The sequence below is a fragment of the Richelia intracellularis HH01 genome, from assembly GCF_000350105.1.
Classification (GTDB): domain Bacteria; phylum Cyanobacteriota; class Cyanobacteriia; order Cyanobacteriales; family Nostocaceae; genus Richelia; species Richelia intracellularis.
In genome coordinates this window covers 57,672-109,784 of the sequence record NZ_CAIY01000038.1, presented here as the reverse complement: position 1 = coordinate 109,784, position 52,113 = coordinate 57,672, and the positions used below count along the sequence as shown (strand labels likewise).

The 52,113-nt window shown below is 35.4% G+C and carries 30 protein-coding genes and 1 pseudogene; 20 read left to right on the top strand and 11 right to left on the bottom strand.

Translation table 11 applies throughout. The annotated features are described in order from the left end of the window. Window positions 1-1,197: 1,197 nt before the first annotated feature. Together RINTHH_RS04760 and RINTHH_RS10710 are read left to right on the top strand one after the other, a co-directional pair. On the top strand, window positions 1,198-2,919 hold the full coding sequence (locus RINTHH_RS04760) for a helicase HerA domain-containing protein (protein ID WP_044304642.1): 1,722 nt from the start codon (window positions 1,198-1,200) through the stop codon (window positions 2,917-2,919). 781 nt (window positions 2,920-3,700) lie between these two features. After that, window positions 3,701-3,841: a hypothetical protein gene (locus RINTHH_RS10710; protein WP_008233529.1), complete on the top strand. Its 141-nt coding sequence runs from the start codon at window positions 3,701-3,703 to the stop codon at window positions 3,839-3,841. 2,678 nt (window positions 3,842-6,519) lie between these two features. Here RINTHH_RS10710 and tsaE read toward each other — a convergent pair. Continuing rightward, window positions 6,520-6,993, bottom strand: coding sequence for a tRNA (adenosine(37)-N6)-threonylcarbamoyltransferase complex ATPase subunit type 1 TsaE (gene tsaE, locus RINTHH_RS04750; protein WP_044304640.1), 474 nt, complete (start codon window positions 6,991-6,993; stop codon window positions 6,520-6,522). 84 nt (window positions 6,994-7,077) lie between these two features. Then, complete coding sequence (locus RINTHH_RS04745) at window positions 7,078-8,490, bottom strand: gluconeogenesis factor YvcK family protein (RefSeq protein WP_008233514.1); 1,413 nt, start codon at window positions 8,488-8,490, stop codon at window positions 7,078-7,080. A 631-nt stretch (window positions 8,491-9,121) separates the two neighbouring features. Between RINTHH_RS04745 and ruvC the strand changes: the two genes are divergently transcribed. Then, window positions 9,122-9,649 carry a crossover junction endodeoxyribonuclease RuvC gene (ruvC, locus tag RINTHH_RS04740; protein ID WP_008233513.1) on the top strand — a complete coding sequence of 176 codons (528 nt, stop codon included), beginning with the start codon at window positions 9,122-9,124 and terminating at the stop codon, window positions 9,647-9,649. Between the two features lie 661 nt (window positions 9,650-10,310). On the opposite strand, the gene RINTHH_RS04735 is transcribed toward ruvC, so the two are convergent. The 3 genes from RINTHH_RS04735 to gshA all read right to left on the bottom strand — a co-directional run bounded on the left by RINTHH_RS04735 (window position 10,311) and on the right by gshA (window position 15,344). Then, the gene (locus RINTHH_RS04735) at window positions 10,311-12,158 is read right to left on the bottom strand and encodes a peptidoglycan DD-metalloendopeptidase family protein (RefSeq protein ID WP_008233512.1); all 1,848 of its coding nucleotides are present in this window, start codon (window positions 12,156-12,158) and stop codon (window positions 10,311-10,313) included. 759 nt (window positions 12,159-12,917) lie between these two features. Further along, window positions 12,918-13,376, bottom strand: coding sequence for a tRNA (cytidine(34)-2'-O)-methyltransferase (locus tag RINTHH_RS04730; RefSeq protein WP_044257838.1), 459 nt, complete (start codon window positions 13,374-13,376; stop codon window positions 12,918-12,920). Between the two features lie 828 nt (window positions 13,377-14,204). Then, complete coding sequence (gene gshA, locus RINTHH_RS04725) at window positions 14,205-15,344, bottom strand: glutamate--cysteine ligase (protein ID WP_196794883.1); 1,140 nt, start codon at window positions 15,342-15,344, stop codon at window positions 14,205-14,207. Window positions 15,345-16,575: 1,231 nt separating this feature from the next. Here gshA and RINTHH_RS04720 point away from each other — a divergent pair. The 5 genes and pseudogenes from RINTHH_RS04720 to RINTHH_RS04700 all read left to right on the top strand — a co-directional run bounded on the left by RINTHH_RS04720 (window position 16,576) and on the right by RINTHH_RS04700 (window position 21,271). Beyond that, on the top strand, window positions 16,576-17,076 hold the full coding sequence (locus RINTHH_RS04720; RefSeq protein ID WP_008224825.1) for a DUF2231 domain-containing protein: 501 nt from the start codon (window positions 16,576-16,578) through the stop codon (window positions 17,074-17,076). Next, window positions 17,073-17,675 (top strand): DUF2231 domain-containing protein, encoded by a 603-nt coding sequence (locus tag RINTHH_RS04715; protein WP_008233507.1) that lies wholly within the window; start codon window positions 17,073-17,075, stop codon window positions 17,673-17,675. The genes RINTHH_RS04720 and RINTHH_RS04715 overlap by 4 nt, the downstream gene beginning before the upstream one ends. Window positions 17,676-17,707: 32 nt before the next feature. Further along, window positions 17,708-18,622, top strand: coding sequence for a cytochrome c oxidase subunit II (locus tag RINTHH_RS04710; RefSeq protein ID WP_008233506.1), 915 nt, complete (start codon window positions 17,708-17,710; stop codon window positions 18,620-18,622). Further along, a pseudogene (gene ctaD, locus RINTHH_RS04705) lies at window positions 18,622-20,291 on the top strand (cytochrome c oxidase subunit I). The gene RINTHH_RS04710 and the pseudogene ctaD overlap by 1 nt, the downstream one beginning before the upstream one ends. Before the next feature lie 365 nt (window positions 20,292-20,656). Continuing rightward, a complete protein-coding gene (locus RINTHH_RS04700) occupies window positions 20,657-21,271 on the top strand; it encodes a cytochrome c oxidase subunit 3 (RefSeq protein ID WP_008233503.1) in 615 nt (204 codons plus the stop codon). Between the two features lie 750 nt (window positions 21,272-22,021). Here the strand turns inward: RINTHH_RS04700 and RINTHH_RS04695 are convergent. Continuing rightward, a complete protein-coding gene (locus tag RINTHH_RS04695; protein ID WP_008233501.1) occupies window positions 22,022-22,810 on the bottom strand; it encodes a pentapeptide repeat-containing protein in 789 nt (262 codons plus the stop codon). Window positions 22,811-23,197: 387 nt separating this feature from the next. On the opposite strand from RINTHH_RS04695, the gene RINTHH_RS04690 reads away from it, so the two are divergent. The 8 genes from RINTHH_RS04690 (at window position 23,198) to RINTHH_RS04650 (ending at window position 30,368) form a co-directional block, all read left to right on the top strand. Then, window positions 23,198-23,779: a phycobiliprotein lyase gene (locus RINTHH_RS04690; RefSeq protein WP_008233499.1), complete on the top strand. Its 582-nt coding sequence runs from the start codon at window positions 23,198-23,200 to the stop codon at window positions 23,777-23,779. Between the two features lie 194 nt (window positions 23,780-23,973). Continuing rightward, window positions 23,974-24,699 carry a 15,16-dihydrobiliverdin:ferredoxin oxidoreductase gene (locus RINTHH_RS04685; RefSeq protein ID WP_008233498.1) on the top strand — a complete coding sequence of 242 codons (726 nt, stop codon included), beginning with the start codon at window positions 23,974-23,976 and terminating at the stop codon, window positions 24,697-24,699. 251 nt (window positions 24,700-24,950) lie between these two features. Beyond that, on the top strand, window positions 24,951-25,697 hold the full coding sequence (locus tag RINTHH_RS04680) for a phycoerythrobilin:ferredoxin oxidoreductase (protein WP_008233496.1): 747 nt from the start codon (window positions 24,951-24,953) through the stop codon (window positions 25,695-25,697). A 445-nt stretch (window positions 25,698-26,142) separates the two neighbouring features. After that, window positions 26,143-26,661, top strand: coding sequence for a phycocyanin subunit beta (locus tag RINTHH_RS04675; RefSeq protein ID WP_008233495.1), 519 nt, complete (start codon window positions 26,143-26,145; stop codon window positions 26,659-26,661). An 87-nt stretch (window positions 26,662-26,748) separates the two neighbouring features. After that, the gene (gene cpcA, locus RINTHH_RS04670) at window positions 26,749-27,237 is read left to right on the top strand and encodes a phycocyanin subunit alpha (protein ID WP_008233494.1); all 489 of its coding nucleotides are present in this window, start codon (window positions 26,749-26,751) and stop codon (window positions 27,235-27,237) included. A 1,059-nt stretch (window positions 27,238-28,296) separates the two neighbouring features. Next, a complete protein-coding gene (locus RINTHH_RS10125) occupies window positions 28,297-28,488 on the top strand; it encodes a hypothetical protein (protein ID WP_008233492.1) in 192 nt (63 codons plus the stop codon). Window positions 28,489-28,700: 212 nt separating this feature from the next. Continuing rightward, window positions 28,701-29,633 (top strand): cysteine synthase A, encoded by a 933-nt coding sequence (gene cysK / locus RINTHH_RS04655; RefSeq protein ID WP_008233491.1) that lies wholly within the window; start codon window positions 28,701-28,703, stop codon window positions 29,631-29,633. Between the two features lie 45 nt (window positions 29,634-29,678). After that, window positions 29,679-30,368 carry a J domain-containing protein gene (locus RINTHH_RS04650; protein ID WP_008233490.1) on the top strand — a complete coding sequence of 230 codons (690 nt, stop codon included), beginning with the start codon at window positions 29,679-29,681 and terminating at the stop codon, window positions 30,366-30,368. 837 nt (window positions 30,369-31,205) lie between these two features. On the opposite strand, the gene RINTHH_RS04645 is transcribed toward RINTHH_RS04650, so the two are convergent. From RINTHH_RS04645 to RINTHH_RS04630, 4 genes are all read right to left on the bottom strand, one after another. Continuing rightward, complete coding sequence (locus tag RINTHH_RS04645) at window positions 31,206-33,260, bottom strand: WD40 repeat domain-containing protein (RefSeq protein WP_008233487.1); 2,055 nt, start codon at window positions 33,258-33,260, stop codon at window positions 31,206-31,208. A gap of 1,173 nt (window positions 33,261-34,433) precedes the next feature. Then, complete coding sequence (locus RINTHH_RS04640; protein ID WP_044304647.1) at window positions 34,434-35,504, bottom strand: LOG family protein; 1,071 nt, start codon at window positions 35,502-35,504, stop codon at window positions 34,434-34,436. A gap of 429 nt (window positions 35,505-35,933) precedes the next feature. Further along, on the bottom strand, window positions 35,934-36,272 hold the full coding sequence (gene trxA, locus RINTHH_RS04635; protein WP_044304638.1) for a thioredoxin: 339 nt from the start codon (window positions 36,270-36,272) through the stop codon (window positions 35,934-35,936). Window positions 36,273-37,117: 845 nt separating this feature from the next. After that, window positions 37,118-38,281 carry a GuaB3 family IMP dehydrogenase-related protein gene (locus tag RINTHH_RS04630; RefSeq protein ID WP_044304645.1) on the bottom strand — a complete coding sequence of 388 codons (1,164 nt, stop codon included), beginning with the start codon at window positions 38,279-38,281 and terminating at the stop codon, window positions 37,118-37,120. A 252-nt stretch (window positions 38,282-38,533) separates the two neighbouring features. Between RINTHH_RS04630 and RINTHH_RS04625 the strand changes: the two genes are divergently transcribed. From RINTHH_RS04625 to lnt, 4 genes are all read left to right on the top strand, one after another. Then, on the top strand, window positions 38,534-40,942 hold the full coding sequence (locus tag RINTHH_RS04625; RefSeq protein ID WP_008233481.1) for an endonuclease MutS2: 2,409 nt from the start codon (window positions 38,534-38,536) through the stop codon (window positions 40,940-40,942). A gap of 1,001 nt (window positions 40,943-41,943) precedes the next feature. Then, on the top strand, window positions 41,944-43,359 hold the full coding sequence (locus RINTHH_RS04620; protein ID WP_044304637.1) for a HEAT repeat domain-containing protein: 1,416 nt from the start codon (window positions 41,944-41,946) through the stop codon (window positions 43,357-43,359). Between the two features lie 1,805 nt (window positions 43,360-45,164). Next, on the top strand, window positions 45,165-47,801 hold the full coding sequence (gene gyrA, locus RINTHH_RS04615; protein ID WP_008233477.1) for a DNA topoisomerase (ATP-hydrolyzing) subunit A: 2,637 nt from the start codon (window positions 45,165-45,167) through the stop codon (window positions 47,799-47,801). Window positions 47,802-47,958: 157 nt separating this feature from the next. Then, a complete protein-coding gene (lnt, locus tag RINTHH_RS04610) occupies window positions 47,959-49,563 on the top strand; it encodes an apolipoprotein N-acyltransferase (protein WP_008233476.1) in 1,605 nt (534 codons plus the stop codon). 914 nt (window positions 49,564-50,477) lie between these two features. Here the strand turns inward: lnt and lysS are convergent. Next, window positions 50,478-52,100, bottom strand: a complete 1,623-nt coding sequence (gene lysS, locus RINTHH_RS04605) for a lysine--tRNA ligase (RefSeq protein ID WP_008233474.1) — start codon at window positions 52,098-52,100, stop codon at window positions 50,478-50,480. Between the last annotated feature and the right edge of the window lie 13 nt (window positions 52,101-52,113).

Here is a 52,113-nt window from a genome sequence, read left to right as displayed (position 1 = left end):
ATGTAATCTATTTAATCTATTTAATCTATTTATAGCCAGTATTAGATTCTAATCTAAATAATTTCCCATATATGTAGATACCACTCTTATATTTTCTCTAATTGAAAACTGGAAAAAATTCTGCTTCTAATTATGTCAGTATCAAACTCCACAACTGGGTAAAAATACAATTTTACCAGTCTTACTAATCCATTAATGAAATTTAGGTGTCCATATTATTCTGTAAAACACGTATAAAAATACCAATTTGCAAGCCATATCAGTCTCTTTAAAGAATTTGTGTTGTATTTTATACGATAATGGCAGAAATAAAAGCTTATTACTATCTTATAGCCAATAAGAAATTATATATAACTGGCTTAATAGTGCTGGACCACATTACCAATAAATTACTTATCAGAAACTATAAGCTTATTCTGTATGGTGTTAGATAAGTCGCGAATCGTTTATTAATAGAGTGTTCAAACCCTACTAGAGAAACCTCAATACTTGTAGGAATTACCTATTTTTCGAACTGACTAATCCTCCTGCAGATATATTGGAGTTAGATAAAAATTCTAAGTGAACTCTGACTATTTAATAGGATAATGAATTATGGAAATTACAAATTTATTCGCTTTAACCGAATTGTAAAGAATATCAGTAACAAGTAAATATGTATATAATCTTACCTTGAGGTTATTATTCTATCACTAATGTGATCAAATCATGTGTTATTCATTCAAATAATTTGACTTATATTATTTATTATGAATATCAGGTTTATTTTAAAAATGAATATTAATTAAATTGTTTTTTTGTAAAAATATAGTCAAGTATTACTCACACTTGTTAAGTATTAATCATTAACATTAACTTAATATTTACAGTTTTTCAACTAGCTAATTACAAGAGAATAACTACCGTATGGTTTATCAATTCGTATGATATGAATATAATGTAGATAAGAATGTATGATTATTATTTGACATAAGTGGACTTACTTGATTCTCTTTAATAGTTACATGATTTAATTAAGGTAAATCTCTTTTTTTTCCTATTTTCGAGTTAGAAAACAGGAGGCACTAACATGATATTCTTGACCTAATAAAGCTACCAATATTGAATATCCCATTCAATGTATAGTTTCATAACTATTTTGGCGTTTTGCCAACAAATTTCAACAGAAAAATCCCAATAATTGCAATAAGTAATCAAATGAATTTGGGACAACCATTAGGCTCAATTATACAAGGCTCTCTTACTGGTGGACTAGAAGTAAGATTATGCCCGCATGTTTCTGTGGAAGATATGCGAGTAGGTAAGTTTTTGGTGGTACAAGGGATACGATCACGTTTTTTCTGCATGCTAACTGATGTTGCATTGGGAACTGCTAATCAAAGAATTATAGCGAATCCACCTAGCTGGGAGGACACTTTCTTGCGGGAAGTTCTTGCAGGAAGTGGCACTTATGGAAGCATAAACCTTACGCCAATGTTAATGTTTACACCAGAAAATGTTGAAGACTCAATGGTAAATGGAAATATTAAGTCTGCAAAAGTCTCATCTAGCTTAGCCTCTTTTGAAGCACAAACTAGCACCACTATGGAATTATTGCCAGTTAAGACAATTCCCTCCCACTTCAGTCAAGTTTATGAAGCTTTAGAGGAAGATTTTCGCAGAGTATTTGGGTGGGAAGATGATCCGATCAGAAAAAATTTCTCCATTGGTAAACCCTTGGATATGGATGTTCCAGTTTGTCTAGACTTAAATCGGTTTGTAGAACGTAGTAATGGGATTTTTGGTAAGTCAGGAACAGGAAAATCATTTCTGACACGGTTGTTGTTGGCTGGGACTATTCGTAAGAATGCTGCTGTAAATTTGATTTTTGATATGCATTCTGAGTATGGCTGGGAAGCAGTATCAGAAGGTCAACAATTCAGTACAGTCAAGGGGTTGAAACAGTTATTTCCAAATAAGGTGGAAGTATATACTCTTGATCCTGCTTCCACAAAACGACGAGGTGTTCCACATGCTCAGGAATTATATTTAAGTTATGATCAAATTGAAGTTGAAGATATTAAGTTATGTAGTCGGGACTTAGGGCTTTCCGATGCAAGTATTGATAATGCCAATATTCTTTGTGCGGAATTTGGCAAGTCTTGGATTCTCCAGCTAATTAACATGAGTAATGAGGAGATTAAGCTATTTTGTGAAGAGAAACGTGGACACCAAGGCTCTATTACTGCTTTGCAGCGTAAACTGCTGCGTATGGAAAATCTGAAATATATGCGTGCTGCTTGTCCTCACAATTATGTTAATCAGATGTTGCGTTCACTAGAAGCTGGTAAGAATTTGGTGGTAGAGTTTGGTTCACAGTCAGATATGCTTTCTTATATGCTGGTGACTAATATGATTACCAGACGTATTCACCAGCATTATGTTGGTAAGGCTGAAAAATTTCTACAGACTAAAAACCCCAGTGATCGTCCTACCCAACTGATGATTACTATTGAAGAGGCACACCGTTTCCTTGATCCTAGTATAGTTCAAAGTACTATATTTGGTAATATTGCTAGGGAGATGCGTAAGTATTTTGTTACTCTACTAGTTGTGGATCAGCGTCCATCTGGAATAGATAATGAGGTAATGTCCCAGATAGGGACTCGCGTTACCGCTTTACTAAATGATGAAAAAGATATTGAAGCAATTTTTACAGGAGTAGCTGGTGGTAGTGCATTGCGATCAGTATTAGCAAAATTGGATTCTAAACAACAAGCTTTAATTCTTGGCCATGCAGTTCCTATGCCTGTGGTTGTCCGCACCCGCCCGTATGATACATTATTCTATCGGGATATTGGTGATCCAGTTTGGGAGGAAAAGCCAGATGCAGAGGTTTTAGCTGCTGCGGAATTGGCAAGGGCAGACTTGGGATTTTGATTTGAAGAAGTTTTTCTTATCTAACTATGACTAGACTATATACTAGGATACAATTTGACATGGCACAACAACAAACAACATGAACTTGATGTGTATTACATTAGGATAAAGATTAAATTAATAAATTCCTCAAATTGACTTAGGTTGATTTTTTATATAATAACTATTTCTTTACTTAAGTATAAATTAGTTAACTTGTTGCGAAGAATTAGGTTCTGGTTTCGAAGCAGAGTATCTGACTTAAAGGCTTACAAAGGTTTTGCAAGTATCTAAATCAATACATAAATTGTACTGATAGATTTTTCAATAATTCCAGGGATTGAATTTAGGGTGATTTGATTATTTGTCAAGATCAAGGATGTTATTTAAACAATTACTCGTGCTCACTATAGAAGCTATAAACCCTTAGAGGTATATAACTAGTACATTATACTATACCTGTAGTAAGTCGATTAATTTACATCAAAAGACATCTTCTGGATTACAGTTTAATTAATTTGCCCTGGATATAATTATTGACAAAAGTGTTAGCTTTCAAATAATCAACCTTGATGTGAGAGAGTAGCATCACACCATCTCCACAATAGAGGGAAGGATTTTTATCCCTTCTCATGAAGCAGTGGAATAAATTATTTCCCAAATAATTGGATTAGATCCTGTGGATTCACCTCACTCAATATAAACGACATGACAAATCAAAGTATGTGACATATCGTTTATATTTGTTCTACAGAAGTATGGATTAAAAGTTAATGGTTAAAAGTCTCAAAATAGAGAATGTATGGAGCTATCGCTATTACCAAAAAAAATGATGTTACTGCCACTATTATGTAAATTTTTAATAGATTTAGCTATTGGAGATAATATAGCTGTTACGATGCAAGGCTTACGTACAATTCGTAAAACAGAATTCCGTGAATAAATAGGCTCCCAGGAATTTAGTTTTATGTTTTCTGGTATTCCCAATAAATACTGAGTACGATAAGTACAATAAAAATTGCGTAAAATAAATAATTATACTTGGAAAGTAGTTATCACTTAACTACCCGGCCACTAGTCATTAATACTGAAGGTAGTCAGAATTTGGCAGCATCAATTAAGAAAGAATGCATATAGGTAATTTTTAGAGTTAATACAATTGCAGTAAACGAAATGGAAAATTCTTTAATGGTTACTTCCCTAGGTGTTGACATAAAAAGGGGAATAACTTTCAATTGGTGAGGTACTGTCACCAATTGAAAGTTAAGAATAATGTACAGTGCCATGGAAGCATTTCCAAAGCTGTAGAAACAGCAAGAATTAGGAGTAGATTATGTATAAATCTGGAAAGAATTATGTTTACTTTGTTATCGTTCTAGAGTGAAAATAGTTTGTGTGGATACTAGCACTACTGCCGTAATAAAATTAGGTACCTTTGATTATTATAAATCTATAGCAATTGTTACTGATGTTGGTCTATACCAAAGCCTACTAATAGAATAATTAGACTGGCTAAATAGCCCCTTATTGTATAAGGGTTCAATATTTATGGTTGCTCAATTAGCTCTGATAATATGCAGCAATATAGGGGGTTTCCAGTTTAATAAACAACATCGTAACATAAAAAGAAATTCCTAACTTTTATGAAAAAGCTCTTGTATATATAGGATTATATAAGTTCAAAGCATTACTTAAAGATATAAACTTACCCCTGATTTGAACATGGGGTAATATAATAGATAAGATTAAATTTACCTAGAAAAGCAATATTCTGTAAGATTTATTTTTATGCCCAGTATTTTGTTAATAATATTCAATTCTTAGAAAATCTCTGCAAAATTCATAATTAAAAGGCTAATAATTATATTAGGGTGAATAAGACTATAAGCAATCAAAAATCTTAATAAGTGACAATATTTGCATTCATAAATTTAAAATTTAAACCATGTATTATAGTCAAGTAATCTATATTAGGATGCATAGAATTAAAAAAGATATACTTCCAAGTATTAGGCAGACAAGATAGTAAAGCTAATATCTATAGTATGCCTAACCTTAAATAAAGAGATTTTAAGCATTAATATTTATTATTCAAGAGTAATTTGTTAGTAATAAGCTGCTGTTAGGCATAATTAAATTCATCTTAATTTTATCCCCACAACATAATATATTTTGAAGTAACATCATAAGGCATAAAATAATACCTATTGGTATTTTACAAACAGCACCATAATTTTGAAAATAGAAAAATGGTTCTTATATTTGAAGTATATAATCATTTGGTTCTAGAATATTGGGGGTAAAAAGAATGGATATGAAGTTTGAATACAATCGGGGACAATCTTATTTAGAATTGGAAAATATGACATGCTTCACAACAATTGTTTTGAAAGTAATCAATCTTGTTATTACCATCTTTCCATTCAGGGATCCCTAAAAATTTATATATTCATTTACAAATGTCGACAACTACCCTAACCATTATACGAATAGTTGATATTTAATTTTTATAAAAGACTTCCAGAAAAATTTTAAGTGTATAAGATTTTAATTGTTTAAAGTAACACTTATCATACTTAGAGAACAAATCAGATGAAATATGCAAATAATTAATAAAATTTGGTAATAATCCCTCTGGGAAGAGATTAAATAAACTCCAAAAGAAAAATATAGCTGTTTATTCTATCCTACAGGAATCAAGTCCGGTTAGTAATCCTAATTTATTACTTATTTACCCGCAGGATAAAGCCGGATTTACTAATGATAAAACACGGAGAGAAACTATCGGGAAACTGCTACTGTGCTGAACAAATTTCTATTTTATTTCTCCCTTATAATGTTATCACTTACTTTAAGGAGCCACCCTCAAAAATACCCATCTATATAGTGGTGGTAACAATAAAAAATGTAGATGTCAATACTTGGTATACCTTTCCTGGGAAAAACCACTTGTAAATCATCAGACAATCAGCCATTCATCATATATCAATATGTTACTGGAAATCAACAATGATCGAGGTAGTGGAAGATATACCTTCTACTTTATTAACTTCCACGTTATTTTTTAACCCAATCATCAAAGTGTAAGTAGTTTTTCCGATAGTGTTAACTCATGTTAACTATTAATTAAGATATAGTTTAGGAATTAAAACGAAGATTTCAATAAATTACAATGTATTTGAGATGTTTAAGTTATGCTTGATGTTTATTGAGTTGGAGTTACTTGGTCTAGCTCAATGAGTTTATAGCAATATTGAACTAGTCCAAATTCTATTATCCAACACAACTTGGAAGAGTCTCCTAAGTTATGTAGTAAAATTAGTAAAGTGGTGTAGTATATTATATATTTACTTATTAAATTTTCCATCAAGGTTTTGTGATTGGGAATCAGTATAAAACACAAAAATCAAATCGTACCTATAATCAAATAGTAAGTTGATGAATTGATAGGCTTATCAATCAATAAAAAGGAAACATACTTTATTCAGTCATAGGTCTAAGCCCTTAATAATATCATGATGTAATGGAATGATAATATAGCTATTAACTTGATTGGGATAAGTCTCATAAATCTTTTAATAAATCAAGATCCAAAAACCAATTAATCCTTATTTGCCGACATTAGTGTGATTTTATTTTGAAAAAATCTGATAAGGCTTCCGGTAATACATACCTGCACATTGAAATTTCTACATTCCTGATATCTTCATCTATTTGAGTAAAATGTATGCTTATATAACTATAGGGCTTATAGGGCATGTGCTCTGACCACTCAATAGCAGTAATTCCTGGTTCAGTTTCAATTCCTTCCCAGTAAGTTTCCAAACTCAACTGGTAGACTTCTGAAGGAGAAATCCGATACAAGTCTAAGTGATAAAGGGGACAACGCGCCCCTATGTACTCATTAATGAGTGTAAACGTGGGACTAACTATTAGTTCGCTGACACCCAAGCCTTCACCAACTCCTTGAACTAAGGATGTTTTTCCTGCACCTAAATCTCCTTCTAGTAAAAGGACACTTGGTACATCAAGAGATTCACCCAAACAAATACCTAGTTGATGAGTTTTTTCTATACCTGCTAGTACAATTCTCATGGATAATTGCACATTTGATTGACTTGGTAAAATATTAAACCCTATTTTTATATTATACTATTAGACCACACCAAATCAATATTATTAGACCCTAGAAACTGCTTGATGAGTTTTAAGGATGACGTTTTTCTTGGAAGTACTACTATACCAACGTAGCAAAACTCGAGCTATTTTCTGAGGGTCGTGGCGCACACAACCGGTTTCATCTTCATGCATGATGTTGGCAATCACAACCCTTCTACCTAGCTTATTGATTTCTAGGCGATCACAAAATACAGGATGGGAGTCTTCCTGTGCGTAACGCATATGGGCACGGGCTGACGGGTGCTTATTTTGAACTAGTACTGCATTGAATAAACTTTTACCACATACATTGTCAATAGCCTTGATATGATCACTAACAGTGTATCCCTGTGTCTCTCCCGGCTGAGTCATAATATTACAAACATAAATTCGAGGGGCTAGAGAAGCTGCAATGACATCAGCAATTTCTGGTACTAATAAGTTAGGAATAACACTAGTATATAAGCTACCTGGTCCTATAACAATATATTCTGCCTCTTTGAGGGCTTTAATTGCAGCAGGTAAAGCTGGAGGGTTAGCAGGAGTACAACCAATGTTAACTATTTTACCCCCAGCTTCAGTAATGCTTGATTCTCCCTCAATACGGCGACCATCAGCTAAGTTTGCCCATAGACTAACATCGCTTAAGGTTGCAGGTAATACTTGTCCCCTAATAGCTAAAACTTTAGAACTGGCAGCAACAGCTCTTTCCAAATCACCAGTAATTTCACTCATCGCTGTGAGAAACAAGTTACCAAAACTATGACCAGTTAACCCATCACCAGCACTAAAGCGATATTGAAATAGTTCTGTTAATAACTTTTCTTCATCAGCCATAGCAGCCAAACAGTTTCGGATGTCCCCAGGAGGTAAAACTCCTATTTCTCTTCGTAAACGTCCAGAAGAGCCACCATCATCAGCCACAGTTACAATTGCTGTAATATTAGCGCTATAATTCTTTAACCCCCTTAATAGATTAGAAAGACCCGTCCCTCCACCAATAACTACTATTTTGGGTCCTCGGTAAAGTCGGCGATGTGCTAATAACATATCAATAATTTCTTCATCCCCTTCCGGTCGTAACACCTTAGTAATTGATCCAACTGTACGAGTCTGTCCCCATAAAAGTAATAACAAACCACACACCATAACTAAAGGCCCACTAACATAGTTAGGCAATAAATTGGTGATGAAACCTAACAAGCCTTTGAGCAACTGAATCATCCAAAATATGGGTGTTAACTTTACCCAAATGGCTAATCCGAGAGCTGCTAAGATTACCCCTCCCACACTAATCAGTAACCAGCGCTTGACTGATAATCCAGGGGACAACCATTTGAACCACTGATTAACTCGATAAGATGTACGACCACTACGAACGCGGGAATGTTTATGCAGAGCCTTTAGGGTTTGTCTGATGATAGCTATTGACATACCTATTTCCCAGTATTATTCGCAACGATTATTAAGTGGTAATGAACCAAATAGTTTTTTAAAATCATTAGTGTTACTTTATTACATCAATATTCCCTGTAATTTAATCTGGGCACTGAGTTCTGATACGATAATTAAATTATTTCTTTCTCTTATACCCTAGGGTCTGTATCACTTCAATTTTGCGACTGCTCTATCAAGAATAATGGTAGGATACACTTAAATATCCAATAAGAATTTCAAACAAAAGAAAAAAAGTGTTATTCATTAATTAATTGTATTTTCTATTGATTGACTTGCACAATCAATTAGCTACATTTCCAGATATTATAGATAGTCACTTGTAGTACGAGGAAGTTAGTTTATTGAGAGGCCTACTTGTCTTAAGTGAAAACTAGAAGAGCCGAGGTAAAGGAAAAAAATATACCAAGCCTTGATTCGTAATCTTTTGATGATCTCAACTATTAATGATTGCAGTCTAACAACAATCACCTATAGAGGAAGGTTTCTGTTCTTATTTAATAAGCAATATAGTCTCGACTACATTAGACTTAGCAGTAGAAGTATTAAGTTATCGATTTACCAGCAATTGGGGGCATCATAATATTTCGGGACTAACAATCAATATTCTATGAAAAAAAAGCTCATTTTAGGATTAGACCCAGGACTGGCAATTTTAGGATTTGGAGCAATTATTAGTACTAGCCAAGGTACTGCAATAACTTGCAACCATTCGGGTTACCCAGGAGTATACAACTTCTCTGTAAGCATGGTTGACTTTGGTATAATTAGTACGTCTGCTAACCAAGAAATGGGAAAAAGACTATGTACTTTATATGATGATCTTCATACTCTAATGAAGGAGATTAAACCGGACTTGGTAGCAGTTGAAAAGTTATTTTTTTACCGCATGAGTAATACTATTTTAGTTGCACAGGCTAGAGGTATAGTGATGTTGTCATTAGCACAACATAATTTACCCTATATTGAGTTTACACCAGCCCAAATCAAACACGCTTTAACTGGTTATGGTAATGCCAAAAAGTATGAAGTGCAAGAAGCTGTGGCACGAGAACTGAATTTAGAAGAACTTCCTAAGCCAGATGATGCTTCTGATGCGCTAGCGGTAGCATTAACTGCTTTATACCATAATCAGTAAAGTTATTATTAAAATAATAATAGATTAGTAACAAAAAAGTAAGAATTATCCTAGTCAATAAACTTCCAAAAGTTTATATAAAATCATTAGGAAAGAATTAAATTTAGATGAGGAAACTATCTTGGAAACGTTTAAACATGTAGGTTATCCTTATTTAAGAGGCTTGTATGATACTGGTAGATTACAAACATAGGTTGAAAGGTTAATCATTTTCTAACCCCTAAAACTTAAACCAAATCATGGAAATAATAAAAAGTTGGAAGCCATAACATCTACTAATTTGCTAATAATATAATTTCTTTTTAGAGCAATAAGGCATAAGATTTAGTTTGAATATAAAATATTTTTTAAAAGTTAGATGTTTTGTACAAAAGCCTCTATATTAATAGCCTTTGAATAGAGAATAAATAGCACACACACCTATGGATAAAATCAGTACGGCTTAATACAGCTTTCATATCCGCAATATAAATCTATCAACAACGTTCAGAAGGTTTTCCCAACCTAAGGATGCAATTGTATCACCTGCCTGTACACTTGTAACACTTCTAAAATAAGGAGAAAAATCCTGGATGGGAACCAGAATTTTCAAAAACAAAGGAGGGAATATAAATTATTCCCTCCTTAATCAATAATAATGACTCTTCCCAAGATGATAAAACTATAACCTTGGGGGTAAATAGGCAATTGGGTTAACTGCTCCCTTCCCAATAGGACGAATTTCAAAGTGAGAGTGAGGACCAGTGCTAAAACCTGTACTACCCATTAGAGCAATAGTTTTACCCTGTTTGACTTGTTGACCAACTTTCACAAAAATTTTGCTGTTGTGGGCATAGCGAGTTATACTGCCGTTGTTATGGCTGATTTCAACCAGTTTTCCATAACCACCTCGGTTCCAGCCAGCAGAAGTAACTACACCATCTGCTGCTGCATAAATTGGCGTACCAGTTGAATTAGCAATATCAATACCTCTGTGCATTCTTCCCCAACGCCAGCCATAGCCAGAAGTCACAGTACCTTTTGCTGGCCAAACATAAGTAGAGGAAGGTTTTGAAATTTCGCCAATTGGTCTAGGCAGATATTTATCTACAGCAGCTAAAGGTGGTAATATCTTTGTCTTCGGTGAAACTTTAACTGCTCTTAATTTCTCTAGAGACTCGGTACTATTTGGTTTTCTACTTTGTCCTACACTATTATTCCTGAAACGACTAGGGCTACTATTACCAAATGTCATAGGTCGAGGGAGAAATATTGGAACTCCTATATTATTAATGCTGGAAATAGCAGATTCAACGGCAGCTTCTTGACTGTTTCCTTCGGTTCTCAATTGCTGCCCAGATCTGTGATCACGATATTTTGCCCTTAATTTCTCTATCTCCCTCCTGAGACTATTGAGACTAGGACTATTTTTAACATTCTTGTTTGGACTAATACTTATGTTAGCGGCCCTAATTGCCAGCATTGCTGTAGGGACTCCAGTCCCTACAGCAATGCTATTATTACGTTTGACCTGACCAACTTTATTATTTTCGACGTTATCAATATTACTTGTACTGCCCGATATAGGAATATTCAGTTTCTCACTGATCTTTAATTGATATGGATTAGTTAATTGATTAATCCTAACAATCTCAGAAACTGAGATGCTGAACTTTTGAGCTATCGAAGCTAATGTATCACCGTATTTAACTTCATATGTGATAACATCAATCCTGCCAGAAACAGCCTGCTTTTCATGTATGGTAGTAGCTATAAAACTCTCTGCAGATTTTTTCCATTTAGCTTTCCTGATTCTACCTATTAGATTTGCCCGATTATTTGATTTAACAGAATTCCGTGAATTAGTTAAGATGACTTGGGCTTCCTCAAACTGCAACTCCGCCAGAACAGTTTTTAAACGTTTCGAATTTTCTTGTAGACGATTAAGAGCAAATTCTTGCTGTGCTTTTAATTGTTCACTAGTTCCAGGGGAATTAGGTTTACCAAAAACTAACTTTTTATAACCGTTTTTTGGTTGCTGAAGAGCGTTTGTTGGCTTTGCTTTTTGAAGTCCAGTACTAAAATAATCAAAATGAATAATACTAACAGCATTTAATATGGTGTCTTTTAATACTGTTGCCTCTGACTTAGCACCAAGCCCAGACATCTGTGAAATAGCTGTAGGTTCTACTATCGCAGGATTGATGGGCACGCTCACTGATGAGGCGGCTTCTGATTCCAGCAACTTTGTAGTGGCAAAGTTCAGTTTGGCGACAGGTTCAGCAGTCCGAGTATCAGTCTTTTGACTGTCTACAGACTTTGCTGCAAGGACTTGGTCGCTTTGTCGAGTCACCAAAAGGCTGGTTGCCCCCATAGAAATTGCCAAGGCAATCATTGCTGCTTTGCCTGGCATCCGGGAGCTATTTATATTTAAGGCATTCACTGTTTTGTTTAAATCTCCAACAGGTGCATCTTCACCAGAAGAATTTTCAATTGCAGCCTTACTTTTTTTCTTAACCGCTCGTTTCAAAAACGACCTCCTATGAACACTAGCGTTTATCGAACCCCGATTTATGAGCCGGATACTAGTTGATAAATTGGATCACTACGAAAGTTTAAAGGAAGACAGATATAACTATCACCAATAAACACATTAAGCAAGAGTAACCCGCTTCTTTAATTTAGACAAGTTAAAACCATTTAGTAAAATTTAAAAATTGTCCTTTAACTTGTATATTTCAATTCTCATTTATCAAGACTCCAAGACACTTACAGCCTAATATTAACTGTTTCAAATCAGCTGTGTTCGAATGCTAAAATAAGTTCTTATTTGCATAATACAAAATTCGCCAGAAATTTATAATTCCACATCCTAATTGAAAAAAAGCAACCTGGATTTTAAATTCTCAGAGTTGCACAATTAATCTGGCTGTTGATTAGCATACTTTGCTTTAGTTATACCCAGAAAAATAACTGTGTCAACTCCTAGATATTTTTTGATTAAAGCCTTTTTCTCGGGCAATAGAATAAATCAAATAACTTTTATAACTTGGGTTAAACCACTATTTTTACCTTTGATATAGAGAAATGTGATTCATGGAAATCTATCATTTAAACTTCTCCATTATTGAAATTATCTATACATTTTTCTTATATCAATATGCTTACAAACATCAGTATTTTTCCTATTGCAATACCACAACTGATAATTAGCTAGATGTTATCAGAATCATCTGCTTGCACAATATTATTCCAAGTATCTTTCTCTGAAATTTCTAATATGTATACCTTATAGATATCCAAGTTGACGGCAGGATTCAAACAAGGCAACGGCAACACTAACAGAAAGGTTTAAACTTCGTATTTGGGGGTCCTTCATAGGGATAGTTAGGGTATAGTCACATTTCTCTAAAAAACTCTTGGGTAAACCATCAGTCTCACTACCGAATACTAACCAATCAGACTCCTTATATGCAAACTTAGTGTAACTATAGTTACCTCTAACACTGAATCCTAGGCATCTACCCCCACGCTTATGATATACGTCTTGAAATATATCTAAAGACTCATGATAATGCAATTTTACGTGGGGCCAATAATCTAAGCCAGCCCTTTTCAGATAGCGATTACTCAATTCAAAGCCTAAAGGCCCAACTAAATGCAATTCTGTGCTTCTAGCGGCACAAGTACGGGCGATATTTCCTGTATTTGGGGGAATTAAGGGATTAACTAGTACGACCTGAGGCATATGTAATTTATACTGCTTGTACTTAAACATGTACGCTAATAAACATCTTAGATAAGGTACAATATATTCGAATACAAGAATACCAAGTCTAGTAACCCAAGTATTAAGGAAAATATGAACAAATTGCATCTACCCTACTGAATTCTATCAATAGTAGTTGTTCATCCGACAAAATTGTCCTGAGTGTAATATTTAACATAGTACACTGTCACATAATGAGAATTATATATAGTTTATCCAAATCCACACGTTATATCATCTAAAACTACAATTAATACTGGGTTTTAGGGTTTTAAATAACTAAAATAGCAGTAATTATAGCAATTAAAACACTTACTTAAATAACCAAATCTAAGAAAGTAAGCGTTTTGAATTTTTTCTCGGTTTTGAACAACTCAATACCAAGCTAAAATATCTAGAAGATATTTGGGAATGCACATACAACTCTCTATAAAATTATAAGAATATTGAATTAGTCTAAATTAAAGTTCAAAGTTTGGTCTGTCTGCAATTACTAAGGAATACAAGGATATAAACCCTACTTAGAGAAGTATTAATTCATTATCACTTTCCCTAAATTAAATTTTATCCAGCCTTTTTCATTACTTAGTAAAGCTTGATGCAAGTAAGCTAAACATTAATTTTAAGTATAGGCTTATATTTGGAATTTCTAAATTGATAAATGATGTAATTGCCAATATGCCTATATTAGGGAACCCTTAATATTTAGATTGTTTTTGCCATTGTAAATCAACCTTACTTCCGCCATAAATACTATTTTGAGTAAGCATGAAAGTATTATAAGCTACTAACATCGGTACGACCTAATTAAGTGTTCAACTGTGGACAACACTTTTCTTCCAACTCAATTTCCCATTCTCTAGTATTATTAATTGCTTGAAAAATAACATTCCGAGTACTAATACCAACGGACTGTAGTTGTAACCATTGTTGTGCTTCATTACCTGTCTGTAAGATTTTTTTCAGATATGAAAGGAAACAGCTAAAGCCATATTGTTTAGCTATAGGCATAACTTGCTCATAAAGCTCGTTAATCCAATCTCTAGCGCAGATAGTTTTGCCGTCTTGCCAATGTATTAATTGAGCATCCAAACTAGATTTTGCTGCAGCCACTTCATTTTGTTTTGAAATGATACTTAGTTCTGTGATGGAAAATTGTTTTTGACTTAATGGATCAAGACTAGGATTATCAATTAAATGTAATAGCCTTGCTTCTAATAAAGCCATAATGGCAAGTAAAGCAAGAGGGTCTGCAACAAGATCACAAATTCTTAACTCAAGACGATTTAGATTGTAGGGGCGGTGATTGCCATTAGGTCTAACGGATGTCCACAAATGCCGAACATTCTGCATTGTTCCTGATGCAAGTTGCTTTTCAACCCACTGAATATGATCAGTATGACTTGTAAATAGGGGCACTTCCTCAGGAGTATTAGGAAAAATATACCAGCGAGTAGAGTGATAACCAGTAAATTTACCATCTAAGAAGGGTGATGATGCGCTCAAAGCTAGGAATAATGGAGCTTCCATGCGGATAAGGCGACAGGCCTGAATCAATAACTCCGGGTTATTAATGCCTATATTAATATGTACGCTAGCGGTGACAACCTTAGTTCCATAGTTTTTCTCAATATAATCATGATATTTCTTAGTAAGGTCGGAGCGAAAAAAGCGATCACTACCCCCTAAGGAGAGAGTACTACCAGGAATTAGAGTATAATCTCCTAACTGTAACAGATACTGTCGCAGGTTTAAACGGGGTCGTACGAGTCCGCATAGTAACTGATCATAGTTATATAATGGGCCAGTTATATACTCGACATTTCGACTATCTGGCTCCCTAATAAAACCATCCAAGGAAGCTGTAATTTTGTCAGAGAGACCAATTATATCTCCTCTGGATGTACCAGTATACATTTCAACTTCAAAGCCTTTTGACAGCACTATTTTATTCTCCTCATCTCTCCCTTTCCTTAAATTGTATCGAGTTTGACGATTTTGTGGTGGGATGTTGTTGGTTCACTGAAATTATGATGATCGTTAAATAAGCCCCAAAAACAAGGATTTTCAGAGATTTTATCTATGATAACTACCATAAAATCTCTGAAAATTCTCCCATAAAATTTAGAATTTCTTCTTTTTGATATTTGCTCTACTTAATAAGTATATATAATTTCATACCGAAGAGAAACTCGCTATTTCCTTGAAAAAAAGTTGATACTAATCAAAATTTTCGACTAAATTATCAATACATATTCTGTCCTAAAGGTTGAATTAATAATTTTAAGATTTTTCGGTAATACAAATAGTAATTTTAATCATTGACTATTGTTATCAAAAAACGAATATCGTCTGAGTAAATGTTAATCATGATACTAACCATTTTTCTTGATATTCACAGCAGTTACCAAAATTAAAAACAAGTTGGGCTATAAAGTAAATATATAGCTGTAAAGCAATATATTTTGACAAAGAATAAAAAATGATTAGCCTGAAATTAAGTTCAAGTTGCTCGAGTAGATAATGAATGTTTGAGTTATTTTTATTAGGCATTTCTCCGAGTATATTCGTTTATGAGCAAATAAGCTTAAGACTCAATAATTAATTACATTAGAACTGTAAATTATGCATTCAGACAAAAAATATTTGGTAGTGCGGATAATAAAAATATAAAACTATACTTCAATATTGCTAGTATAGTTTTATATTTTCATTGACGACCAAAATTAGTTTTTAATCTCCAAGCAAATCATACCCATTAGGCTCTAAATCATAAGTTTCAAAGATTATATAGCATTTTAGAATATTTACGATATTCTTTGCTTTTTATCTTTTCTCAACTTTAAGGTCTTCTTATCAATCATTTAAAATTATTTGTATTAGTAAAATTACGGTATTTATTTGCTCAATATGATTGCCATATTCTTTTTGCGGTATACATACATTATTTTCTGACAATGAATTGAATTCTATAATCAGCAACCATTCTTTTCTGGTTTTTATTTAATTAACCTAAAGTTAATTTGCTCAAGTAAATTTATATAATCTAAGGAATGATAACATTTGAAAAAATATTGACCCTCTCTCCACATGCATCAAATTAATACATTTTATGCAGTGTAAATTAGCCGATTTTTAAGTTGTTTTTAGGTGTATTTGATATGGTTAGGAGAGCAATATGTTTAATTTTCTCACTTCTTTGAATGAACACAATTTACCTTATCCAGATACCTTACATCCCATTGTGGTTCACTTTGTGATAGCAATGGTACTGTTCGCGGTTTTCTGTGATGCAATTGGTTATTTAACTAATAACTCTCGTCTTTTCGAGGTGAGTTGGTGGAATATGTGTTTAGCTACAATTGCAATTTTTGTTGCCATTATCCTTGGACAATTTGAAGCTGGTTTGGCAAAACCATACGAAATTGTAAAATCAGTTTTAAATTTGCATACCCTGATAGGTTGGTCTTTATCAGGAATTATTGCTGCCATTACTGCATGGCGATATGTTATTCGTTCTCGAAATCCTCAGAAATTACCACTGGCTTATCTCGGAGTCGGACTAATCTTAACCTTAATAGTTGGTTTCCAAGTTTTCTTAGGAGATGAGTTAGTTTGGATTTATGGGCTACATACAGTGCCAGTTGTTGAAGCGGTAAAGGATGGTTTTTTACCATGAACTCTGAACTACTAGAACAATTTAATGTAGTAGGTGCGAATGGGCTGCCCTATAGCATTCCTATTCACCCGAACCTAGTCCATCTTACTCTTGGTTTATTTATAATTGCCATATTGTTTGATGCAGTGGGTGTATTCCTTCCAGTTAGCAAGTTTATCTTCAAGTATTTTTCTGTTCCTGTAGAAAGAGAAAACCTCTTTGATGTTGGTTGGTACAATATACTTGCAGCAGCGGTAATTACCTCCTTTACAGTTGCTGCTGGTTTTTACGAGATGATGTTAGCTGAGGTACCCCTTGATATCAAGAGTGCTTGGGGAATGACGGCTATGGAAACTATACTTTGGCACGGGATGGGCGGAGTATTCTTATTAATCCTTATCCTTGCCATGGCTGTTTGGCGCGGATTACAGCGTTTTGTCTGGCGTAAACAAGAAGATAGGCAAGTACAGTGGCTCTATCTATTTGCAGGAGCAACAATCATGTTTGTTATGTATGTTCATGGGACATTGGGAGCACAAATGGCTGCTGAATTTGGCATACATAATACTGCTGATAGCTTACTGCGCTCAGGTCAAGACCTCAACGATATGTTGAAATAAATTATCACTCACACCCAAATCAATTGTGGGCCATGAAAATCGCCAAAATTATAGGCATCATTATCAGTACAACTGCCATTAGTGCCATTAGTTTCTGGATTGGACAACAAGCTTATTCTTGGTTACCTCCAGAGGCAGCAGCAGAATCTCAGTTAGTAGATAATTTGATTAGTTTTTTGGTAACTCTGGGCAGTTTTATTTTCCTCGGAATTGCTGGAACCTTAACGTATTCCCTACTCTTCCATCGTGCACAGAAGAATGACTTAAGTGATGGGCCTAACATTAAAGGTAGTATTACCTTAGAAATAGTCTGGACAGCCATTCCCATACTTCTAGTATTATGGATAGCTAATTATAGCTACCAAATCTATGACCAAATGGGTATTCGTGAACCTATAGAATCGATGCATACGCCAGAGATAATGAAATTAGCATATGCATCTCCCCAAGAAGAATCGCATCAGCATGTAGAGGATATAGATGTAATTGCCAAACAATGGGCTTGGGTTTTTCACTATCCAGAAAGAAACATTACTAGTACAGAACTACATTTACCTACAGGCTATAGAATTCATTTGTCATTAACCTCTGAAGATGTTCTCCATGGATTCTATATTCCTGCCTTTCGAGTAAAGCAAGATATTATTCCCAACAAAATCCTAGACTTTGAATTTACTCCTATCCGGAAAGGCAAATATTTACTTACTGACTCTCAGTATAGTGGTACGTATTTTGCTACTATGCAAGCGGATGTAGTAGTAGAATCAACTGATGATTTCCATAATTGGCTAGCAAAAGCTGCAAACCATAGACTTCATCCTGCGAATAATCAAGCAGCTTCAGAATATGCTTATTTATCTAGTCAGCCGGTCAAATCTGGTTGGGCGACTGTTGTACCTGCTAACCCTCCTATGGTCAATTATGACCGTTCAAAGGACAGTTACTAATGACACACATTCATGCTGACAGTATAAGTGTCGCCAGCAAAGTTCATCACCATGAATCTCCTCACGACTGGAAACGATACTTTAGTTTTAGTACAGATCACAAGGTGATTGGTATTCAATACCTTGTTCTCTCTTTTATTTTTTTCTTATCGGTGGTGTTTTAGCGATGGTAATTAGGGGAGAACTTTTAACCCCTGATTCAGACTTAATTGATCGGACTGTTTACAATGGTATGTTCACCATGCATGGAACAGTAATGCTGTTCTTGTGGACCTTTCCCTCTTTAGTCGGTTTAGCTAATTACCTAGTACCACTAATGATTGGTGCCAGGGATATGGCATTCCCCCGACTTAATGCTGCTGCTTTTTGGATGGTACCGGTGGTAGGCATCTTGCTTATAAGCAGCTTTTTCATCCCTGGTGGACCCGCACAGGCAGGTTGGTGGGCTTATCCTCCAGTAAGTATCCAGAACCCCACAGGGAATTTAATTAATGGTCAAGTTCTTTGGCTTTTAGCAGTGGCAATTTCTGGTGTATCTTCCATTATGGGTGCAGTTAACTTTGTTACTACAATTGTGAAGATGCGTGCCCCTGGGATGGGTTTTTTTCGGATGCCTATCTTTGTATGGGCTGTATTTAGCGCCCAAATCATACAGTTGTTTGGATTACCTGCCTTAACTGCTGGTGCAGTAATGTTGCTAATGGATTTAACTGTTGGGACTAGCTTCTTTAATCCCGCCCAAGGTGGTAATCCTGTTCTTTTTCAACATTACTTCTGGTTTTACTCTCACCCTGCTGTGTACGTAATCATTCTACCTATTTTTGGTATATTTTCAGAAATATTTCCCGTATACTCCCGCAAACCTTTATTTGGTTATAAAGTAGTTGCCTTATCCTCCATGGCAATTGCTTTGGTAAGTGGTATTGTGTGGGTACATCATATGTATGTTAGCGGTACCCCTGGGTGGATGAGGATCCTGTTCATGCTAACAACTATGTTTGTTTCCGTACCCACCGGAATTAAAGTATTTGCCTGGGTTGCTACTATTTGGGGTGGGAAAATTAGGCTAAATACAGCCATGACTTTTGCATTAGGTGGATTAGTAATGTTCGTGTTTGCAGGTATTACCGGGATAATGCTTTCCTCTGTACCTGTGGATGTTCATGTCAATAATACTTACTTTGTTGTGGGTCACTTCCACTACGTCTTGTATGGTACTGTCACCATGGGAATGTATGCTGCGATTTACCACTGGTTCCCCAAAATGACTGGTCGAATGTATATGGAAAGCTGGGGAAAATTACACTTCTGGTTGGCATTTATCGGTACTAACTTGAATTTTTTACCCATGCACCCCCTGGGATTACAAGGAATGCTACGTCGTGTTTCCTCGTATCCTCCATTTCCAGAGTATATATTTTGGAATACTATTGCCAGTTTAGGTGCATTCTTATTAGGTGTTTCTACTTTGCCATTTATAGTTAATATGGTAGCATCCTGGATGCATGGAGAAAAAGCACCAGACAACCCTTGGCGAGCAATTGGTTTAGAATGGCTTGTATCTTCTCCACCAGATGTGGAAAACTTTGAGGAAATTCCTACCATTATTAGTGAACCATATGGCTATGGAAAGTCAGAACCACTAATTGCACCTACTAATCCACAGTAAATCAACTTTGGCTGTTAAGTTAAGAACAGAAATAAAAAAGGTAGAAAGTTTTGTTGGGGTAGTTATAGTACTAATGGGTTATACAAGGATGTAATTGAAGGCTCAAAACCATAATTAATAGTGATTACTAGTTTCTTGACCTCTTAACTTTTTGTACTTCACTTGTATTTAGCATTATACCTCTCAAAATTAGGGAGAGAAGGAATCCATAATTATGGATTCCTCTAACTGGAAGATACCCTCCAGATATCTATAGTATTAAAGATTGAAGGTTGTTATAACTCCTTTTTACTTGCTAAGGATGTTATTTCTATATTTTCATCTTCCTCATTTGAATTTCTTCATTTTCATCACAAATTCAAACAATGGATGGTTATATTACCTCTAAGAAGTTACAATCTTCTCCCAATCAAACAGATGGCGAACATGGCCATGATGAAGAAGCCAATAAGATGTTTGGCTTTGTTGTCTTTCTCCTTTCAGAAAGTGTAATTTTTCTGAGCTTCTTTGTTGGATATATTGTTTACAAAACCACAACCATTAATTGGTTACCACCAGGTATATTAGGGTTAGAAGTTCAAGATCCTGCAATTAATACAGTGGTGCTAGTAGCTAGTAGCTTTGTCATTTATTTGGCAGAATGTGCTCTTCAAAAGCATAATCTGACAGGATTTCGTCTGTTGTTACTATTAACAATGGGAATGGGAACCTACTTTTTATTAGGGCAAGCTACTGAGTGGAGCAATCTAGAGTTTGGTTTTACTTCTGGTGTTTATGGTGGTATGTTCTACCTACTCACTGGTTTTCATGGCTTGCATGTTTTTACGGGAGTAATTTTACAAGGGATTATCTTAGTACGTTCTTTTTCCCCTGGTAATTATGATACGGGTCATTTTGGGGTTAATGCTACCTCCCTGTTCTGGCATTTTGTGGATGTGATCTGGATTATTTTATTTCTCCTCATCTATATCTGGCAATAGAAACACAGAGCAAAATTACTGAGAACATGTTCAAGTTCATATTTGAAGGGCAAAGATGTAATCATATTGCCCTTTTTACTTTTGGCAATTTATACATGATTTAGTATGAGTAATCATGTATGTAATTACTACCTATAACTACATTTATGAAATAGTAGGCTTACTCATTTATAAATATAGATATAAATATAGAAAAGCTAAAAATGATTGATTCTACTATAGGTTAAATAACTTGGAAATCATATAAAAACAGTTAATGTCGCTTACATTAGTAGTAAAATAATTTGGAATATTAGAGCTGCTATAAAGCATGTTACAAATATCCAGGATCTAGTCCCAATATTTTCGCTTAAGATTAACCCCAAATGGGGTTAGTTGTTTTTTTACCTCTGCAAATAACAATGGTTTTTTAAAACTGCGATTTACGTCGAATCAACATTATCTTCAATAGAAATTTTTCAAAATTCTTCCTATTAACTTGATTGTAATTAAGAATATCAGAGGTTTCACTGTATTTCCAATAATAGAGAATCCAAAAGATAAGAGTTAGACTTCGATGAAGTTTTTACATTAGTAAGGTTCAGAACCAGCAATATAGAGTTAGCATACTGAAAGTAGTTATTGACTAGTCTCAGAACATTTGGTCAATAGTAAATGAGTAATTCTTTTTACACTTTGATTACTATTTTTTAACCCCCAAGACCTTAAAAAAATAATACTTGCTAGAACTATTCAAATACTTTGTACTTCTTACACTAAACTATCACGGGTAGTCTTACGGGTATAAGCATTCCAAACATCTAATTCAGTAAAATGGCGAGTACTAAGTTGAGCTTTTGTCTCCTTATGTAATCCCTGAACCATAGTAAAGTCTGCCCCAGCAATGCTTTGAACATGCTCCATCTCTACACCAGTCATGTCTGCTGCACGGAAGTCAGCACCTCTTAGATCAGCACCATTAAGTCGAGCCTTACACAAGCAGGCACCTGCCAAAAAAGCTACTTGCAAATTAGCACCACTCAGGCAGGCATTTTTCAAATTAGCCCCTGTCATGTCCGCACCACTTAAGTAGGCTCCTAGAAAATTTGCTCCTTGTAAATCAGCATTCCTTAAGTTAGCAGTATTCAGATAAGCTCCATTTAAGTTTGCCTTTGGCCCTACTGCCCCAGAGTTTTGATAAGCATATCCTTCAGACCAAACAGTTTGCGTGTCATAATATGCAACTTGTAGTCTAGTCTCATCTAAATCTGCACCAGCCAAATTAGCCTGACAAAGATTTGCCCTACTTAAAAATGCCCCACGTAAATCAGCCCCACGTAAATCAGCCCCACGTAAATCAGCCCCACGTAAATCAGCCCCACGTAAATCAGCCCCACGTAAATCGGTTACACTTAAATTTGCCCCAATAAAATTAACTCCAATCATGCTGGTTGTACTCAGGCAGGCACCAACTAGGCTAACTCTACTCAAGTCTAATTGAGACAAATCCCCTATTTTTCTTACATACCCTCTTTTAAGAGCTTCTATAATTTCCGACATATCCGATTTGATGTAATTACTAGATTTAATTACTATTTTATTGGTTAATATTATCTGGATGATTAATTTGTATCTGGCTATTAGCCATGAAATTTACTAATGGGGGAAAATATACAAGTAAGTTAAAATATGGATTTTACTTATAACCCTAGTAGAATACCGTACTCTGGGAGGCGTAACCCACGAGAAAATTTAATAAGGACGATAGGGGGGATCATAGCCAGGGTACTATTCATAGTAGAATGTCCCTATAAAATTTCCTGAGATTATGGCCAGTAGAGTTTTCCATTGATACCTGCGGTTCTTAAGTAAGTTTATATTTTAAGTATCATTGTGACGTAAACTCGTTGATATATTAAATCACAAATGAGGAAGCAAAAATAGCCAATGCAACTAATCCCCCCAATGACCATGATGGATTTCTTCCGCAAAAGTGAGGGTAATTGGTTCATACAGCGTACAGTTCATCATTTTGACCTAGTTTCTGACGAATCAGGAGAATCGAATTTGGTTATTCGGGTAATAGAACCAAACGATCCACAAATTGAACAAGTTTGTAATAGTCAAAACGTAAATCCAGTTAAGGCTAAAGGAGGAGCAAGTTTTTTATGGCAAGCAAATCTGGATAATGATGAACCTAATCCCGATTATGCAGCCATTCTCATTGATATTCCTGATGATGAAACGGGACTTTTTGGTAAACTCATACGTAATGAGGGTTATGTTGAGAAGATACCAGTTATTTGTCGGTATTGGTTTGGGAAAGATGGTATTCTAACCATTAATACAGAATATGGTAACAGTCAAGGTCAAGAAAGATGCTGGTTTATTACTGATGATTTTCGTGTTCGCGTCTGTACAGTTCGGATGATGAATGGAGTTCAACTTATGACTTATTGTTCAGAACGGCGCTGCATCACTCCAGATGTTCTTGAAGAGATGGTACAGAAGAATTCGGCCAGAATATAAGAATTGAAAATCCAACGGCAACTTACTTTAATTAAGTAGTAAGATAAAACAACACAACAAGATTATATTGTCTTGTCTAACATTCCTTAAGTCATTACATATTACGGATTGTTGCTTTATTTATTAAACGGAAGACAAGGGTTTTTATAGTATTCTATGCTAGGGATGTTGGAGACGCTATGAGTCATGGCTTCATGTATAAACCCTTTCTTGATTACTTGGAACAAGAATTGTTTGCAAGATTCGACCTGCAAAGGCGGCCAATTCCCAAAGGACTAGAATCGCGAGTCAGTGAAAGGGGAAAAAACCCTGCTACCGTAAGTAGTTGGTGTTATCAGTGCTCACAATTACGTAAAATTCGCTACACTTATATTGACGCAGGAGAAAGTGCTCAAATATTTAATGGCGTAATATATCCCAGTCATAAATACGAAATACCAATAATGGGTATTGACTTCCTATCTTTTGGAAAGGTTAAAAACTTAATAGTTTTGGACTTCCAACCCCTTTTTCGTGATGAGGTATACCAACAAAAATATATAAAACAGTTAAAGGTATTACACGATAAGTACCCTGATCTGACTCAGAATTTGGGCATGAAGTTTTATGATTCCAATCAGTATTTTTCCAAGTATTTACTTTTCGCCAAGACGGAACCTCAAATAATTGCTACACGGCTATTTACAGCATATAAAGAATATTTAAGTTTATACTGGAAAATGCTTGAGCAAGCTCAACAGTTAGCAGATCCAAAAGATATCCAGCGCATCGTTCAAGCACAGAAAGATTACGATCAGTACAGTGCAGAAAGGGATCCTGCATCTGGGTTATTTAGTAGTTACTTTGGCCATGACTGGTCAGAACGCTTCCTTTACGAGTTTTTATTTGAGGATGCTGTGCCTTTATCCACAGCCAGTTAGTTAAATATAACTGAGACTTTATGTTGATCCTTTTGTAGCTTGTTATTATGAGCAAAATCCAGTTAAAAGAGACTAATCAAGTACAAGCAGTATAATTTTCCTAGTAAAGAAAGGAAAAAGCCAGGAGCTTTTGCATCGCTATAAATGTATTGGTTCTGTTTTATTATGTTATGAACCTATTCCTACAAGCGACTCATTAACTGTATTTATAGTGGTGATTATTTTAGCCTTAAATATTATTGTGCAGAATAATGACTCTCTACCAACCATTTTTAGATCATGCTATTTCCTATATTAAATTACGCTTGGATTTAGCTCCTTATCCTATACCTAGGGAATTTGAATCTAAGTCTGCCATCGTTGGCAAAGGAAAAAATCAAGAAACAGTTGTTACAAGCAGTTATGCTTTCCGAACTCCTAAGTTACGGCAGATACGTGCTGCGCATGTGCAAGGAGGAAAAGCTCTACAAGTTCTAAATTTTGTAATTTTTCCACAATTGAATTACGATCTACCATTTTTTGGGGCAGATCTAGTAACTCTACCCGGGGGTAATTTAATTGCCTTAGATATGCAACCTCTCTTTAGGGATGAGGCTAAATACAGAGCTAAGTATACTGAGCCTATCCTACCTATGTTTCACGCCTATCATGAACGTTTAAGTTGGGGGGGAGATTTTCCAGAAGAGGCACAACTATTTTTTTCGCCTGCATTTCTCTGGAGCCGCCCCAAAGAGACAAGGATTGTAGAAACCATTGTTTTTGAAGCTTTTAGAGATTATTTACAAGCCTATCTTGACTTTGCCGAGCAGGCAGAACCAGTGAAGGATCCACATAATCTACAAGCTATTAAAGAAGCTCAATTGCAATATACACGCTATCGAGCAGACAAAGACCCTGCACGAGGAATGTTTAAGCGTTTTTATGGAGAAGAATGGACGGAGGAATACATACATGGCTTTTTATTTGATTTAGAAAGAAGTCTATCTTCTGTTAGCTAGCTTAAATATATTCTTGCTTCTTTTAGCTTTATAGCTTAATAAGCAATCCAGAAAATTTAATGTAATATAATTTCAAATTTATTATATTTTTCTGGAGTCATAATAATTACCTAATACAATGTAAATAGAAACTGTAATATCGCAATAATTTGTAAGATATAAAAGGGTGCGATAGCATTGTATTAAAATAAATTTGGAAGGGTAAATAGCTTGTTTCAGCTATTATCTAGTCTCTTTATTGGCAAGATGTTTTAGTCCTTCGTAACTAATATGAACTTTTATGAAAAATGATTTAAGCAACAAGCCAATAAACCTTAGACTGGTAAGTTGATATTTGTTGTTGCTTATTCCCATCTGCTCAGACAACCTGGTGTCAGAGAGTGACTGATGTTTTTCGGTTTTCAGATCAATAATTCTTAGTCAAAAATACTAGGAGATTCAATCAATGTTAGATGCATTTGCAAGAGTAGTTTCCCAAGCTGATGCAAGAGGGGAGTATATTAGTGCTTCTCAGTTGGATGCCTTAAGTGCAATGGTTGCAGACGGTAACAAGCGTATGGACGCAGTAAACCGCATAACTAGCAGTGCTTCCTCCATTGTAGCTAATGCGGCTCGTGCATTATTTGCTGAACAGCCCCAACTGATCGCTCCTGGTGGTAATGCTTATACCAGCCGTCGTATGGCTGCTTGCTTGCGTGACATGGAAATTATTTTGCGCTATATCACTTATGCAACTTTTGCAGGCGATGCTAGTGTTCTAGAAGATCGTTGTCTTAATGGTCTGCGTGAAACTTACTTGGCATTAGGAACTCCTGGTGCTTCTGTAGCAGTAGGTGTACAAAAAATGAAGGAGGCTGCAATCGCGATTGCGAATGATCCTAATGGTATCAGCAGAGGAGATTGCAGTTCTTTGATTTCCGAAATTTCTGGCTACTTTGATAGAGCTGCTGCTGCTGTTGTGTAAGTAAATTAATCAAAAGCTGGCATTCCTTAATGTCGGTGAAAAAATAATAATTAACCAAAAGTTTGTCAAAAGGGAGAGACTAAACTAATGAAAACCCCCCTAACCGAGGCTGTAGCAACTGCTGACTCTCAAGGACGGTTCTTGTCAAGCACAGAAATACAATCTGCATTTGGTCGTTTTCAGCGTGCCAGTGCCAGTTTGCAAGCAGCAAAAAGCTTAGGTGCAAATGCCACCTCACTTGCAGAGGGTGCAGCTCAAGCTGTTTATAACAAGTTCCCTTACACTACGCAAATGCAAGGTCCCAGCTATGCTTCTACTATTGCCGGTAAGGCTAAGTGTGTACGTGATATCGGATACTACTTACGGATGATCACTTACTGTCTGGTTGCTGGTGGTACTGGTCCTATGGATGATTATTTGGTCGCCGGTTTAGCAGAAATTAACAAGACCTTTGAATTGTCTCCTAGTTGGTACCTTGAAGCTCTAAAATACATCAAGGCTAATCATGGCCTAAATGGTGATGCTGCTGGTGAAGCAAATACTTATATCGATTATGCTATCAACACCTTGAGCTAGAATACTTATTTGTTTGGCCCGGAGGGGTAATTGGCTATTTGCAGCAGATAGTTATAAGTTAATTATCTTTTCGGGCAGTTTTATTTCTTATAATTTGTAATTAAGGCTAATAAGAAAAATAATAAGCCTGCAAAGTTAGTATTTTCTATCTTTTGATTTGTAGCTGATATTACAACTTTTCCAGGCTTGTTGTTGGTGGAATTAATAACTGGAAAGCTCCCATACATCCGATTTATTTATTTGTGATTGCTAATATCCAAATTATTAAGTAAGTTAGTCCCACTCAAGATATAAAGACTAAATACTAATTTGGTCTTTATATTATCAAGAAGAAAGAGTAGGGAAACTAGTGAGTATAAGGGAGAGATTAACCCAATAACAATTTGTGTATAGGTAAGTTTCTCCAAAGCTGAATTTAAGATTGTAAGTTTGTGAACGGTGAATTACTGAAAGTTTTAGAACTGCATATATACTGTATCAGTAGAAAAATGGTAATGGTGATAACACCCTAACATATCAGGACAATTCTATAATTTGCATACAAATCTTCCCTATATCTAAGTTCATGTGCTAGAGTGGAAATGATTGGGCAATATACATAAGCTCAATAGCCCATATATTGAATTATTTCAAATTCAATTAGGATTTGTTTTAAATATAAGACCGCCTAGGAAAAAGGAGGTGATGCCCATGATTGATGGTAGTAAATGCGTTGGCCATAAGGTTGTAATTATCCGACTGTGGGCCGGGGCTGTTCTCCAAGGGTAATTGTTAGTTTTTTTTAGGATAACTATACCTAAATCACTGACTAGACCTAGAGTTCCTCCCGGCAGTCTGGCTACAACTTGAAAACCTGCTAGGCCGCTCTTAAATCAGATACTCTTATCTGACTTAAGAGCGGATAGTTTTTTATGTATTTTTTGTTTATTGTATTTATAATTTTATACAATCAGTCTATGAAAGAATCCAGAGGAATCATAGGCAACATCAAAAATAATATAAAAACCTGATTACCATTTGGAGCAATTACTAGCAACCTTGAGGTGAGGAGAGGATGTAGTGAAAAGTCAGTGGGTTCATACCGGAGGCTGTTTATTAATCAGATACCCTTGGGAGGTAAATATTCTTGGATTTTTGGTTTGTTTAGAGGGTGTGGACAAAGTGAAAAAGTATGAGGAGATAACCAAAGAAAAAATAGTTGATAGCAACCTTATTACGGAAATTTTGGTAGGAAGACTGCCAAACGGCTAACTCTTTTATAGAGGCATCTGCTATACCACATCTATGCAAAAAGACGAGATCCCCACAGCTAAATAAATACTATGTATTACATATAAACGTAATTACAAATTATTTTAGATTATTCTAAGCTCAGCAATCTGGGAAACTTCAGTTTTTCATCTGTCATAAGTCTTATATACTGGCCATATTTCCATTCAACTTTATTAAAAGAGAATTTAATTATGCGAATTGCCGGAAATATTACCGAACTTGTTGGTAATACGCCTCTAGTACAATTGAATCATATCCCTCAAATAGAAGGCTGCTTGGCTCGGATTGTAGTGAAATTAGAAAGTATGAACCCAGCAGCTTCTGTTAAAGATAGAATTGGCGTAGGTATGGTTGAAGCAGCGGAGTTAGAAGGATTAATTACTCCAGGAAAAACAACACTGGTGGAGCCAACTTCTGGCAATACTGGCATTGCGCTAGCCATGACTGCTGCAGCTAAGGGTTATAGACTTATATTAACTATGCCCGAAACCATGAGTACTGAACGAAGGGCAATGTTAAGAGCTTATGGGGCAGATTTGGAATTAACTCCAGGAATTAAAGGTATGAGCGGAGCTATTAATCGTGCCCAAGAAATAGTAGATAAAACTGCAAATACTTACATGTTACAACAATTTCGTAACCCGGCTAATGCCCAAGTGCATCAAAAGACCACTGCCGAGGAAATTTGGGTAGATACAGATGGACAAGTAGATATAATTGTGGCAGGGGTCGGTACTGGGGGAACAATTACGGGGATAGCAGAACGACTTAAGGTTCGGAAACCGAGTATTCAAGCAATTGCAGTAGAACCAACTAACAGTCCAGTATTATCTGGAGGCGAACCAGGGGCCCATCAAATTCAAGGTATTGGTGCTGGGTTTGTTCCCCAAGTATTGAAAATGGGGTTAGTTGATGAGGTGATTACTGTCACTGATACAGAAGCTATTATTTATGGTCGTCGTCTAGCCCGGGAAGAAGGATTACTTTCTGGTATTTCTAGTGGTGCAGCTTTATATGCAGCTATCCAAATTGCTAAACGTCCAGAAAATGAAGGGCGTTTAATAGTTATGATTCAACCCAGTTTTGGAGAAAGGTACTTAAGTACACCCTTATTTCAAGACTGAGAGTCCAAGATGACAGTAGAGTACAATTCAAGGTAAATTAGGGTCATGGCAGATTCTAATCATTACAAAACTCTAAATGTCAGTCCAAATGCTAGCCAAGCAGAGATTAAGCAGGCTTATCGCCGCCTGGCAAAGCAGCATCATCCTGATAGTAACCAAGGAGCTGTAGATGGAGAAGGTATTATCCGTATTAATGCAGCATACGAAGTACTAGGGGATACTAATAACCGCCAACATTATGACCGTCAAATTTATTATAAGTGCCAAGAGTCGTCCGTTCCCAGACAAGAATGTACAGTCAAAGTTCAAAACCAACATAAAGTGCAAATATGTACTGGCAGGTATTTGGATAAACAAGTGGAAGAATGGCTGTATCTTGTTTACCATCCTGTCAACCGCTTAATTAAACCTATTTTTAAATCTCTCAAGCCGCAAATAGATAAACTAGCAGCTGATCCTTTTGACGACAGACTTCTAGGAGATTTTCAAGAATACCTGGAAAATTGCTGCAGAGATATCAAATATGCTCAATCTATCTTTCGTTCTTTACCTAATCCTCCTAGTTTAGCCAGAGCTGCAGCCCATTTGTATTATTGCCTCAATCAAATGAATGATGGCTTGAACGAATTAGAATACTTTCCTATCAGCTATAATGAAAGTTACTTACATGCAGGACTGGAGATGTTTTATACAGCTCATAATTTGTATATAGAAGTAAAAGAATCTGTCATTTGAGAATAAAATCATTGGTGCTTTTTATAAGCTACAGGGGAAGATTTTTCTCCTAGTCTAGTGAATACAAGAATAATGAAGAAATATTGAAGAGTTAAAATAACTGTAATGGCAATTTTTCTTAGCATGTAAAAATATGTGATAGTTTTCCCCAACCAGGGCGTAAATGACTTTAATTAAAACTTTTTACAAGTTTATGTAACTACCTTAGTTTGCATTCTGCCGTACCAATCAAAGGAAAATACCTTTAAAGAAATTAATATGATTCTCATTATAATAGAGTCTATTGATCATTAAGACTATTTAGCCAAAAGGTATTTACTGCTAACTTAAAGTACTATTTCTGCTTATCTCCCCATTATTTTGGGTTTTTATGAATCAAAATTTTCCTGGGAGTACTAATTAAGTTTTTGTAACACATATATTCTCCACAACTCAAATATTTCCTGATGATTCCTGGCTATGTCTATTCCTAATAAAATCATTGACTGGGAAGTAGTCAATGATTTTATAGCCATGGTCTTTTTGGTAAATTAAAAATTGTTAAGGTTTAATTTATTCTTTCTAATTAGAAGGAATTCATTCCATTATCCTCAGTTTACTGATTCAGTTGATTCTGTATTCTGGTTAAAAATTCAGAAGACTCGCACCTGTTATTTTATTCTCATATATTCCAAAATGCTTATTAAAAATAAGCATTTTGTATCAGGTTTTAAAAATTTATAGCTTTATTTCTTAGAAAGATGAAATAGTCTTATTTATTAAGTAAATTAGGAAAATTTGTGGTGAAAATTACAGCAAAAATAAGTTTTAATTGACCATGCACCTTTCCTAAGTATTTTAATTTTGCTCAAAGGGTAGCAAAAGAATTGTCTTATTACTATTACCGCTTGCTAGGATTTTACCGTCGGGACTAAATGCAAGACAATACACAACACCGTGGTTTTCGGCGAAAGTGTTAAATTCCCTACCTGTATCGACCTGCCAGAACTTGATGGTATTATCATAGCTGCCACTAGCTAATGTTTTACCATTAGGGCTAAACGCAATAGAAAAAATGTCATTAGTATGACCACGAAGAGTATAAATCTCTTCACCCTTTTGTGTTTCCCACAACTTAATATTTTTATTTTGACTACCACTAGCAATAATTTTACCATCAGGGCTAAAACTGACGGTGTTAACGCTGGCAGGACTACTACTATACTCTTTTAGGGTTAAAAACTTACTTTGATTTAGATGCCAAACTTTTATCGTCTGATCATTGCTGCCACTACCACTAGTAATAATTTCACCATTAGGACTAAAAGAAACACATAATACTTCATCCACATGTCCTCTCAAAGTATTTAATTCCCTACAACTATCTAAAGACCATAACTTAATGGTTTTATCTTGACTACCACTAACTAAAGTTTTACTATCGGGGCTAAAAGCGAGGGAGTAAATGGTCCCTCTGTGTCCTTGCAAAGTGTAAACTTCCTTACCTGTGCTTATATCCCATAATTTTATAGCTTTGTCATCGCCACCACTGGCTAATATCTTTCCATCAGGACTGAAAATCACAGTCTTTACTTTACCTGGTGCCATAATTGTAGTGGGTTGTTGATTTAGACTAGCTAATTGCCAAATTTTAATGGTTTTATCATCACTACCGCTAGCTAATATTTTTCCATTAGGGCTAAAAGCTATTGACATTACTCTATTGTTATGTCCTTGTAATATTTGTAGGTTTCTTGTGTTTTGGATCACTGGAGGTTTTGGAATAGTCGTTGATTGTGGGTGAGTAACAGCCTGTATTTTAGACGCTTGTTGGGTCTGATTTTTTGCTATTGGTGTAGTTGTTTGCGATTGCATTTTGGGCTCAATGGTTGATTGTGCAGCAGTATTTATTGGCACTTGATTTTGAAATTTTACGATTACAGCTTTAAATTCATTTAGTTGTTTTTGTAGACTAGTACTTAGTTGTTGTATATAAGTATTTAACTGTAATATTTTCTGATTCAAGGGTTCTATCTCTTGCTGAATATGGTTATTAATTTGACTAAATTCTTCTTTTGAGCTAGTGTCAGCACCTTTATTTTCTTGCTGCAATTCCTGAATTTGCTTTTGAGTATTTATCTCTTGCTGTTGTATTAACATGTCAAATCGTTCTAAACGCTCGTTTATTGTTTCCAGATTTAAGCTTTTTTGTCCCTTTTGCAAAGTCTGAATCTCGTTTTGTGTATTTATACTTAACTTCTGCATCCGAGTATCTAGTTGTGCAAAACGCTGGTTGAAAGCTTCCAAGCTAATATTTTTTGCTCCTTGCTGTAGTACTTGAATTTGTTCTTGTGTACTAATGCTTAATTGTTGTATCTGTTTATCCAACTGAGCAAAACGCTGATCGAAGGATTCTACATTTAGATTTTGTCCTTCTATGTTTGGTTTATTAGTGTTTAATGACTGCCTAAAAATATCTAATTGTTTTTGTGTATTAATACTTAAGTCCTGAGTAAAACGGTCAAGTCGGGCAAGATGTTGCTGAATGACAGCGATTTGATTTTCTATATTGCTATTCATTTGTTTAATGCCCAGAGGTACAAGACTTTTATCACCTACTACTTGCTGTGACTGTTGTATGGCTTTACTTAAATTTTGAGTTAAGCCATCAAAGTTATCTAAACGTTGTCTCAGCGGATCAATCAACATATCCAATTGATAGATCGATAACTGTTGTCGCTTTTCCTGTAAATGTTTATAACGTTCTCGATTAACGAAATTTAATCCTATTGCTATTGTCAAAGGTGTAGCTGCATAAGCAACATTTTGAGTTGTTGCTGCTGCCAAAGTTCCTAGAGCAGAAGCATACAAGGATACATATTCGCTAACTTCTAGCCAGTGGAGTTTGCTCATATACTGCTACGCGGAAGTAAAAGTGAAAAATTACTGAATCTACATATGTTTTTAAAACAGGACTCTAAACTAATTCAAGATTTTTAGAAACTTACCTAACAAGAGTGGACTCAACTATTTGAAAACACTTCTCTACAGGCGTTATAATCCTCTTCCAAATAGCCATTTTGGATAGTTTCTAGAAATTAATTATGCTTTTGCAAAATTTGTTAAATAGTTTGGTTTATTCTGTACTAAGTTGCTCAAACCTGATAAAAAACACAAATTCTTTGTGGCTCTTTAGACATTTGGTTGCAAGCCCTATTTACTTTTGATTGAGTTTTTTTCAAACCTAGAAATTAGTATAAAATTTCAGTTTGAAATCCCTGTAATTTTATACTAATTTGTCTTTGTTCGAAACTAAACTACATATATTTTGCCAGTAATATAAACTGTCAATAGAGAATAATTTGCTACACAGTCACTTCGAAGTATTAGTAATTAAGGCACGTCATAGCTAACAATATTTTATTTTCCATAGCCGATATAAAATGTATACAAATGAATGTTAATTCATTTATCCAACATCTAAACTATAGTAAAAGCACCCATCAACAAAACCCTAATTATCCTGCAATTTTTTTCTTCTCCCCTCTAAGTTTAAAAAAGTAGGGGGTAGAGGATGAGTGATATTTATTTGCAAAGTGCCATAAAAAAATCCCTAGTTATAAAACTAACTTTTGACATGACCTATATATAAACCTTTGGATCTCAAAAAGAGACGTCAGTAAGGTTTAAAATTTTCATCTGGACTTTCTTGTTGCGCAGTGAGTTGAAATCAAATGTAAGTGGTGTAAAAACAAAAAACACTTGCTAGTTCCTATGGATAATTCATTGCCCTGTTGTAAACAATAGAAGCGCTACACTACCGAAATTCTGACTGAAGTTTAAATCGTTTATTATCCTCCGGTTTTCTGCTATACAGTATGTAACTGTCAGGATAGCCATAAATAATTTCACTTATAAATCGAGTAAAAAACTGACAATTATATACAAACCACAGTACAAATAGAGCTATTTCCTAAAAACCTACTGTTAATAGCTGATACGGACTTTTGCAGTTTGGGAAAAATGAAAACCCCAGTTTGACTCCCAAGCGATTCTTATTGCCAATTCCAACTTAAGCGAATAACCCTACTTTAGTTCTGAGTGGTCCTTAACTTCTGATAAGGGAGCACCCATTTGATTAATGACTGCAATCATCTGGTAAAGACGACCCAAATCTCTCTGGTTGAAGTATAAAACTAAACGGGGAAATTCAAATGTTTCATCCTGAATCTCTTGAGGCAAAGTTGGACTGCTTTCAATCCTACCTCGAACTAGGATATCACTGAAATTTTGATTGAGTTGTTCCACTTCGGATGCTGATAACTTAGTTTTCAAACGGAGAACTAGGCGATCGCCCACATAACGACTCGAGTGATAGACCTGAAAAAACTTAGTAATAGCTTTACAAGCCACATCTAGATCATCTGTGATTGTATATAAACTTGGGTCTTCGGGACTAATTAACCTGTTTTTAACTAATTGATGGTGAATATATTTGCTCCAAGAATGCCAGTAATCTCCACCAGGTTTATCAATCAATACAAGTGGTATTGGACTAAATTTACCTGTTTGGCTCAAAGTCATACATTCAAATGCTTCATCTTGAGTCCCAAACCCTCCAGGGAATAGGGCAATGGCGTCACTCTCCTTCAGAAGGAACAATTTACGCGTAAAAAAGTATTTGAAGTGAATCAGTTTGGAATCACCTTCTATAATTGGATTTGACTCTTGCTCAAAGGGTAATTTGATATTCAAACCAAAGGAATTATCTCGTCCTGCACCTTCATTACCAGCTTGCATAATCCCACCACCACCACCAGTCAAGATCATAAATCCTAACTTTGAAACACTTCTGGCAAAATCAACTGCCATTTTGTACTCTGGGGTCTCTGAAGATAGTCTTGCCGAGCCAAAAATAGTTACTTTACGTGCATGTCGATAAGTATAAAACAGCTCAAAACCCTGCTCCATATCAGCTAGGCAGGAAGATAATATTTTCCAGTCTAAGCGTTCAATATTATGACTAGCCAAACGTATTATAATTGTCAATGCCTGTTGGATAAATTGCTGATGTTTTAAATTTGGTAAGCGTTCAATCAATTCAGCTATATCCAATTGCAAAGACTTAAATGTATCCAAATAATCTGATGAAGTCATTTTAGTTAACATTTATCAATGGATAATTACTTTGTACTATCAGCATTTATTAATTTTTTATTATTATGGTTTTTTCTGATCATAGTTATTTTATTTTTGCCAATATTCAAATATTTTTAATGTTTTAAACATTTCCCTGTATTTAGATTTGTTTACATGATTGACAGCAATAAAAAATCACCTCTGGTTGCCAGGCCGGAGGTGTATTTTTCAAGGCCTTCGAGACTATTATCCGAAAACCTACTAGGGAAGACAAAGTAATATCCTAGACCACTAAGAATCACAACCAATTAACTCAATTACAGAGGAATAAATGTGCATATTTGAAAAACAAGACAGATACGAAAATACTTTCCTACTAATTGAGTTGAAAGTGATTGAAATAGTGGCCAGAAAAATAAGCATAATTATTCATCTGGCTGAATTTAATTAATTATTTGACTCTCCCAGATATTTTTCAATCGTATTAGCCAGTGTGGTTTTGGGAACGGCCCCAACCACCATATCAACTTTTTGACCACCATTAAAAATCATTAACGTAGGAATACTACGAATACCATACTGACTTGCAACATTAGGATTTTCATCAGTATTCACTTTTACTACTTTTAGCTTCCCATCATATTGGGAAGCAATTTCCTCTACAACTGGGGCTACCATACGGCAGGGCCCACACCAGGGTGCCCAGAAGTCAACTAAAACAGGGACCTCGCTGTCTAATACTTCCTGTTTAAAGGTAGAGTCGGTAACTTGTGCGGCTGCTGACATACTTACAAACCCTTGCTTATTATATTTTTAATTCTGGTGAAGATCTTACCATAGCAAAAACCTTTGCTTAGATTTGGAAGGGATGTAGTTTAATGTAATTTTGCAAAGAAAGACTAGGAAAGTAACAAAATGAGGATACTGTACTTTAAGACTAATTTAATATTACTGAGGACTTAACTAACAAGAATCACTGTATTTAAATAATTAACTGAAATTATTCCCATATGAGTTTGATCACAGTCTGCAGAATAATTTATTTGAGCCATTATTATAAGGTGTTTTTACTATTGTGAGACTTTTTAAATGTCAAATTAAATTATTTTCTTGTATAAGCATATCATGAATAAGATATAAACCATAATTCATGATCCACCCTTTTCCCTTATTGCTTTTCATCTTGTACGTTTATACAGTGCTATAGTTAAATCCGATTTTAGGCAACTCGAAGTAGAAAATAATCAGGATAGTCAAGCATCAAACATCTACAATACTCTATAAGTGTTGTGTAAGCTCCAATTGATGAAATATAGAGCCTGAGAGCTTTTCATAGCCCAGTCTAAATAAAAGGAAGCTATAACAAACATACGAGAATATTTACGTGAAGGAACCGCCCGAACATAAGTCCGGGCGGAGTGTGGTGTGAGGAGTGAACGGAAACATTTGTCTCCGCTATTTTCATTGTAGGCGACATATGGGATTTTTCCAGTTCTTAACTCAAGTGTGTGAAAAAATTTGTTATCCCAGAATACGGAAGTTAGGGAAAAAATCATATACGGAAAAATTCACAGATATTTCTCTCGTTATAAACCCTGTCTGTCTTATTCCCTACGCTCTGTTTTCTTTTTCTATTTACCCATGCCTAATTGTTGAGCTTTTTGATAGACTTTACCCTCAGTCAATAAGGAGGGAGCAATTACAATTTCAACCTTCTGCATTTCTTTGATGTTTTTTACTCCTAGGTTACCCATACTTGTTTTGAGCGCTCCTAGGAAGTTGTGGGTACCATCGTCAATCTCTGCTGGCCCTCTGAGGATTTGTTTTAGAGAACCAGTTTTACCTACCTTTACACGAGTGCCACGGGGTAGCACATTACTTGGTGTTGCCATACCCCAATGGTACCCTCTACCTGGGGCCTCTGTAGCTTTGGCAAATGGGGAACCAATCATCACACCATCAGCACCACAGGCAATACACTTACAAATATCACCACCTGTAATCAAACCACCATCTGCAATTATCGGTACATATTTATCCGTTTCCTGATAATAATCATCTCTAGCTGCAGCACAATCTATGATCGCTGTTGCCTGGGGTATGCCCACACCCAATACACCTCGGGAAGTACAAGCTGCACCGGGACCAATTCCTACTAAAACAGCTGCTGCTCCAGCTTTAATTAAATTCAAGGTGACTTCATAAGTCACACAATTACCCAAAATTACAGGCATCGGTACTTCTTGGCAAAATGAGGTTAAATTCAGGGGAGAGATAGATTCTGGTGAAAGGTGGGCATTGGAGACCACAGTTGCCTGTATAAACAATAAATCGGCTCCTACTTCTTTAATTGCACCACCATATTTACTCATTCCTAGAGGAGTTGCACTAACTGCAGCAATTCCTCCTTCCTGCTTAATCTCCTGAATTCTTCGTTTAATTAATTCTGGCTGAATAGGTGCTGCATATAATTTCTGCATCAAGGGGATAAATTCATCTTTGCCTACAGATGTAATCTGATCTAAAATTGGTTCTGGATTTTCATGCCGAGTTTGAATTCCCTCTAAATTGAGTACACCCAAGGCACCAAGTTTTGACAAGTTTACAGCCATACCCACGTCAACCACCCCATCCATTGCACTAGCAATAATAGGTATTTCCCTTTCAATATTACCTATCTTCCATTTGGTATCTGCCAAACTCGGATCGAGTGTCCTGTTTCCAGGAACTAAGGCTATCTCATCAATTCCATAGACCCTACGAGCTATTTTACCCCGACCAATTTGAATTTCCACGCCTATTTTTTCCATTCTCAAATATGTTTAAGCTAGGGTATCAAATTGTGGGGTGATTTGTATGGCTTTCCCCTATGTGTGGAAATAATTTATGGAATAGGAAACAGAGAAATGCTCTAGACTAAACAATGTAATCCATAAAAATCTAAAATATTAACTAGCTTTCCGGAACAGCCATGCTAGTAACTTAACTTTTTTGGCTGTAATCAGCATAAGTTGTTCATTTACAAATCCAAAATCAAAAATTGACCCTTGATCCATTCAGAAACCCTAGAAATATTAGAATGGCATCGCCTCTGTCAGCATCTATCCACTTTTACAGCGACCAAACTAGGGGCGATTGCTATAGAGAATTTACAAATCCCTCTCTCTCTCGTTGAGAGTAAGTATTTATTATCACAAACTAAGGAGATTTATGAGCTTGATAACCGGTTATTAAATGGTTTACCTTTTGAGGGAATCAAGGATATTGGTGATTCCCTGGAGAGATCTGAAATAAAAGGAATATTAACAGGGGAGGAACTATTAGCAATTGCTACTACCCTGGCTGCGGCACGCAATCTCCGTAGGATAATTGGCAATCATTCGGACCTAGAGGTTCTTAATCAGTTAGTAGCCGATTTACGCACATATCCGGAGTTAGAGAAAGAAATACATCTCTGTATTGACGAACAGGGTGGGGTTACAGACAGAGCGAGTCAAAAGTTAGCTGACACACGCCAAAACTTCCGAAAGATACGCAGCCAGATACACCAGAAGTTACAGAATATTTTACAGGTTAAAAGTAATTCTGTTCAAGAACAGATTTTTACACAAAGGGGTGATCGTTTTGTAATCCCTGTAAAAGCCTCCCACAAGGAGAATATCCGCGGTATAGTTCATGATATCTCTACTAGTGGTATGACACTCTACATTGAACCCAATTCTATCGTCTCAATGGGCAATGAACTGAGGACGCTAGCTATACAGGAAAAACTTGAAGAAGAACGAATTCGTTTCTCCCTTACGGAACATGTGGCAAACTTCAAGACCGATTTAGAAAAAGTATTGGTAACACTTACCATTTTAGATATGGCAAATGCCAAGGCTAGGTATAGTTTGTGGTTAGAGGCAACCTCCCCCAGGATACTTGATCCGCGGGACCAAGAAATACTTGTATTGCAGGGATTACGTCATCCCCTTTTAATATGGCAACAACAGTATGAGGGAGGTAAAACGGTTGTACCAATAGACTTATTGATTAAACCAGAAATCAAAGTAGTTGCTATTACTGGTCCCAATACAGGTGGTAAAACTGTTACCCTGAAGACCTTGGGTTTAGTGGCTTTAATGGCAAAGGTAGGTTTATTTATTCCAGCTAAAGAGCCGGTTGAAATACCATGGTTTGACCAAATATTAGTGGATATTGGAGATGAACAGTCATTGCAGCAAAGTTTATCTACATTTTCTGGACATATTTGCCGTATTATCAGGATTTTAAATGCCTTATCTGAAAAAAGTGCATCCTTAGTGTTACTGGATGAAGTGGGAGCAGGAACCGATCCTGTAGAAGGAAATGCCTTAGCAATTGCTATTTTGCAATACCTTGCAGATAATGCCCAGTTAACCATTGCCACTACGCACTTCGGGGAACTCAAATCCCTCAAATACGAAGATGAGCGATTTGAAAATGCTTCTGTGGAATTTGATGAAATTACTCTTTCACCCACTTATAGGTTATTATGGGGCATTCCCGGACGTTCTAATGCTTTAATGATAGCTAGCCACTTAGGATTGAAACCAGAAATCATAAAGCAGGCAGAATCCAAACTAGTGAGGGGTACAAATGAAGTTAACCAAGTAATTGCTGGATTGGAAGCACAACGGCGTAGTCAAGAAACCAAAGCTGACCAGTTGGAAAACTTATTAAAACAAGCGGAACTTTTATACAAAGAGGTAAATACCAAAGCCAGCTCCCTAGAAGAACGAGAAAAGATCTTAAAGGAATCTCAGGAAATTGCCGTTCAAAGAGCAATTTTCCAAGCAAAAGGGGAAATTGCTCAGGTGATCCACCGTTTGCAACAAGGTACACCCACTGCTCAAGAAGCTCAAGAAGCTACTAATGCCTTGCAAAAAATAGCTGAGAAGTTCATATTACCAGCAACACCAAAAACAAGAATAGACTTTATTCCAAAAGTAGGTGATCGTATCCGCATTCCCAAATTGTCGCAAATAGCCGAAGTCATCACATTACCCAATGAAAACTGTGAATTGAACGTCCGTATTGGGATTATGAAAATGACAGTCAAATTGGCAGATATTGAATCCCTGGATGGAAAGAAATCCCAAGCCCTTATTAAAGAACAAAAAAACCGTAAAGTTAATAACAGTAAGCAAAAAACTTCTGGAAAAGAGTCTGCAGAGACTACATCTATACTGTTAATACGGACTTCAAAAAATACATTTGATATTCGTGGTAAACGAATAACAGATGCGGAGATGATTTTGGAAAAAGTAATAACTGAAACCACAGGGATAATCTGGATAATCCATGGACATGGTACAGGTAAATTGAGGCAGGGAGTCCAGGAATTTTTACACAGGAATCCCAAAATAAGCCACTTCGAAACTGCACCACAAAAAGAGGGTGGTACAGGGGTTACTATTGCTCATATAAGGTAGGTTGAATATATGAAAATCAAAAAATAAAATTAGCTCATTTTTGTCATAACTAATTTCTTTAACCTTGCTTCATGAACTCTTTATTTTTAATTCTTAAGTATTACTTTAAAGACGCTTTGTAAAAAAAATATGGCATTTATGATATTTTTTTCCCTAACCTAAATAGGGTTTTAGACTTATTCAACATTTGTAAAAGATGACTAGGCAGAAACTATCACATTGATTCGTTCAATTCTAATAATCCCTGTTTGGAGTTTGGAAAAAATCTTATTCACCATACTCATAAAGGCAATTTGATTATAATTAGGAATTTTATTGATTATAATGGTAATATATAAAGCTCGCTAAGGAGAAAAATAATTTAAGTACTTTCAAGTAAAATTTGAATGGAGATTTTGAATAATATTTATAGTCAGTATTCAAGTTAAATTCCGCAACCCCATGTTTGTATTAGTAAGGCTTGTTTTGTATTGCTATCAAATCTTAAAATTTAAGAATCTATTATCATTAAATATCAAAAGGTTGTCAAAATATTTCAGGTAGATTTAGGACAAATGTTAATTCCCTCGAAGGAGTCATAAGAACTGAATAAATTTTGTTACAATTAGAGCCTGGCCAAAATCTATTAAATGTTAGAAAAAATTAATTAACTTGCCACGTCAAAATAACAACTTATTAACTTCATTCACTATATGTTAAACACAATGACTTACTAAAAATACAGTTAAAATATACTCAGCCAGAAGAAATTCTTAGTATTACAAGTGAACAAGGATTTAATTTCTCTCCAGAAAATCAAGGGAAATTTAGAAATCTTTGGGCAAGAGTTTATTTCTGCCCCTATAGAGACAATATCAATGGGATTTATCCCGTGCTTTATCCACTAGGTTTTAATTCACTTGCAGATTATTCCCAGTCAAAATGTTCCCCATATGATAGTGAGGAAAATCCTGACTATCGTTAAGTTAGCTAGGAAAACACCTTACAGAAGTAAAAGGAAAATGATTATTACAGATTCTGCCAGAACTATCAATGACGCCAAAACAGCAATTTCCGCTTTGAAGTTGAGTGATGATAATGGAACTCGCTATTATGCAGCTTGGTGGTTAGGAAAACATCGTATTTATGAATCTATTCATCTACTATGTGAATGTTTGAAAGATGAGCGAGATGTGACAGCTCTGGAAGGTTATCCTCTTCGTCGTCAGGCAGCACGTTCATTGGGGATGTTAAAAGATTCCCGGGCATTACCAGCATTAATTGAAGCTTTAGACTGCTTGGACCTTAAAGTACAAGAAGTAGTAATTCAAGCATTAAAGGATATTGGTAATAGTGCAGCAATTCCAGCCCTTATTGACTTTCTAAATGCAGATACTGAAGATAAACCATTAGAAGCTTTGATAGAGGCTTTAGCAAAATTTAAGGTTTGGCAAGTCCAAGATAAAATTAGACCTTTCCTACAACATTCTTCTGAAAGAGTAAAATGTTCAGCAGCTCAATATTTTTATACCCTAACTCTTGAACCTCATTACCTAAAAATACTTTTTCGAACGCTACATCATGAGAATCGGTTTTTACGTTATGCGGCAGCATTTGATATTTCGGCACTTGGTCAAATTGAATTTGCCCCATTAATTATGGATGCACAGATACCTAATAATATCAAGTTAGCAACTATTAAGCGTATTTTGGAATCTGTCTTACAAAATAAAATGGAAACAGAAGTCAAACGGCAAGAGCAAGAAGATTTATTATTTCAAATTATTGATCAGCTATTACTAGATGCAATTGAAGGAAACATTCCCAGATTAAATACATTAGATTCAAATTTGGAAGTTGAGAAAATTACGAAATTGGTAAATCAACTAAGCACAAGTTCTCAAAAAGTAATTGAAAGATCTACCTCAAAATTATTCTCGGCATTGAAATCCCAACATCCTAATATTCAAGCAGCAGCAATCAAGGGATTAGTTAAGTTAGCACCAGGCATTATTGATTCTATAATTCGTGTCTTCGATCTTGATAATGATGGCGATTTGGATTTGAGAGCTGGACTTACTCAGGTTCTTATGGAAATTGGTGATCCGAGAACATTATTTTTATTGGAAAAGGTTATTGGTTTTGAAGTAGCAGCTGATCATTGTCAGGGTAAAGTTCGCAGAGTGGCATCTCGGGCCTTAGGTAAAATTGGTTGTCGAGCTTGCAGTCCAGAAGTTATTGTACGTGTGATTGAAAAACTTAAATGGACATTATCACAGCCAGATGATTGGGCACTTCGTTATAGTGCAGCTGTTTCTCTTGGAGAAATTGGGAATAATGATGCAATTTTAGCCTTACAAGCAGCATTTGAAGATGAATCTGATATAGCTGTAAAAAGAAGGATTGAAAGAGCATATAGTCCTTTACAAAGTACCTAAAATGTTAAGCAATAACTTACTAGACTACAACTAAATTCATTGTAACTAAATACATAAAGTTTTTTCGACTTTGAATTATGTGAAGTTCTTTATTATTTTTAGTATTTCTTGATATTAATCATTGTCTTTCTAGGATATTTTTCGGTCTATTTATAATATATTAAGTACTAATCTAACTGTATAAAATTTTCATGAATTATGCTATCAATACAAAGCAAAATAGATTATCAATTAGTAAAATTTATTTAAAATAAGGCACTTAGTTATTATCAATTATTTTTATAACAAATACCTTTCATTTTTCTTAATCTATATTGCAAATATATCTAGTCGATTTATTCAAACCCACATGTTACCTAAAAATTACCAGATACGAAAGTATAATAGATATTTTTATGGTGAGCTGCTTATTATCATAGGTATTAATGAAACAATTATTATGATAAATAAACCAAAAAATTGACAAGTTTTGACCTAATATATTTTAGAGTATCATACAAATAAAGTATTATTGGTCTTAGCTGTTGATTTTAGCAGAACCTAGATTAATTGTAAATATTTACCTATTAAGTATCTATTAAGAAGCAGCTAGATAAACTAAGAAGGCAGTTTGGAAATGTATTGAAGTGGTATGAATAAAAAAATAGCATACATTAATATGTAATAATTTAATTATTATAAGTCATATTTAGGCCAGCTTCAGAAAATACTTGAACTATCATTAAAACTAAATTTGCTAACATTAGGTGATCCTTGTAACTTTTTATTAAAACATAAACTTTTCAGAGCCGGAATATCTGCAGAAAACACAATTATATATGTTAAATAAATGAGTTGCAAAGTTTCTATGCGATATGTAACAGACATAGACTGAATATACCGGAAGCATGATTCCATACAAAACCTAATCAAATATACGAATGTAGTATTAAATTAATAGAGACAAAATTATAGGTTTATAGATAATACACTTATATTTTCATGATTAATTATTTTGATACTTAGTTTATTTACTACAATTTAGCTTATAACTATGTATATAATATAACATTATTGTTAATTCCAATAGACCTACATTCTATATTCTTTAGAGTACAATTTGATAGCATGATAAATATATTTTTATGGTTACATAAATTATCTTTATTCTAATTAAAGGCTTTCATAAAACTTTTCCATATTTGATTCAATTAAAATTGATGTTAAGCAACTCCTACATTACAGCCCTAAATTATTCCCTAATAAATTTATTATAAAAAGTTATTTGTTGATTATTGATAGTGAATATGTTGTAAATACTATACTTATGATTTTGTTATGATTTTGCCTCTCAAAGACCTACTTTAAAAGTCTGACACATTACACTACTTATAATATAAGCAATATGAACTTATCACCATCTGATTTGTAAAAATACAGTACAGATAACCACAGTTATAAAGGTAATATCTGTTAGGCCATAAAACTGATATAAACCATTGAATTATCCTAATAAATATTGCCCATCTTGTTGATTAAAGCAAATAGAATATGTCTTTTATCTGGACAGGCCCTAATTTGGTACTCAATACATTTAAGACAAGGTTTATGTTTAAACCCATTTCAAATACAAAGTCCTCTGGGTCTTACTAACATAGGATTTGCTCTTACTTACTGTTATAGTCCACAAATTATACAACTAGAAGAGACAATTATGTTAGAATTTAAATTGGCTTATAATAAGCCTTCCAACTAAATTGGAGACAATTTGCCATTGTGTAAATCATAGGGCAAAAGCTAGCTATAATTTTGGAGTTTTTACGGTTATGACAACCTCCCAGGAGAGGATCATCCCAACGAATCTACGGAATGAAGTCTCTAGGTCTTACCTGGAGTATGCTATGAGCGTAATTGTAGGTCGGGCGTTGCCAGATGCAAGGGATGGTCTTAAACCTGTGCATCGTCGTATTCTGTACGCCATGTATGAGTTGGGGTTGACTGCAGACAAACCATTTAGGAAATGCGCCCGTGTGGTAGGGGAAGTACTAGGAAAATATCACCCCCATGGTGATACAGCTGTATATGATGCATTAGTGCGTATGGCACAAGAATTTTCCATGAGAGCACCCCTGATCCAAGGGCATGGAAACTTTGGTTCTGTGGACAACGATCCCCCTGCAGCGATGCGTTATACGGAATGTCGCCTACAATCCCTAGCTAGCATGGCACTTTTACAGGATATTGAGTCAGAAACTGTAGATTTCATCAATAACTTTGATGGCTCTCAACAAGAACCAACAGTAATGCCAGCAGTGGTACCACAGTTGTTGCTGAATGGTTCATCTGGTATTGCTGTAGGAATGGCAACTAATATCCCCCCCCATAATCTGGGTGAATTGATTGATGGTGTTGTGGCAATGATTCACAAACCTGAAATTACCAGTGAGGAGTTAATTGAATATATTCATGGCCCTGATTTTCCCACCGGGGGCCAGATTCTGGGAACCTCAGCTATAAAAGAGGCTTATACGCTGGGACGGGGTTCAATAGCTGTTCGGAGTGTTGCAAGTATCGAGACTATTGAGCAAAGGGGCAGACCAGATAGAGAGGCTATTATTATTACAGAGTTGCCCTACCAAATCAATAAAGCAGCTCTAGTTGAGAAAATAGCTGAATTAGTTAATGATAAAAGAATTACAGGCATTGCAGATATTCGAGATGAAAGTGATCGTGATGGAATGCGAATTGTAATTGAACTTAAGCTAGATGCCTATCCTCAAGTAATATTAAATAACCTATATAAACAAACACCACTACAAACCAACTTTGGTGCCAATATGCTGGCACTTGTAAATGGAGAACCACATGTACTAAATTTAAAACAATTCTTACAGGTTTTTCTTGATTTCCGAATAGAGGTTATTACTCGAAGAACCCAGTACGAACTGCGAAAATCAGAAGAAAGAGATCATTTATTACAAGGTTTGTTGATTGCTTTATCCCACCTAGATGCAATTATTTCCCTAATTCGCCATTCTGCTGATATACCTACCGCAAAGATACAGTTAATCAACGTCTACGGCTTATCAGAACCTCAGTCAGACGCAATTTTGCAAATGCAATTACGAAGATTGACCGCTTTAGAATCTGATAAAATTCACAAGGAGCACAAGGCATTACAAGAAAAGATTACTGATTTACAGGATATTCTCTTGAAAAGAGAAAGAATTCTAAAAATTATTGAAACAGAAGTCACTCAAATCAAAGCCAACCATGCTACGCCACGACGTACAATAATTGCTCATATGGAAGGTGATATTGATGACATTGATTTAATTGCCAATGACAAAGCAATTATCCTTCTTACAGAACAAGGGTATATCAAACGTATGCCCGTTAATACTTTTGAGGCTCAAAGCAGGGCAACGAGGGGAAAGGCTGCTGCTAAAGTAAAAAATGATGATACAGTAGAGCATTTCTTGAGTTGTTGTGATCATGATAGCGTACTGTTCTTTAGTGATCGAGGCGTTGTTTACTGTCTTAAAGCCTATCAAATTACTATGGGCTCTCGTACTAGTCGGGGTACACCGATTGTACAAATGCTACCAATTCCTAAGAAAGAAAAAATTACTTCTATCATTCCGGTCAATGAATTCACTGATGATGAATACCTAGTTATGCTTACCCAAGGAGGTAATATTAAAAAAACTTCCCTGTCCGCATTCAGTAATATTCGTGCCAATGGTTTAATTGCTATTTCTCTAGAAAAAGGGGATCAACTACGATGGGTGAGAAAAGCAAAAGCAGAAGATTCCATAATTGTGGGCTCTCGTAATGGTATGGCAATTCATTTCCGTTGTAATCATGAGCAATTAAGACCTTTGGGAAGAGCAACCAGAGGGGTAAGAGCTATGAAGTTGAAGAAAGGTGATCAATTGGTGGGTATGGATATTATCCCGGCAGTGATAATTGCTGATGTTCCTAGTATCCTGGAAAATGAACATGAAGGAGAGATGGAAATAGAAGATATTGTTAATGGGGAAACCATAGAAGTATCCGGAAATAGTAATTATGGCCCTTGGGTATTGGTTATTACTAATGGTGGTTACGGGAAGCGGGTTCCTATGCCACATTTCCGATTGCAAAACCGAGCCGGTCAGGGTTTAATGGTGACTAAGTTCAAGAACAGCAAAACAAAAGATAAACTGGCATCCTTGCAAATCGTCAAAGATGAAGACGAAATTATGATGGTAACCAATCGCGGCATTATAATCAGACAAGCAGTAAATGCAATTTCAATTCAATCCCGTTCTGCAACAGGAGTGAAAGTACAGCGTTTGGATGGAGATGATGCTATTACTGGAGTTGCGATAGTTCCTCCAGATACTAGGGAGGATGAAGGAGAATCTGAATTATCACAAGTATCATATTCTGAGACCGAAAGTTATCTTCCAGAGAATTGAGTTTTCTGGAAGATAACTTTTTTTCTTAGAATCGGGTTGTTAACTCTCGGTTATAAGATGTAAAAGCATACTCACTACTCTTCACTGCTATCCCTGCCAGAGGCAAAAACTTTTATGTTTTTCTAGCTTTTCTCCTTTCTCACAACCACCATGATCAATGAAATTGTCAACCATACCACACAAAATTTTACCATCTAATGTGTCTAAAGCTTTCCTAAGTGGTGTTTTAATGGGAATGACAGTTGCTCCAGTTGGTGCTTGGTTTTTAGCATGGTTTGCTCTGGTTCCCCTTTGGCTTATGATTTTTGATAAAGAACCAAAGAGGAAATTATACTTTCATATTTCCCTAGTATCTATTGCCTGGGGTATTGGTTACCATGGTACATCCCTATCTTGGATTACAAGTATTCACCCCATGACTTGGATGAAGGTTTCTTGGTTAGCTAGTTTGGGAATTTCTTTGTTTTGCTGGGTGTTTATTACATTTTGGGGAGCAATTTTACTATTACCATGGGGTATAGGACTATTTTTGCTAACAAGTAAACTTAATAGCCTATCTCGTGTTCTTGTGGGTACAGCACTATGGTGTGGTCTGGAAGCGATTTGGAGTTATGGTCCACTTTGGTGGAGTTCCCTTTCCTACACTCAAAGCCCCAATAACCTAATAGTTCTACATATAGGTCAAATTTCTGGTCCTAATACAGTGACAGCAGCAATTGTGGCAGTTAATGGTTTGATTGCTGAAGCCTATAAAGCAAACAGAGCAAGAGAGAGCTATATACTAGAAATGGAGCTTAAGTTACGAACCATCGTTCAATTCCAGTATTATTTATTACCTCTTACCCTCTTTTTGATGGTTCATATAATAGGTTGGAGTTTATATAAGGTTCCCCTTAATCAAACAGCAGAAACAGCTTTAAAAGTAGGGATTATTCAAGGTAATATTCCCAATACCATTAAGCTATATCCAGAAGGTTTATATAAAGCCATAACAGGCTACACTATGGGGTATATAAACTTAGTAAAACAAGGGGTAAATGTAGTATTAACCCCAGAGGGAGCTTTGCCTTTTTTTGAAGAGCGAATTATGGCTAGTCCCTTAGTAGCAGCAGTAAAAGATAAAGGTGTAGTTGCTTGGATTGGGGGTTTTGCACCATATCAAGATAGTGAGTATACCAATAGTGTATTTACTGTTACTAGGGAGGGGGAAGTTTTTAGCCGTTATGATAAGGTAAAACTAGTACCTCTCGGTGAGTATGTCCCTTTTAAAGAGATTCTGGGTACTGCAATTAGCAGGTTATCACCCTTGAAAGCAAACCAAGTCCATGGTCTGGAAACCCAAGTATTTGATACTCCTTTCGGAAGGGCAATTATTGCTATTTGCTATGAGTCTGCCTTTTCTGAAAGATTTCGTTATCAAGCTTCTGTAGGTGGACAGTTTATTCTCAGCTCTTCTAATGATGCTCATTATAGTGCAGCAATGCCAGCTCAACATCATGCTTTAGATATCATGCGAGCAATCGAAAATGATAGATGGGCTGTGAGAGCTACAAATACCGGATATTCAGCGTTTGTTAATCCTCATGGTAGAACTTTGTGGATATCAGGACACAATACTTATGAAATTAAGGCAGAGACGATTTATAAGCGACAAACCCAAACTCTATATGTGCGTTGGGGTGACTGGCTAACTTCTGTATTGTTAGTATTGGGTGGGAGCATGTTAATAGTGGAGATACTTCATAAGCATAAGGTCAAATAGTTACAGAGAAGAGAGTAAGTAGAATTATACTACTGGTGTAAAACCAAGGTTTAGATATGAATCAAAGCAATATAAAACTCTTCAATCAGGAATATATTTTAATACTTTATATTTTTGTGAATTTAATAAATACTAACAACTAATACTACATTATGTACAGGTAAAAAGCTCAAATATTATTGATTATATATTTTGGGATTTCAAGAAAAGTCTGACATAATGAAATGCTAATCCAATAGATTAAGCTATTATAGTGCACTTATATTTATAGGCTGGAAATAATTGAATAATTCTTCTGTACAAAGAAAAAGTCTTGGTGCTTTTAATAGATTGGGTAATAAATAACATCTAATAGACTGGGTAATAACAGCGATTTTGACCTCTGAATATTCAATGTTATTTGATATAAAAATAATGTTTGCCTTTCTAGCATAGAGTTGAGTGATAATCATTGCCAGGCAGAATATTCACTACTGCTTTATAAATTCATGAATATCCCCTTTCCCAATAAATACTTACCATCAATTGTTTAATATATGTGGAATTAATAAATTCTACATACGAATTTTAGAGAAATAACGAATACCTTGAGAATGTAACCGCTCATCTGACTTCAACCTTTTCAAATTCACCCTCTACTTTATGAATTAGGACTTCTATATACAAAAATCTTACATTTTAGAACTTATATGAGAGATCAAAACTACTCTGCTCTGTAACCTTTGTAATCTTAATAGTACTTTATGATATTACGGAGGTGTTAGTAACACTAATGTAGTTAAGGAAATGCTGTCAACCTTTGACGACTTTATAGTTTATATATTTTACTGGGAGGGCTGTTAAAAACAGCCCTATAAAGAGAAAGAAATAGGTATTTCAGACTCTATATATATCTATAAAAGTCAATTTCAGCCTTAAGGTTCTGTGGTTTGTTCAGCCAAATCAGATTTAGATTTGTTCAACGCAATTACGTCATGGATACGAGAAATAACAAAAGATTTATCCAGGTAAGATAACAAAGTGCCTGCCTTAGGTCCTCTTACTTTACCTAAGAAAGACAGGTATATCGACTGAAAAGCATTAGCAGGATTAATTTCTAGCTCTTTTGAAATGGAAAAAATAGCAATTTGTAACTCTTCACTTTCCCAACTAGTCAATGTTTCTAGGTTTTTCGTTAATTTTTCTAAGTAAGTAATTTGTTCTGAAGATAAATTAATAGCTTTCTTTGGAACTTCCTGTAGATAAATCACCAATTTTTCTTCTTCATCTGCATAATCTTGCAGCCATTTTTGTGCAGTTGCAACTCTTTGATTGATTATTTGCCAATCAAACTCATTTAATACCTTAGGACTACGTTTGGCTATTTCCTCTTTAATATCTAAATGTGGGATTTGTAATAAGGAAATGATAGTACTGAAATTAAAGGAATTATAAGGCTTAATTTGATCGCCTACTTGGGCATAAAATAAAGGCATCAAATCCTTAGTCAATTTGCAATCATTATCTTTTAATTCGTCATAGTTATCTACATACTTGCTCACTAATGTGTCGTAGTCTCTTAATAACCTAGTAATAGTCTCGTAATTAGGGGCAAAGTTAATTGCTGTTCGCGGTTGTGTACGTAATACTAGAAAACGCAATAATTCTGGGGGGAGCAATTCGGCAATTTCTACAGCACTAGAACCCAAACCCTTAGAAGAACTCATTTTTGTACCATTTACAAGAATGAATTCATAGGGGGAATGTAATGGTGGTTGTTTTTTTAATACTTTGTAGCAGATGGCATTTGCTACATCCCGGGACCCACCCTTTTGGGAGTGATCCTTGCCAGCCATTTCAATGGTGACACCCAATAAATCCCACTTGGCAACCCATTCAACTTTCCATGGCAATTTACCATTACCATCAAAGGGGGAAACCCAACCAGAGTGGCCACAACCTGCTACCCACTTAGTGGCATTTGGCCTACAAGTATAAAAAACTTCTGAACCATTGTAATCTGTAACAATTGTGGTGGCAATTTTGCCGCACTTTTCACACACAATTTGAAATGGATACCAGTTATCAGGACGCTCGGCTTTACTTACCTCTTTATAAACTTCTCTAACAAGGTGGGCATTTTGTAAGAAAGTATCAATATGTTTGTTCAGTTTACCCAAACGATATAAATCACGAAGGTAATAAACTTCTGGTTTGACCCCTAAATACTCAAATACTCCCAGAAACTCACCCATGAAATACTTGGCATAATCACTATTTGGATCTTCCGGTGAAGGTGTATTACACAATGGGAAACCAAGATAGGGAGAAAATTTCTCCCTATCTAAATACTTTGGAATAGTATCAAATGCATCATAGTCATCAACTCCATACAAAAATTTGACAGGCCTACCTGCTTGTTTTAGGGCACGGTAAATAACATCATGGATAACTACCCCCCGTAATGAACCCACATGCACTCTTCCTGAAGGGGTTTTTGAATCATTAACTATTTCGTGACCTTTTGTATCAGCAGCAATTTTATCAGCCCAAAACATTATTTTCTAATAT

What these genes read in the sequence shown, in the direction of transcription:
- RINTHH_RS04760 (WP_044304642.1), top strand. Translation starts at nt 1,198, where the DNA reads ATGAATTTGGGACAACCATTAGGCTCAATTATACAAGGCTCTCTTACT.
- RINTHH_RS10710 (WP_008233529.1), top strand. Translation starts at nt 3,701, where the DNA reads ATGGAGCTATCGCTATTACCAAAAAAAATGATGTTACTGCCACTATTA.
- tsaE (WP_044304640.1), bottom strand. Translation starts at nt 6,993, where the DNA reads ATGAGAATTGTACTAGCAGGTATAGAAAAAACTCATCAACTAGGTATT.
- RINTHH_RS04745 (WP_008233514.1), bottom strand. Translation starts at nt 8,490, where the DNA reads ATGTCAATAGCTATCATCAGACAAACCCTAAAGGCTCTGCATAAACAT.
- ruvC (WP_008233513.1), top strand. Translation starts at nt 9,122, where the DNA reads ATGAAAAAAAAGCTCATTTTAGGATTAGACCCAGGACTGGCAATTTTA.
- RINTHH_RS04730 (WP_044257838.1), bottom strand. Translation starts at nt 13,376, where the DNA reads ATGCCTCAGGTCGTACTAGTTAATCCCTTAATTCCCCCAAATACAGGA.
- RINTHH_RS04720 (WP_008224825.1), top strand. Translation starts at nt 16,576, where the DNA reads ATGTTTAATTTTCTCACTTCTTTGAATGAACACAATTTACCTTATCCA.
- RINTHH_RS04715 (WP_008233507.1), top strand. Translation starts at nt 17,073, where the DNA reads ATGAACTCTGAACTACTAGAACAATTTAATGTAGTAGGTGCGAATGGG.
- RINTHH_RS04710 (WP_008233506.1), top strand. Translation starts at nt 17,708, where the DNA reads ATGAAAATCGCCAAAATTATAGGCATCATTATCAGTACAACTGCCATT.
- RINTHH_RS04700 (WP_008233503.1), top strand. Translation starts at nt 20,657, where the DNA reads ATGGATGGTTATATTACCTCTAAGAAGTTACAATCTTCTCCCAATCAA.
- RINTHH_RS04695 (WP_008233501.1), bottom strand. Translation starts at nt 22,810, where the DNA reads ATGTCGGAAATTATAGAAGCTCTTAAAAGAGGGTATGTAAGAAAAATA.
- RINTHH_RS04690 (WP_008233499.1), top strand. Translation starts at nt 23,198, where the DNA reads ATGCAACTAATCCCCCCAATGACCATGATGGATTTCTTCCGCAAAAGT.
- RINTHH_RS04685 (WP_008233498.1), top strand. Translation starts at nt 23,974, where the DNA reads ATGTATAAACCCTTTCTTGATTACTTGGAACAAGAATTGTTTGCAAGA.
- RINTHH_RS04680 (WP_008233496.1), top strand. Translation starts at nt 24,951, where the DNA reads ATGACTCTCTACCAACCATTTTTAGATCATGCTATTTCCTATATTAAA.
- RINTHH_RS04675 (WP_008233495.1), top strand. Translation starts at nt 26,143, where the DNA reads ATGTTAGATGCATTTGCAAGAGTAGTTTCCCAAGCTGATGCAAGAGGG.
- cpcA (WP_008233494.1), top strand. Translation starts at nt 26,749, where the DNA reads ATGAAAACCCCCCTAACCGAGGCTGTAGCAACTGCTGACTCTCAAGGA.
- cysK (WP_008233491.1), top strand. Translation starts at nt 28,701, where the DNA reads ATGCGAATTGCCGGAAATATTACCGAACTTGTTGGTAATACGCCTCTA.
- RINTHH_RS04650 (WP_008233490.1), top strand. Translation starts at nt 29,679, where the DNA reads ATGGCAGATTCTAATCATTACAAAACTCTAAATGTCAGTCCAAATGCT.
- RINTHH_RS04645 (WP_008233487.1), bottom strand. Translation starts at nt 33,260, where the DNA reads ATGAGCAAACTCCACTGGCTAGAAGTTAGCGAATATGTATCCTTGTAT.
- RINTHH_RS04640 (WP_044304647.1), bottom strand. Translation starts at nt 35,504, where the DNA reads ATGACTTCATCAGATTATTTGGATACATTTAAGTCTTTGCAATTGGAT.
- trxA (WP_044304638.1), bottom strand. Translation starts at nt 36,272, where the DNA reads ATGTCAGCAGCCGCACAAGTTACCGACTCTACCTTTAAACAGGAAGTA.
- RINTHH_RS04620 (WP_044304637.1), top strand. Translation starts at nt 41,944, where the DNA reads ATGATTATTACAGATTCTGCCAGAACTATCAATGACGCCAAAACAGCA.
- gyrA (WP_008233477.1), top strand. Translation starts at nt 45,165, where the DNA reads ATGACAACCTCCCAGGAGAGGATCATCCCAACGAATCTACGGAATGAA.
- lnt (WP_008233476.1), top strand. Translation starts at nt 47,959, where the DNA reads ATGAAATTGTCAACCATACCACACAAAATTTTACCATCTAATGTGTCT.
- lysS (WP_008233474.1), bottom strand. Translation starts at nt 52,100, where the DNA reads ATGTTTTGGGCTGATAAAATTGCTGCTGATACAAAAGGTCACGAAATA.